Here is a 56444-nt window from a genome sequence, read left to right as displayed (position 1 = left end):
ACCCGTACATACTGACGTTCACACCATCGATTTCGCCGAGACCCAGCCTGTATTCAGGAACGTTATCGGGAGGGTTAACCGGGAAATTTAGACGTTGGTGCCAGCGACGGCAGCGGAACAACCCGCCAAGCTCAACACCACTGGACCAGCCTTCAAAAACTAGTGCAGTGGTGCAATTTCATTTAAATCACATGTAAGTAACGGTAAACGTGAGCGAGCCGGACAGCGGAATTTCGCCCGTAAGATTCAGATCGTCCCCGTTGCGAATGATGGGCAATACCTTGAACGGGAAATTGGCAATTCGACCACTCGCAGGGACACCAATCACGCCACCACCGTCCAAATTCCCCAGCGTATACCTTGAACGGAGCTGAGAGTTCAAATATCGATTGTCAAATCTGAAGGCATCTCGCCACCCATCGGGATTGAGACCCCCATTGAGGAGCCTGATTACAGCAACCCCGTCAACTGTCGCACCAGGCACCTCCACGACACCATACATGCCGATATTTGTACCGCCACTCGCACCCAAACCAAATTTCTGCGTGGGCTCTGCAATTGTGAAATCGGGAAAAGAAAGCGTATTTACTGCCGTGCTCGACTGATTATCGACAATGCTAATCAACATTGCCACCGCCGCATCACAGTTAACAGTTAGCGAGACTTCGTCCGACATCGGCAGCAGGGTTTGGGCTGCGGCATTCAGCGTCGACGCCGAATGCCGGCCAATATTGATCACGCCACCACTCGAGATCGTGGTAGTGCATGCCCCGGGCACAATAGCGCCACTCATGGTCAGGTCCGCATTTTGTGCCGACGCCAGCAGCGGTGCGAACAAGGAAAGAGCGGCAGCGGTCAACAGTTTGATTTTCATTGCAATGTTCTCTCGTCAGTTTCATGCCCCCCCCCCCTTTGCGGAAGGGAGGGGGGGTTTAATTACAGGTAGGTCACCTGGAAGGTGGCCGAGCCGTTCAGCGGCACTTCAGCAGTCAGCGGCAGGTCGTCACCGTTGCGGATGACCGGACGCACCGTCATCGACAGGGTGTGCACATCGGCACTTACCGGAGCGGTACCGGCACCCCACGAGGTGTAACCACCGGCAGCCGAGGTGTAGGCGCGCAGGTAGGGGGAGGTTTCGGCCGCCCAGTTGGCATCGCTACTGAACTGCTTGAAGAGCAGGCTTGCGGCAGTGCCGTCGCCCTGCGCGGTACCAATCACGAGGGCATAGGCACCAATGTTCACGCCGCCAATCGCACCCAGGCCGAACTGAACGGCCGAGCCCGCCACGGCGCCCGGCAAGGTCAGGCCCGGCTGCAAGGTAGCAGCACTGTTGTCAATCACCTGAATGGCCACCGGGGCAGCGGTGCCACCACAGTTGATGGTCAAGGTGACTTCATCGGAGTCGCGCAGAACCGTCTGCGCGGCAGCATTCAAGACCGCCGCCGAGTGACGCCCCAGATCCACCGTGCCACCGCCGGAGAAGGCCGGGGTGCAAGCGGTCGGCACAATGGCGCCGGTGATGGTCAGATCCACGCTCTGCGCATAGGCCAGGGCCGGGGACAGCATGGCGGCCAGCGCCGCCGACAGAAGTTTAACGTTCATGAGAGATTTTCCATTGAGATACGAAGAGGCCAAAGCCTCGCCCCAACGAGGAAAGGCTGAGATCGAGACGGACGTCACTATATGGAAAGCACCACTACGCTGCTATACAACAATTACGAAAGTTCACTCCCCTCCGCCCTATAACGCTAGGCAGGGAGAAGAGCACTTTTTAAAAGCAGGGGTGGGCTTAAATCGAATTACAAGTAGGCCACCTGAATAGTTGTCGAGCCGGCCAGCGGAATTTCAGAGGCCAACGGCAATTCGCTACCATTGCGAACAACCACCCGAACAGCGTAAGTCATTACATGAACAAGCCCGCTAGTCGGGCCAGTTGCAGCATCCAAACCCATCGTCATCCGAAAAGGTTCGGCTACAGTATATTTGGAAACAAGATTATTAGTGTTGACCCAAACACCCCCAGAAGGATCGCTACTCCGGAGAAAGACTTGACGCACACCATCTACTTGACGGCCAACATTGTCATAAAGCATGTAGGCGCCAATTTTCACACCACCAACCTCACCAACACCAAAGTGACGACCCCTCTGCCCCCCAGCGCCCGGAATGTTCACCGTCGGCTCTACCGTCTCTCCTTGGTTATCAACATATGTAAGAAGCAAAACGGTCGAAGCATCACAGGTAATCGTCAACGTAACTGCATCGCTATCTGGCAGAGCGGTTGCTGCGCCAGCATTCAGAGTCGATGCGGAGTGCCTCCCCAGATCGATAACACCACCGCCCGAGAATGCGGGAGTGCATGCCCCGGGCACAATAGCGCCACTCATGGTCAGGTCCGCATTTTGTGCCGACGCCAGCAGCGGTGCGAACAAGGAAAGAGCGGCAGCGGTCAACAGTTTGATTTTCATTGCAATGTTCTCTCGTCAGTTTCATGCCCCCCCCCTTTGCGGAAGGGAGGGGGGGTTTAATTACAGGTAGGTCACCTGGAAGGTGGCCGAGCCGTTCAGCGGCACTTCAGCAGTCAGCGGCAGGTCGTCACCGTTGCGGATGACCGGACGCACCGTCATCGACAGGGTGTGCACATCGGCACTTACCGGAGCGGTACCGGCACCCCACGAGGTGTAACCACCGGCAGCCGAGGTGTAGGCGCGCAGGTAGGGGGAGGTTTCGGCCGCCCAGTTGGCATCGCTACTGAACTGCTTGAAGAGCAGGCTTGCGGCAGTGCCGTCGCCCTGCGCGGTACCAATCACGAGGGCATAGGCACCAATGTTCACGCCGCCAATCGCACCCAGGCCGAACTGAACGGCCGAGCCCGCCACGGCGCCCGGCAAGGTCAGGCCCGGCTGCAAGGTAGCAGCACTGTTGTCAATCACCTGAATGGCCACCGGGGCAGCGGTGCCACCACAGTTGATGGTCAAGGTGACTTCATCGGAGTCGCGCAGAACCGTCTGCGCGGCAGCATTCAAGACCGCCGCCGAGTGACGCCCCAGATCCACCGTGCCACCGCCGGAGAAGGCCGGGGTGCAAGCGGTCGGCACAATGGCGCCGGTGATGGTCAGATCCACGCTCTGCGCATAGGCCAGGGCCGGGGACAGCATGGCGGCCAGCGCCGCCGACAGAAGTTTAACGTTCATGAGAGATTTTCCATTGAGATACGAAGAGGCCAAAGCCTCGCCCCAACGAGGAAAGGCTGAGATCGAGACGGACGTCACTATATGGAAAGCACCACTACGTTGCTATGCAACAATTACGAAAGTTCTGCCGGATAGACGGGTCTTGTCCGGAGCGAACATCCGGGCTCCGACTGCGGTTCCGTTCAGGTTTCATGGACTAGCCCTGAAATCATAAGGCTCAGTTGGGAAAATTGACGCTCCCACTTTGTTATTGTCGATCTCGGGAGCCACGGGATCGACCAAACAATGCTTTACCCAAACTTGCGTCCTCCCAACGCCCCAGAAGAAAGGGCTAACAGGGCGCTAACGCCTCTTGAGTGGGGAGTATTAATCATCCGAGCTTGAATGTGATTAATTCGTGAAGAACGGGGCGATCTCAAGAAGCAAGCGCAACACGTGATCTGAATTCGGCGATCTCTTTGTCCATCACTTCGGCGGGCGTCTTCCAGCCCAGCGTCTGACGCGGGCGTGTGTTCATGAGCATCGCAACGTGATTGAGATACTCCTGGCTCGCGCTCGACAGATCAACGCCCTTGGGCAGGAACTGCCGAAGCAATCCGTTGGTGTTTTCGTTGCTGCCGCGCTGCCACGGCGCGTGTGGATCAGCAAACCAAACGTCGATATCCAGGCGGTCCATCAGCTCTGGGTAGCACGTCAACTCCGTGCCTCGGTCGTAGGTCAAGCTGGTGCGCATGGATTCGGGCAGCTTCTTCAGTTGGCGACTGAAACCCTCCAGTGCCGCCTCAGCTGTGCAGCCGTCCATCTTGCAGAGGATAACAAAGCGCGTCTTTCGTTCGACCAGCGTCTCTACGCAGGAGCGGTTGAAAGAACCCTTGATCAAGTCGCCTTCCCAGTGGCCCGGAACCAGTCGCTGCTGCACTTCTTCCGGGCGATGCACGATACGCAGCTGCTCAGGAACCCACGTCCGCTTGGCTGCTGTCGTGCGGCGTAGACCTCGCGTCGGCTTGCTCTGCCGAAGCGCTTCCACCAGCTCTCTCTTCAGCCCTCCGCGCGGGTGGGCATAGATGCTGGCGTGAATAGTCTCGTGGCTGACGCGCTGGCTGGAATCGTCCGGGTGCATGTCGCGAAGCTTGGCAGCAATCTGCTGGGGCGACCAGCGATACAGCACCAGGTGATCACGGACGAACTGGGAGCGCTCGCTGCCCTCGATCAGCCGGCGGTGCCGAACGGAGCGTAGTCGGCGGGCATGATAGTCTTTGCCGGCCTCGGTGGCACTGTACGCTCCAGCGCCTTGCCGGGCCACCTCGCGACTCAGGGTAGAAGGGCTGCGCCCCAACCGCCTGGCGATGGATCGCATACTCTTACCATCCTGGATCTCGATCTGGACAACGGCGCGTTCTTCAGCGCTCAAATGGTTGTAATGCCTGGACATGCTGACACCCTACTGGTTAGTGAGTGTTGCACTTGGAGATTGAGTCTAAGCAGTGTGAATTGCCCTTCTGGGGCCGTCTGCCGATGGCTTTGGCCACCATCCATCGATTGGACAGCGCAAACAGCACAACACTTGCGCGGTGTTCTTGCCCCCCCCCCCCCCCCCGTTAGCACGCCTTTGGGTAGTGGCAATGATCGTGACATCCACGAACAATTCCGGCGCGGGTCCTTTTACGTTGGCCAAGACCTTCGGCGCCACCAAAGGTCAATTATATGGAAGGCCCCTCAACACCGGCGGCCATTCTTCATGCAGTTGCCGGCCAGCAACCGGCACTACCTCATTGTTCTATCGGAGTTGTTCAGGACCTCCCTCGCTCATGGCCATCGGCGGATCTCCTACGGGCGAAATCATCAGCGTGTGCCCCGCCGCGCTCTGTAGCTACGACCACGCGGAGCCTTCATGCGAAATCAGACACAGTTTTGCCCACCACCCGTTGGATCCACGCTTCCGCCGCGGGAATCTCGACCGAAGCGCCCTTCGGTCGCACGATTCATGACGAATATTCAGGCAGCACAGATGCTGCTACGGATAGTTCAACGTTAGCGTAACCGAACCGCTCAGCGGAACTTCGCTGGCAAGAGGAAGGTCCTCGCCCTTACGAATCACCGAAGCGACCAAAAAGTTCAAGACATGTACCCGCGCGGCGATCGGCCCAGTGGCAGGACCAACACCCCAAGACTGATGGGACGGGATACTATTCATATTGCCAAGCGCAGGCAAGGCAGCTACCGACCACCCCCCTCCTGAAACCGGCCGCTCAATCCGCACCATCGCAGCACCATCTGCGAGAGGCGGCGTCTCCACCAGCAATGCGTATCCACCAATGTTAACCGCTCCCACAGCACCCAAACCAAAATAGTGCCGGGTGGAAGCGGTATCTGGAATAGCAACGCCCGGCGCAAGCGTACCGAAATCGTTGTCCAGAAACTCTAGTGCCAATCTTGTCGCCGCACCACAGGTGACCGTCAGTTCTATCGAATCAGACTTCCTTAACAAGGTCTGGACTGTGGTATTCAGCGCGCTTGCCATGGTTCGACCAAGATCCACCACGCCACCAGCCGAGAGTGCCGGGGTGCAGGCCGTTGGTACAATTGAGCCGTTCATGGACAGGCCCGCACTCTGTGCGGAGGCCAGCAGCGGTACGAGCGAAGAAAGGATGGCAGCGGTAAAAAGTTTGACTTTCATAGTAGCTCTCTCAAAATTGGTTGTATGTCCCAAATTGAATTTTTACTCGCTCCTCTCCTGGATGCAGAGAGCTATTCGCCATACTGATTCCGGAACAATTATTAGATGGTGTGCGCGCAAATCAGTGGCGTATGTGCAACAAATGCGAATATTTGAAAATGCAGTTTACAAGGCGTTGTCTAAGAATTCAGATGCGACATGCGATTGGAGCGTGGCGATTTTGCCCCCCTTCGTTTCGTTATTAGTGAGGCCCCGAGATCAACGATGCCGTTTGCTGGGAAAGCAGGCATCTGGCCCTTGCGGGCCAGATGCCTATTGACCTGTTCGAAGATCATTCTGGACAGGCCCTGGCCAGACCACATGTACAAGGAGGCAACACGCGCCACGCCAACGACAGGGAAGTGCTGAGGATCACGCGTGCGCCTCATGGTGGTGATCAGTCGTTGCAGACGAGGTCGGCATCGGTCTGCCACAGGCCGTCGGCACGTTGCTGTGGCAGTGGCTCGAACTGCCACTGGCAATCCCGGTCCACGTCATAACCGGCGCGGCTGGCGTACTGGCGGGCCAGATCGGTGGCGATGGTCCGCGATGTGGCGGGATCGGCATGTACGCCCGTAGCAGTGAAGTGGGCTGGTGCGGCGATCGCCAGGGTGGAAATGCCCAGTGCAAGGCAGGCGGTGGCGAGGGTGGGCAAGCGAGTACGAGGGCGCATATCAAAACTCCCGGTAAGTGGCGGTCGCCACGCTTGCAGGCTGCTCCCGCAATGCGGGCGCGCCTATGCAAAAAATACGAAAGTAGCGGGGAGTGGTCGGGTTTTGTGTAATATTGTGATATTTTTCACTGTATTGACGTTGCTGCCGCAATGATTCCGTACATGCCCCGTCCGTTCTCGACAGCAATAACCCTCCGTCGGTAGACTGGGCCGTAAGTAGGTGCTGTCGCGATCGAAGGCCGGGTTCTCGAAGATCAGGCCGTTGATGCGGCACTTGCCAGGAGATTGTCGACGAGTACGCGACGGATCCATTGGCCCCATCGTGGCCCAGCTGCACGCCGATGATGACCATGGTGGCCTCAGTACTTTTTTTCACGAACTCATCACAATCAAGGGGGGGGTGATTCACGCATCCCGATCAAATAGGTGTAGCGCCCTGTTCACGCGCCCCTTCTTTTCTTCTTGAGAAGTTGCGGGAGAGCGCAAGTTTGGGTTTACACGGTTTGATCTCCGGTTTCATAGCGTGCCTGAACCGCAGTCGGAGCCCGGATGTTCGCTCCGGACAAGACCCGTCTATCCGGCAGAACTTTCGTAATTGTTGCATAGCAACGTAGTGGTGCTTTCCATATAGTGACGTCCGTCTCGATCTCAGCCTTTCCTCGTTGGGGCGAGGCTTTGGCCTCTTCGTATCTCAATGGAAAATCTCTCATGAACGTTAAACTTCTGTCGGCGGCGCTGGCCGCCATGCTGTCCCCGGCCCTGGCCTATGCGCAGAGCGTGGATCTGACCATCACCGGCGCCATTGTGCCGACCGCTTGCACCCCGGCCTTCTCCGGCGGTGGCACGGTGGATCTGGGGCGTCACTCGGCGGCGGTCTTGAATGCTGCCGCGCAGACGGTTCTGCGCGACTCCGATGAAGTCACCTTGACCATCAACTGTGGTGGCACCGCTGCCCCGGTGGCCATTCAGGTGATTGACAACAGTGCTGCTACCTTGCAGCCGGGCCTGACCTTGCCGGGCGCCGTGGCGGGCTCGGCCGTTCAGTTCGGCCTGGGTGCGATTGGCGGCGTGAACATTGGTGCCTATGCCCTCGTGATTGGTACCGCGCAGGGCGACGGCACTGCCGCAAGCCTGCTCTTCAAGCAGTTCAGTAGCGATGCCAACTGGGCGGCCGAAACCTCCCCCTACCTGCGCGCCTACACCTCGGCTGCCGGTGGTTACACCTCGTGGGGTGCCGGTACCGCTCCGGTAAGTGCCGATGTGCACACCCTGTCGATGACGGTGCGTCCGGTCATCCGCAACGGTGACGACCTGCCGCTGACTGCTGAAGTGCCGCTGAACGGCTCGGCCACCTTCCAGGTGACCTACCTGTAATTAAACCCCCCCTCCCTTCCGCAAAGGGGGGGGGGCATGAAACTGACGAGAGAACATTGCAATGAAAATCAAACTGTTGACCGCTGCCGCTCTTTCCTTGTTCGCACCGCTGCTGGCGTCGGCACAAAATGCGGACCTGACCATGAGTGGCGCTATTGTGCCCGGGGCATGCACTCCCGCATTCTCGGGCGGTGGCGTGATCGCTCTTGGTCGGCACTCCGCCGCCACATTGAATGCTACAACCCAAACCATGCTGCCAGAGTCGGACGACGTATCGTTAACGATTGCTTGTGATGTTGCGACATCAATATTGATTGATATTGATGATAATAAGAATAGTACGATTGTATCGACCCTTACTTTTCCCGACCGGGCAGATGCGGACAGTGCCATGAAAATGGGTCTCGGTGATGATGGTGGCACAAACATCGGCATGTATGGTCTGGCGCTGTCATCTGGTGCGACAGTTGACGGGTTGGGTGTGATCAGACTTCTCAATGGAGGAAGTCCTTCCGATTCCGCGGGATGGCGAGACGCCGCTAGGTTCTATGGTCGTTACATGCGCACTCGTAGTTTTGTTTCTTTTTCTTGGGGTAATTTGGATGGCGGCGGCATCGTTGGCGTTCCTGCGATCGGCCGGCAATTCACTATTCCAATGAGGGTAGTGCCCGTCATTCGTCCTGGGGATGATTTGGATACTTCGGGCGAAATTGTGATGTCCGGCTCGCTAACCTTTACTGTCAGGTATATGTGATTTTATCCTCAATTCAGTCAGTGTGATCTCACATCTCAACACCATCGTTGAATGGATATTTCATGGGTGTTGAGGTGTGGTCAACTGTGGCCGTGCCCCGGTTTGAAGTAGAGGATGCTCGTCATAGTCTAAGCCTCCTCTGACCTCCTCCCCGCGTTAGGCCCGAGCAGAAGTGGAAAATTCGGCGTTGGGTGGGGACGTGAATTGGGCGGCAAACTCGGCTGGTGGGACATCGCCGATTGATGAGTGCGTCCGGAAATGATTGTAATCGACCCTCCAGCTTTCGATCTTCTGGCGGGCGTCATCGAGCGACAGGAACCAGTGCGTGTTGAGACACTCGTCCCGGAAGCTGCCATTGAACGACTCGATGAAGGGGTTGTCGGTCGGTGTGCCAGGTCGGGAATAGTCCATGGTCACCCCATTGTCGTAGGCCCAGCGATCCATCACGATCGAGACGAATTCGCTGCCGTTGTCTGTCTGGATGCGTTGCGGCAGCTCGCGCTGGTGGCGTAGGCGTTCCATCACGGCCACCACGTCTTCGCCCTTGAGGTGCTGATTCACTTCGATGGCTAGACTTTCCTTGGTGAAGTTGTCCACGACGGTCAGCGCCCGGAAGCGGCGTCCGTCGAATAGGGCATCGGCCACGAAATCCATGCTCCAAACCTGATTTGGAGCCGTCAGCATCGTGCGCTCCAGGCGGTGTGCTGCGGCCTTGCGTCTGCGAGGACGCTTACGCCGCAGATTGAGGCCCGCTTGGCAGTAAAGCCGGTAGACGCGTTTGTGGTTGGCCTTCCAGCCTTCCCGGCGCAACAGCACGAATATTCTCCAGAAGCCGTAGCGAACCCGCGTGGCAGCGATCTCTTCGATCCGCAGAAGTAGTGGCGCATCATCATTCTCACGGGGTTGGTAATACCACGCCGAACGGCTTTGCTTTACGACCTCGCAAGCCCGGCGAACCCCAACTCGATAACGGTCGACCAAGTGGCCCACGAGCGTCTTGCGCTGCGTGGGCCTCAGAGCTTTTTTGAGAGCACATCCTGCAGCATAACTTTGTCCAGACTCAAATCGGCGACCAATTGCTTGAGCTTGCGGTTCTCTTCCTCAAGCTGACGTAGCCGGCGTAGTTCGGACACGCCTAACCCGCCGAACTTTTTGCGCCAAGCGTAGAACGTAGCTTGGCTGATACCCATTTTGCGGCAAATCTCTTCGACCGTCGTGCCGCTCTCGGCTTGTTTCAGGGCGAACGCGATCTGCTCTTCAGTGAACTTCGACTTCTTCATGGCGACGGGCCTCCTTGGGCCTGAGTGTCGCCGAATTTTATAGTTCTGGCTGGTCTAAATTACTGGGAGGAGGTCACCTATACCGCTACATTAACCGCATGACCTGAGCAGAAACCGGTGGGTCATTACAGGGTTTCAGTCGCCAACTGAAGAAGCTGCCCGAATCCATGCGCACCAGCTTGACCTACGACCGAGGCACGGAGTTGACGTGCTACCCAGAGCTGATGGACCGCCTGGATATCGACGTTTGGTTTGCTGATCCACACGCGCCGTGGCAGCGCGGCAGCAACGAAAACACCAACGGATTGCTTCGGCAGTTCCTGCCCAAGGGCGTTGATCTGTCGAGCGCGAGCCAGGAGTATCTCAATCACGTTGCGATGCTCATGAACACACGCCCGCGTCAGACGCTGGGCTGGAAGACGCCCGCCGAAGTGATGGACAAAGAGATCGCCGAATTCAGATCACGTGTTGCGCTTGCTTCTTGAGACCGCCCTGAGCGGGCAAGTGTCCGGCGGCCGGAGGCCTGCTTTTCAATAAATGGCATCATTGATCAGAGCCTCCCTAACGCCCCCCGCCAGTGCGCACGCCCGACTGCTTTCCGATGAACGACGACAACCACCTCGTGCAGGGCCTCAACAACGATGCGGTGGCCGCCGACTGGCCGCCGCTCACCGCTGCCGAAATCACCTGGCTGGGCGGACGCTACCGGCAGCTCGACGGCCCCTGCCCGTTGCTGTGGCACAGCCCGCGACCGCTGTCGGCCGCCGCCATCGTCGACAGCGCGACCGGGCCGGTGTTCATCAAACGCCACCACGGCAGCGTGCGCAGCGCGGCGGTGCTGGGCGAAGAACACCGCTTCATCGCCCACCTGGCCGCACGCGGGGTGCCGGTGGTGCAGGTGCTGCACGCCGCCAACGGCGACAGCGCGGTCGAGCACGACGGCTGGACCTATGAGCTGCACAGCCTGGGACGCGGCCAGGATCTTTACCGCGACGCGCCCTCGTGGACGCCATTGACCGACCTGGCCCAGGCGCGCCAGGCCGGGCGCATGCTGGCCCGGTTGCACCAGGCCGCCGCCGACCATCACGCGCCCCAGCGCAGCACCCACCTGCTGGTGGCGCGCGACGACCTGATCCGCGCCGACGATCCGCTGGCGCTGCTGCGCGCCGGCCTGGCGCAGCGGCCCGGCCTGGCCGCCTACCTGGCCGGCCAGGACTGGGAGCGCGACCTGCAGCGCGCGGTGCTGCCCTGGCACGCCCGCCTGGCCGGCCGGCTGCAGGACGAACCGCGGCTGTGGACGCACAACGACTGGCATGTCTCCAACCTGCTGTGGTCCCCGGCCGGCGCCGGGCAGGCGATCGAGACCGTGCTCGACTTCGGCCTGGCCTCACCGACCAGCGCCCTGTTCGACCTGGCCACGGCGATCGAGCGCAATGCGATCGCCTGGCTGGAAGTGGACGCTGCGGCGCCAGCCGCACGCGTGGACATCGCCCTGGCCCTGCTCGAGGGCTACCGCCAGGTGCTGCCGCTGTCGACCGCGCGGGTACGGCTGCTGGCCGACCTGCTGCCGATCGTGCACCTGGACTTTGCCCTGTCCGAAGTGGAGTACTTCCAGGCCATCACCGGCTCGCCGGCCAATGCCGACGTGGCCTACCACACCTTCCTGCTCGGCCATGCCCGCTGGTTCAACGGCGCCCAGGGCCAGGCCTTGCTGGCGGCGCTGCATGCGGCCGCCTGAGCCGGCGCGGGCAGAGCCGCGCCGATTGTGGTGAAATAGCCCCTGAAGCGGGGGTGCCTGGATGATCAGGCTGAGAGAGTCCCTTGGAACCTGATCCGGTTTGCACCGGCGTAGGGAGCTTTGTGCAGTGGGTGCAACGACCGGATGGGTCGGTGCGCGCACGCCGTCGCTTCGTCTCTTTGGCTGATGACGAATCGAATGAACCGCTGCTACCGACCCGCGCTGTTGACCGTCGCCCTGTGCACTGCCCTGCCGCTGTACGCCAGCGACACTGCCGCCGACGCCCCCGAACGCTCCCCGACCGAACTGGCCGCCGTCCGCGTGCAGGCCCGGCAAGCGGCTGTCGCCGCGCCCCAGTCCAACAGCTTCGGCAGCGGCGACTGGAAGGACACGCCGGCCTCGATGACCGTGCTCGACCGCAGCCTGCTGGATACCCGCCAGGTGCGCACGCTGTCCGAGCTGGCCAGCAACGACGCCTCGCTGGGCGACAGCTACGCCCCGGTCGGCTATTACCAGAACATCGCCATCCGCGGCTTCCCGCTGGATACCGCCACCGGCTACCGCTTCAACGGCCTGGGCATCGCCGGCGAGCAGCGCTTGGCGCTGGAGAACGTGCAGCAGGTGGAGATCCTCAAGGGCGAGGCCGGGCTGGCCGCCGGGGTCATGGCGCCGGGCGGCATCATCAACTACGTCGGCAAGCGCCCGGACGAGGTGCGCAACCTCACCCTGGCCACCGACGCCGAAGGCTCGCGCTATGCCGCAGTGGATGTCGGCCATTGGCTGACCCCGCGTTTCGGGGTGCGCTTCAATGCCGCCTGGGACGACAGCGCCTCCTACATCGACCACGCCGACGGCCGCCGCAATTTCTATGCGCTGGCCACCGACTGGTTGATCAGCGCGCGCAGCAAACTGGAAGTGGATGCCAGCTACCAGACCAGCGCGCAGCGCTCGGCCTCGGGCTACCAGCTGCTTGGCGCCAGCGCCCTGCCGCGCGGCGTGGACCGCAGCCACATGCTCGGCTACCAGCCCTGGCAGAAGCCGGTGGGCATCGACAGCACCAACCTCAGCGCGCTGCACACCTACGACTTCAACGCCGACTGGCAGTCGCGGGTGTCGGCCGGTTACAGCCGCTCGGTGATCGACGACAACGTAGCCTTCGCCTACGGCTGCTACTACGCCGCCGCATGCGCCGATGGCAGCGTGCCGGGCAACTACTTCGCGCCCAACGGCGACTACGACATCTACGATTACCGCAGCCCCGACGACACCCGCCGCAACCTGGAAGCACGCGCCGAACTGCGCGGCCGCTTCCAGACCGGGCGCGTGGGCCATGAGCTCAGCATCGGTGCCGATCGTTTCGAGCGCACCGTCGACAAGCGCCGCAACGTCAACGAGTACGTGGGCACGGCCAATATCCACGATGCGCAGGTGCCGGTGTTCGACCCCTCGCCGCTGCAACCGGGGCCGTCGGTGCGCCGCCTGGACAGCGCGCAGACCGCGTTGTTCGCCATGGACCGCATGCAGTTCGGCGATCACTGGCAGTGGTTGGCCGGTGGGCGCTTCGTGCGCCTGGACGAGCGCGCCTTCGACAAGCGCGGCAACGCCGAACGGCACAGCACGTTGTCGCGGTTCCTGCCGCAGACCGCGCTGGTCTGGAAGGCCACCGATGCGGTGAATGTGTACGCCAGCTACGTGCGCGGCATTTCGCTGGGCCAGGAAGCCCCATTCTGGACCTCCAACGAGGGTGCGTTCCTGGCCCCGGTGCTGTCGCGCCAGACCGAAGTGGGCATCAAGTACGCCAGCTCCGATGCGCTGACCCTGGGCGCGGCTGTGTTCCGCACCTCGCAGCCGTTCCAGTACGCCAAGCCCGATGGCAGCGACGCCGGGTATACGTTCGTTGCCGAAGGCCAGCAGACCCACACGGGCCTGGAGCTGACCGCCAACGGCCGCATCGCCCAGGGCCTGGTGCTCAACGCCAGCGTCAGTGCGCTGCAGGCACGTGCGCGCAGCACCGGGACCGCGCTGTACGAGGGCCACCAGCTGGTCAACGTGCCCAAACTGCGTGCCAGCGTGCAGGCCGACTACACGCTGCCATTCGCCACCGGCCTGGCGCTCACCGGCGGCTGGCGCTACGCGTCGGCCAACGCCGCCACGGTGGATGGCAGCGCGCGCGCGCCGGCCTATCACGTGGTCGACCTGGGCCTGCGCGTGAAGCACACGCTGCGCGCGCACCCGGTGACCTGGAACCTGTCGGTGGACAACGTGTTCGACCGCTTCTACTGGCGCGATACCGGCAGCACCGCCGGCGACTACTACCTGTTCGCCGGGGCGCCGCGCCAGGCACGGCTGTCGGTGACGTTCGGGCTATGAATCCGGCCGTTCTGGAATGGTCGGCAGTGGCCTTCAGCGCGCTCGGGGTGTGGCTGATGGCACGCCGCTGGATGCTGGCCTGGCCGGTCGGGCTGGTGTCGGTGGCGTTGTATGCGCTGGTGTTCGCCGAGGCCAGGCTGTATTCGGACACCTTGCTGCAGGTCGTGTTCGGCGGCTTCCTGCTGTACGGCTGGATCAGCTGGCGGCGGCAGGCGCAGCAGGACGGTGCGATCGTGATCGTCGCGTTGCCGCGGCGGCAGCTGCTGCGCGACCTGGGCGTCGGCGTGGCGTTCGGGATCGCGCTGGGGGCGCTGATGCACCACTTCACCGACGCCGCGCTGCCGTGGCTGGATGCGATGCTGGCCGCACTGAGCCTGGTGGCGCAGTGGTGGCAGGCACGCCGGCACAGCGCCAGCTGGTGGCTGTGGATCGTCGTGGACGTGGTCTACGTCGGCATGTACCTGATCAAATCGCTGCACCTCACCGCCGCGCTGTACGTGGTGTTCGTGGCGCTGGCGGTGATGGGACTGCGGGCATGGACCGCGGCGGGCCGGCGCACCGCGCTGCCGGCCGTGGCCGGGCAGCGCTAGCGGCAACGGCCTGCTGGCGGCTTCAGTCGGCCAACAGCCGCAACGGTGCGGCCCCCATCGCCGGGTCGGTGGTGCCCGGCCGGCCATCTTCGGCGCGGCCGGCCAGGCGCTGCCAGACGCCGGGTTGCTGCAGCTGCAGGTCGTACCAGCCGGCGGTGGGCGCGGCATCCCAGACGATCTGGGTACGTTCATCGGGCTGCAGCTGCAGCTGCAGCTGGCGTGCGGGCATCTGCGCGGCGTAGGCAGCGGCGGAAATGCCGACCGCCTGCGCGGTCGGGCCGGGATTGTGCAGCTGCAGGCGCAGCCCCGCAGCGCTGCGCTCCACCGTCGTAATCACCGGCGCGGCCGCGCCTGCCGCGCCGCGGTAATGGCGGTGGAAGCCGTTGGGGCCCAGCAGCCACAGGTCGTAGCCGCTGCCCTTGTGCAGCGCCCAGCGGCCCTGCAACGGCATGCCCGGGGCGAGCGTATAGCGGCGCGGTATCGCCTCCAGCTGCAGCATGTCGTAGACGTGCAGCACCGCCGGTGCGCCTTCGCAGGCCAGCTGCAGGGTGACCGCCGCCGCATCCACGGCAATGTCCGCCTGCGGGCGGTACGGCAGCGCGCGGGCGGGACGTATGCCCGGTTCCTGCTGCGCCGGTGGCAGGCTTTCGGGCAAGGCCGGCACCGTGCGCCCCGGCAGGGCGGCCGCGCGCGCGGCAAGGGCGGCGGTGGCCGGCAGCGAGGCGAGGAAGGGCCGCGTATCGCGATGGGCGAAATCGAAGGCGCCGGTGAGGTCGCCGCAGACCGCGCGGCGCCACGGCGACAGCGCCGGCGCGGCCACGCCGAAACGGCGCTCGATCAGGCGGATCACCGAGGTGTGGTCGTACACCTGCGAATCGACCCAGCCGCCGCGGCTCCACGGCGAAATCGCATACAGCGGCACGCGCGGGCCAAGCCCGTACGGGCGGCCACGCAGGTCCAGCGGATCGGCCTTCTCGTTGCCGGGCGAGGCGTGCTGGTGGTACTCGCCGTCGGTGGCCACCGCCGAGGCACCCGCCCAGCCGCCGGCCACCGAAGCATCGGGCGATGGCGGTGCCGGCGGTGGCATGTGGTCGAAGAAGCCGTCGTTCTCGTCGAACATCAGCAGCAGCACGGTACGGCTCCATACCTGCGGGTCGGCGGTGAGCGCATCGAGTACGCGCGCGGTGTACGCCGCGCCCTGGGCCGGGCTGGACGGGCCGGGATGCTCGCTGCCGGCGGCGTCGGCGATGATGAAACTGACCTGCGGCAGCTGGCCCTTCAGCACGTCCTGGCGCAGCTGGGCCAGCCCGCGCGTGCTCACCCCTCGTTCGCGCAGGGCCGCATCGTGGCCGGGCGCAGCACGCCAGGCCTGGCGGAAGCGCTCGAAGCCGGCCAGCGGGTTGTCGGTGAAGTTGTCAGCCATGTCCTGGTAGATCCGCCAGTCCACGCCGGCACGCTGCAGGCACTCGACATAGCTGGTCCAGGTATACGAATCGGGGTGGCCGCCCAGTTCGGGAAAGTTGTCGTGCGAGTTGGCCACCGCCGGGCCACCGCCACGTGCATGCGGATCGTTGTGCCCGGTCCACAGGAACAGGCGGTTGGGATTGGTGCCGGCCTGCATCGCGCAGTGGTAGGCATCGCAGACGGTGAACGCCTCGGCCAGGGCGAACTGGAACGGCAGGTCGGCGCGTCGGTAGTAGCCCATCGCATGGTCCTGCTTGGCCGCCGGCCACTGCCCCATGCGCCCGTGGTCCCAGGCGCGCTGCGCATCGGGCCAGGTATGCGGGGTGCCTTCCACGCGCATGACCCCGAACTGCGCGGCGGTATCCAGCGCGAACGGAGCGATGGCGCCGGTACCGGCGGCATTGGGCTGCAGCCACAACGTGCGCGGCGGCTGGCCCGGCTGCAACGGCGCGGCCGGGGCGACGAAGCGGTCGCCGAAGCCGCGCACCCCGGGCAGGGTGCCGAAGTAATGGTCGAACGCGCGGTTTTCCTGCATCAGCACCACGATGTGCTGCACGTCCTCCAGGCTGCCGCTGCGCGTGTCCGGGGCGATCGCCGCTGCCCGCGCGATGCTGGGCAGCAGCGCGGCGATCCCGGCCGTCACGCCACCCTGCAGCAGGCGGCGGCGGGCGGGGTCGGCGACCGGCGGACGCGCTGGGCTCACAGGTCGACCCGTACCGAGAAACCGACCGTGCGCGGCGCGCCGATGAAGGCCGAGTCGCTGCCGTCCACGCCGGCCAGGTACTTGCGGTCGGTCAGGTTGCTGACCACCAGGCTGGCGCCAACGCCCTTGAGCTTGGGCGACAGGCCCTGCAGGTCCAGACCGATGTTGGCGTTGAACACCGTGGCCGACGGCAGGCGGTTGGCGTTGGATGCGTCCAGGTAACGCTCGCCCAGGTAGCGGCCGGACAGGCCGGCATTCCAGCGCTCGCCCTGCCAGTCGGCCGAGACCACCAGGGTGTGCTTGGGCTGGCCGATCACCTGCGCGCCATCGACGATGCCCAGTTCGGTGTCGCGCGCCAGGTTGCCGCTGCCCAGGTACTTGGAGCGGTTGTAGGTGTAGGCGCCATTGAGCCGCCAGCCGTTGTCCCAGCCATAGCCGAGCGCCGCTTCCAGGCCGGTGCTTTCCACCCCGCCGAAGTTCTCGTAGACGCCGTCGGTTTCGTCCAGGTAGTCGATGCCGTTGGCCAGGCGTGCCGGCAGGTAGACGATGCGGTTGTCGAACTTGATGTTGTACAGCGTCAGCGAACCGGTCAGCGGCCAGCGGCTCACGCGCAGGCCCAGTTCGATGTTGTCGGCGGTCTCCGGCTCCACCCGCGCGAACCGCTGTGCATCGGTCTCGCCGAGCACGCCGGACGGGATGGCGGCGAAGTTCTGCGAATAGCCGCCGAACAGCTCCAGGCCCTCGACCGGCAGCGTCCAGGTGCCGCCGGCGGACAGCAGCGGGTCGGACCGGGAATCGGAACGCACGTTCTCGGCATTGCCGATCACCCGGCTGCGCTTCTGGTCGACGAAGAACTGCTTGACCCCCACGCGCGCGCTGAACGGGCCGAAGCGCGCCACGTCTTCGACGTAGTACATCTGCTCGCTGGTCTTGTAGCGGTCCTCGAACTGCACCCAGTACGGCTGGTGGTCGAAGCTGATGTCGGTGCCGACATTGAGCAGGCGGTGCCAGTCGCGGCGCACGCTGCGGTCGTACTGCTCCACCCACACGCCGGCGCGCACGGTGTTGTCGACCGTGCCCAGGGTCTGCTTCCATTCCACGTCGGCGGTGGCGCCGGCGCGGTCGTTGTCGTAATGGGAGTGGCGATAGGACTGCACGCCCTGCACGCCGGCGGCATAGCAGTTGGGATCGTACTCGGCGGTGAAGCCCGGGCGCGGCACGCAGCCGGCCCGCACCTGCGCGGCGCTGCCGTCGGGATTGACGAAGTAGAACTGGCCCAGGGCGCTGCCCCCGTAAACGGTACCGCCGCCAAGGTACTCCGATTCCGGGCGGCCGGCGCCATCATTGCGCGCCTGCACCAGGTACGGCGGCAGCCAGTCGCCGCGGCCTTCCATCTTGTGCGCGTAGCCGGTCAGCGTGGCCTTGAAACCGTTGCCGCTGTCGAAGGCCCCGCGCAGGTAGCCGAAGGTGTTCTCGCGCAGCGCGCGCGACCCGGAGCGGTAGTTCTGGTCCAGGTTGGGAATGCCGGTGAGCGTGCCGGTCAGGCCGTCACGGTCGGGGTTGGTGGCATACGCGGCCGGGGTGACGCTGGTGTACTCCGGCTCGTCGGCATCGTTGTAGGAGGCGTAGCCGCTCAGCGTCCAGCGGTCCAGCTCGGTGATGAACTTGGCGGCCAGGTTGTCGTTGCTGGCCTTGCCGGTGCCGTCGATCCAGTCGCTGACCCGCGCCGAGGACGTGCTCACCCACGCACGGGTGTGGCCGCCGAGCAGGCCGGTGTCGTAGCGCACGTAATACTTGCGGGCGTCGTGGTCGCCGCCGCCGACCACCATGCGCAGGCGCTGTTCGGCCAGCGGGTCGCTGGTGAGGAAGTTCAGCGTGCCGCCCAGTGCCTCGTTGGAGCGCGAGGAGATGTCGGCCGTGCCCTGGCTGACCTCGACCGTTTCCAGGTCGAGCGTGTCGATGTAGCGGTTGGCCAGCGAGCCGCCACCGTAGCCGGAGCCGCCGTTGGGCAGGCCGTCGATGGTGGTGCCGATCTGCTGGGTATCGCGGTTGGTCACAAAGCCACGCATGCTGATCTGCGTACCCCATACCGACGAACCGGTGGCATCGGCCTCGCTGACCACCACGCCGGGCAGTTCGTTGAGCGCGTTGTTGACGCTGCTGAGGATCTGCTGGCGGTTGAGCGTTTCCTGGCTGACCGTGGTCTTGGCATAGCTGGTGGCCTGGCCGATGACCTGCACCTGGTCCAGCGTGCGGGCATCGTCGGCGGGCGCCGGTTCGGCAGCCATCGCCTGTACAGCGGCGCCGAGCAGCACGGCGAGCAGGGAAACGCGGGGGTATCGGCCGTTGGCGCGCATCGGTCAGGTGGGTAGTGGAAGACCGGCGGAGTATTCGCAGCGCCGGTGACCTGCCCGTGACATTGGGCTTGCAGTTGCATGCACGCGGCCGGAAGCGTGACCCATGCCAGCCATTCCAGCCCGGCCGTGCCGCGCCGCGCACCCTGCTTGCCGCCCGGCCTCGGCAAACCTACCATCGGCAGACGATCCGACGCGTGCCGTGGCCGGCGCCGTAGCCCAGCCCACCAGGCGAACCGAGACGATGCCCCAGAGCCCCGAACTGCTGCGACGCCTGCTACGAGCCAAGGACCGGATGGACCGCGCCCCGCACGAAGCATGGCCGGTGCAACGGCTGGCGCAGGTCAGCGCGGTGTCGGCGGCCTACTTCGCGCGCCAGTTCCGCCAGGCCTTCGGCCTGCCGCCGCACCGCTACCTGCTGACCCGGCGCATCGAGCGCGCGGTGGCGCTGTGCCGCGATACCCAGCTGCCGATCACCGAGATCGCCTACCAGACCGGCTGGAACAGCCTGGGCACCTTCGGGCGCATCTTCCACGACATCACCGGGCACAGCCCCGGCCAGGTACGTGCCGGCGGCCCCCTACCCGCACAGGCGCCGGAGTGCATCGCACGGGCGGCACGGCGGCCGGACCTGGACAGCGCAGTTTCGGAGAAGCGGCGCGGCAGGGCAGCCGGTACAACAACGCCTTCAACAACGGAGGTTCCATGAATCAGGGTATCGGTGTGGTCGGGCTGTATGTGCGCGACCAGGATGAAGCATTGGCGTTCTACGTCGGCAAGCTGGGTTTCGGCGTGCATACCGACGTGGGCAATGGCGACTACCGCTGGCTGACGGTGCAGCACCCGGCGCAGCCATCGTTCCAGCTGGGCCTGTTCCGGCCGGGCCCGCCGGTGCATGACGCGGCCACCGCGCAGGCACTGCAGGCACTGGTCGCCAAGGGCGCGATGCCACCGCTGGTGCTGCACGTGGACGACTGCCGCGCAACCTATGCACGGCTGAGCGCAGAGGGGGTCGAATTCAACCAGGAGCCGGTGGAGCGCTACGGCACCGTGGATGCCGGCTTCCGGGACCCGTCCGGCAACGGCTGGAAGATGATCCAGGCAGCGGCCGGGAAGGCCTGACGCAGGCAGCCGCCGCCTGCGCCAGGGCATCGGCCCACGCTCAGTCGGCGGCGTGGCCGGCCGAATGCGAGGAGCGGCGGCGGAACCTGCGCGACAGCCATTCGCCCAGGTCATCGACCACGGTAAAGGCGGCCGGGATCACGATCAGGCTCAACAGCGTGGAGGTGATCAGGCCGCCGATCACGGCGATCGCCATCGGCGCGCGGAAGCTGGAATCGCCGGCGAAACCCAGGGCGATCGGCATCATGCCGGCGCCCATCGCCAGGGTGGTCATGATGATCGGCTGGGCGCGCTTGCGGCAGGCATCGATCAACGCATCGTGCTGGCTCATGCCGTGCTCGTCCTCGGCCATCACCGCGTAATCCACCAGCAGGATGGAATTCTTGGTGGCGATGCCGATCAGCATCAGCAGGCCGATCAGCGCCGGCAGCGACAACATGTTCTGGGTGATCAGCAGCGCACCGAACGCGCCGCCGGCGCACAGCGGCACCGCCGCCAGGATGGTGATCGGCATCAGCGCATGGTTGAACAGCAGCAACAGCACCATGTAGATGCAGACCAGGCCGGCGGCCATGGCCAGCAGGAAGCCGACGAACAGTTCGACGAACACTTCGGCATCGCCGGTATTGAGGAAGGTCACCCCCGGCGGCAACTGCTTGACCCCGGGCAAGGCCTGCACTTCGGCCATCACCTCGCCCAGCGGGCGCCCGTTGAGTTCGGCGGTGAGGGTGACGTTGCGCTGGCGCTGGTAGCGCGAAATCTGCGACGGTCCACTGCCCTGCTGGATATCGGCGACGGCGGCCAGCGGTACCGGGCCGTAGCGGCCGGGCACGCGCAGCTGGCCGATCAGCGCCGGGTTGGCCAGCGTGGCCTCGGCGAAACCGACCCGGATCGGCACCTGGCGGTCGGGCAGGTTGAGCTTGGCCAGCCGTTGTTCGTAGTCGCCGGCGGTGGCGATGCGCGCCGCTTCGGCGATATCGGCGGTGGCCACGCCCAGGTCGGCCGCACGCGCGGCATCGGGCACGATCTGGATTTCCGGGCGCAGCAGCGAGGCGGTGGAGGTGACGCTGCCCAGGCCCTGGATGCCGCGCAGATCGCGCTCCAGCGCGGTGGAGGCATCCTGCAGGCGCTGCGGATCGTCGCCGGACAGCACCAGCTGCAGCAGGTTGCCCGGCTCGGAGCTGACATAGCTCACCCGCACCCCGGGCAGGTTGGCCAGGCGCTGGCGTGCCTCGCGTTCGAGCACGCGCTGGTCGCGGTCGCGGGTATCGGCGGTGCCCCAGTCCAGCACCAGCGTTGCCTTGCGCGGTTCGCCCACGCCGGTGGCGCTGGGGTCGCCCAGGTCGAGCACGCTGCCCACGGCGGTGTAGACCTGCTTGAGTTCGGGAATGTCCTTGAGCAGCGCCCGCGCGCGTTCGGCCACCGCCACGGTTTCCTGCAGGCGGGTGCCCGGCGGCAGTTCCAGGTTGAGGTTGCTGCGGCCCAGGTCGGACTGTGGAATGAAGGTGGCCGGGATGAACGGCACCAGCGCCAGCGAGGCCACGAACAGCCCGGTGGCCAGCCACAGGGTGCGGCCACGGTGGCGCAGCGCGGCGTCCACCCAGCCCAGGTACCAGGTCATCAGCCGCGACTCGGGCTTTTCCTCGCCATGCGGTTTGAGCAGGTAGGCGGCCATCATCGGGGTGAGCAGGCGCGCCACCAGCAGCGAGAACAGCACCGCGGTGGCCGCGGTCCAGCCGAACTCGCGGAAGAACTTGCCGGCGATGCCGGGCATGAACGCCACCGGCACGAACACCGCCGCCAGCGTCAGCGAGGTGGCGATCACCGCATTGCCGATCTCGCCGGCCGCCTCGCGCGCCGCTTCCAGCGGCGGCTTGCCCATGCGCAGGTGGCGCACGATGTTTTCGATTTCGACGATGGCATCGTCGACCAGGATGCCAACCACCACCGACAACGCCAGCAACGTGATCATGTTCAGGGTGAAACCGAACAGGTGCATCACCGCGAAGGTGGGAATGATCGACAGCGGCAACGCCAGCGCCGACACCCAGGTCGCGCGCCAGTCGCGCAGGAACAGCCACACCACCAGTAGGGCCAGCAACGCGCCTTCCCAGAGCATGGTCATGGAGGAGTCGTAGGAACGGTGGGTCTCATCGATCGCGGTGGTGACCAGGCGGAAGTCGATGCCCGGATGCTCGGCCTTGATCGCATCGAGCGCGGCGTGCACGCCCTTTTCCACCTTGACCTCGCTGGAGCCACGCGTGCGCGACATCGAGAATGCGACCACTTCGCCGCCGTCCAGCAGCGCCGCTTCGGTGGGGTCGGCGGCCGCGTCGGTCACCGTGGCCAGCGTCGACAGCCGCACCGCACGCCCGTCCGGCAGCGCGATGGAATAGTCGCGCAACGCCTGCGCATTGCCGACCGTGCCCAGCGTGCGGATGGTCTGCTGGGCGCCTTCGATCTCGGCCTTGCCGCCGGCGCGCTCGACCTGGATCCGGGCCAGCTGCCGGGAAACATCGCCGGCGGTGATGCCCATCGCCATCAGCGCATTGGGGTCCAGGTCCACCCGCACCTGGCGCTGCACGCCGCCGACGCGGGTGACCCGGGCCACGCCGGGCACGCCATACATCGCGCGCGAGACGTCGCGGTCGACGAACCAGCTGGCCTCGTCGCCGGTCATGTGCGGGGCGACCAGCGCATAGGTCATCAGCGAGCCGCCGATATCGACCTTGGAGATCACCGGTTCCTGGATGTCCTGCGGCAGGTCGGTGCGGATGCGGGTGATCGCATCGCGGGTATCGTCCAGCGCGGTGGCCAGGTCGGCTTCGAGCTGGAACTCGATGGTGGTGGTGCTCACCCCTTCGCTGACCGAGGAGATCACCCGCTTGACGTTGTTGACCGTGGCCACCGAGTCCTCGACCTTGCGGGTGACCTCGGCTTCAAGCTGGCTCGGCGACGCGCCCGGCTGGGTCACCGTCACCGTGGTCATCGGGAAGGCGATGTCCGGGAAGCGCGCCACCGGCAGCTGGTAGAAACCCCACAGACCGGCCACGCACAGCACGAAGAACACCAGCAGCGCAGGCAGCGGGCGCTTGATCGCCCAGGCCGAAATGTTCATCGGGCGGCCGCCTTGGCAGCGGCCACCACGCGCACGCGGTCGCCTTCGCCGAGGAAGCCGGCGCCGTCCACCACCACCCGGTCGCCGGCCTTGAGCCCGGCCAGGATCGCGGTGCGGCCCTGTACCGCCTGGCCGGTGCTGACCCGGTGGCGGGTGGCCTGCTGCTTGTCGTTGACGCTGAACACATAGCTGTGGCCATCGCGCTGCACGATCGCCGCACTGGGAATGGTCAAGGCCTGGCCATCGCCGGTGACGATGCGGCCTTCGACATAGACGCCCGGCTTGAGCGGGCCGGGCGCGGGCAGATCGGCATACAGGGTACCGGTGCGGGTCTGCGCATCCACGCCCGGGGTGACCGCGCGGATGCGGCCGCCGATCACCTGGCCGCCGTACGGCAGCTGCACCGTATTGCCCACCGCGACATCGGCCAACTGGTTCTCCGGCAGTTCGGCGCGCCATTCCAGGCGGCCATCGCGGATCAGGCGCAGCAGTTCGGTGCCGGCCGAGACCACCTGGCCGGGCTGCACCAGGCGCTTGGAGATCAGCCCGTCGGCCGGCGCGCGCAGGTCGGCGAAATCGCGGCGCAGCTTGGCCGCGTCGCGCGAGGCGCGCGCGGTGGCGGTCTGCGCCTCGGCATTGATCCGCGCCGCGCGCAGCTCGTCCAGGCTGCTGGCACTGATCAGCTGCTGGGCGGCCAGCTTCTCGCTGCGCTGGTAGTTCAGCCGCGCCAGTTCCTGCGAGGCCTGGGCCTGGCGCAGCGAGGCGTCGGCCTGGGCCAGTTCGCTGTCCAGGGTGCGGTGGTCCAGCTGCAGCAGCAGCTGCCCCTGTTTTACCCACTGGCCAACTTCCACCGGCAACGCGGTCACCCGCTGGCCGCTGATCTCCACGCCCAGCTGCATTTCCTCGAATGCGGTGACCGGGCCCGATACCAGCACCGTGCGCGCCATCGGCTGCTGCTGCGCGGTGGCCAGCGAGACCGGCAATGCCGAACTGGCGGCGGCCGCCGCGGTGGCGGCGGCGTCGTCCTTGCCGCCACAGGCCGACAGCAGCACGGCGATCAGGAGCAGGAAGGAACTGCGGGGGTGGCGTGCGCGCATCGGTGGGCTTTCCGGGTCGGAACAGCGGTAACGGGAGGGAAGGACGGGGTCAGGCGGTGCGGGGCAGGCGCAGGGCGATGCCATCGAGCATCAGCCCCAGACCCTGTTCGAAACGTGCGTCGAAATCGACCTCGTCCCAGGCATCACGCGCCTCCCAGCAATGCGGGAAGCGTTCCTCGGCCAGGGCCATGAACACCTCGCCGAGGGCTTCCATGCTGCCATCGCCGGGCCAGGATTGTTCTTCGATGACAAAGCCGAGCGTGTAGTACACAAGATCCATCACGGTGGTCGCGGCAAAGCGCGCCGGCATGCCGGCACCGACCATCGCCGCCAGGCTGGCTTCGGCCACGCGCAGCATGTTCTCGGTGGCCAGGAAGGTACCGGCGTAGACCCGCGCGCCATCACGGCGCGCCTTGAAGGCCGTCCGGAACTCCCGCGCGATCTGCAGCAGGGTCTGCCGCCACGGCTGGCCGGCCGGGATGGTGCGGGCGACATCGACGATCATGGCGTCGGCCATGGCATCGATCAGCGCCTGCTTGCTCTTGAAGTGCCAGTACAGCGACGGCGCCCGGATGCCCAGCGAGCAGGCCACTTTGCGCAGGGTGATGCCTTCCAGCCCGGCCTCGTCGAGGATGCGGAAGGCGGCCTCGACGATGTTTTCCCGCGCGATCGGTTGGCGCACCTGATGCCCTGGCCTAACGTTGTTAGGCGGCGAATCTAACAGTGTTAGGTTGGGCGATGCAAGCAGCGGCGGGCCGACGGCCGGCTCAGGCCGGCGGGGCCTGGATCAGGAACCGGCGGAAGTCCGAATCGGCCGGATCGGCCAGGGCCTGCACCTGCATCCCCATCCGCGGCAGGTTGCGGCTCCAGAAGGCGTGTGCATCGACATCCCGGGCAAAGGTAGCCAGCAGCCACTGGCCGGTCCCCGGCCGTACCAGCGCGGCGATCACCTGCGCGGCGATGCCCTGGCGGCGGTAGGCGGGCAGGACGAACAGATCGGCCAGCTCCGGCAACATCCGTCCCTCGACATCGACCTGGTCCACCAGCACGAAGCCGACCAACGCCCCGTCCCGCCACAGCAACCGGGCCCAATCGGGCTCCTCGCGCAGGGACGCCTCGACGTCAGCGCGGTCGCAGTCGTACAGGCCATCGGCACGCAAGGCTTCACCACTCCAGGCCGAGGCCTCGAAGTAATAGAACTGCATCAGGTGGAACAGGACATCGGTATCGGCAACGGTGGCCGCACGCAGGCTGAGGCTATGCATGCGGCATTGTGGTGGCCACGGCAGGGGCTGGCAAACCGCGCGCGGCCGGCCAACGCCGCAACATCATTGCCCGCTACAGGGCTGCTGCACTTTCCGGCATCGTTGGAAAGACGCCTGCCCACAGGCTAAAGGCAACACGCCGTTCACTTGCTGGCGGAACGTTTGCGCTTTCCATCATCGTGTTGCGCATTCGCGCGGCTTTGCGCGAACTCCGGGAAGGTCTCGGCCATCGGATCGGCATCGGGCAGGATGTAGAACACCCCGCCGCGCTCGAACGTGGAACGGACGATCTGCTCGTAGAATTCGGGCGAGACGTTGATGCAGCCATGGGTGACGCGGTTGTCGTCCGGCGAGGGCGATGCCAGGCGTTCTACGCGCTTCTCGGCCGGGACGCCGGTAGCGGTGGGGTGGATGGAGACGGCGGACTCGTAGTCCACCCACAGCACGCGGCCGGCGTCGATCGACGGGCCGAAACCGCCGACAAAGCGGCCAGCGGGCGTGGTGCGATCCCGCCCTGGAATTTCGCGAAGCGCCAGGCCGGCGACGCCGGGAGCCGTATGATCGCCGGTCGCCGAGCCAAACAACCCCGGCGCGGCGCCGCGAAGCTTGCCGTCGCTGCCGAACACCAGGATCTGTGCGGCGGCCTTGTCCATGATCGCGAATGGATAGCCATGGCTGTCCTTGGTCGCGACAACCCAGCCGGCCAGTTCAATCACGGTGTCGGACACCTCCTGGCCTGGCGGAAGCTCATCGACGGCGGCTACCGGTTGGGCGGCGGCATCCTCGGCGTGGGCCACACCGATGCCCGCCAGCGCCAGCGCCATTGCCAGCGCGGCACCGACGGCCCGGATTGCAGGATATGAGTGCGTACGGATGGGAGGATTCCTTGGAATGAAAGACTGCATCACCAGAGGAAACCGATGGCCCGCAAAGGCCACCGGTCCCTGGTTCAAACGTTCCTCACACAATCGTGGCGGAACGATTAACCACGCGGTGTCCGGCGGGGCGCCCTCTCCAGCTGCTGGACGCGGCCTTCGATTTGATCCAGACGCTGGTTGGCCTGCTGTGCGGATTGATTGGCCGATTCGGCACTTTGCGCCGCGCCCTGCACCTTCACGTCGAGCTGGTCGAGGCGTGAGTTGATCGTTGCGAAATCGTCTTTGTAGGTGGCGCAGGCGCTGAGGCCAACGGTGGCGACGATCGCCACGGCGAGCGTACGTGCGGTGGTCAGATGTTGTTTGGTCAGAATCATTGCACTCCCTCCTTCGTCTGGGAGTCTGGAATATAGCGGGCTTTTCGCTGACGTCACCGACCCGCTTTCAGCTGCAGTTGCAAGACGTGGACGGGGCGTGAAGGTATGGCGACCCTCAAAGGTTCGGCCTGAAACCATCGGCCCGCGGGAGATCGCCGCATCCGAGCGGCGATCACGCCGGACATCGACATCCATCATCACGTAGCCACCACGTCAGCCTTCGGCCCTGGAGGGGTGTTGCGCACGCGTCGCGTTGTCAGCCCCGGCTATGTACTTCCCGATGCCTGACACCTGTCACTTGTGATGGGGCGGCGCAAAGCGAGAATGAACCCACTCCGCACGGTGTTACATGGCCGGCACCCGCCCACCTCAAGGACTTCCTGTGATCATGCTGCAGCAACTTGTGTCGAATACCCCTGTCTGGGTCTGGGCGCTTCTGGTCTTTCTGATCACGCGCGGCGTCGCTGCCATGAAACCCGGTGAAACCTCGCTCACAAAGCTGGCCATCGTGCCGGCCCTCTTCACCGCCTGGGGCCTGTGGTCGATAAGCCATCGGTTCGGCAGTTCCTGGGAAGCCTGGGGTGAGTGGCTGCTTGGCATCGGCGCGGGGATGGGCCTTGGGTGGGCACTGCTGCGGCGGGCAACGCTCACCCGGAGTGCGTCAACGGGGAAGCTGTGGCGCAGTGCGGACTACAGCCTGCTGCCGCTGTTGCTGGTTACATTTGCGGTGAAATATGGCTTCGAATCCGCGCTTGCCGTATCCCCTGCGCTGAGCGCCGATGGCGGTTTCCGCGCGGCCTACCTGCTGCTGTCGGGCGGGTTCACCGGTATCTTCATTGGAAAGTACGGCCGCTACCTGCGTGCATCGCATCTGGCAACGCCGCGCGGGAAGCTGGAAGCGGCCGGCTGAGTTCAAGTCAGCCAAGGCCGATGCGACGGTCGACATCGCGATCAAGCAGGCAGTCGATGAAGGCGCGCAGCGCCGGCAGCATGTACCGCCGGCTCGAGTAGTAGAGAAACAGGCCGGGCACGACGGGCGACCAGTCGGCGAGGACGCGCTTGAGCCGCCCCTCCCGCAACGCCTCGGCGATCCCGTCGTCATTGTAGGCGTACAGGATGCCCAGCCCTTGGAGCGCGGCCGGCACGATGATGTCCTGATGGTTGGCGATCACCGTCCCCTCGCCAAAGAACTCGACACTCTTTCCCTTTTTCCTGAACTCCCATCCTGCGACCTTGGCGCTTCCCGGAAAGCGCCAGTTTATGCAGGCGTGATGGCCGAGGTCGGCAGGCGTCACCGGTTCGCCGTGTTCAGCGAGATAGTCCGGTGAGGCCACCGCCAGCAACTCGATGTCGGGCGTAAGCCGTACAGCGACCATGTCCTTCTGCAGACGGCCCCCCACGCGTATGCCGGCGTCGAATCCTTCGCCCACGATATCGCTCAGTCCATCATCGATCACGATGTCGAGAACGACATCGGGATGCGCCTTGGCGAAACGTCCCAATCTTGGTGCAATGACTTTCTTCGCCGCCATGCTGAGCGTGTTGATCCGCAGGGTGCCCGCCATGCGGGCACTGGTTCCCACCGCCTGCGCAACGGCCTGGTCCATATCGCGAAGCATCGGCGCAATGCGCTCATGCAGTCGTCGTCCCGGTTCGGTAGGCGAGACGCTTCGCGTCGTGCGGTTCAACAGGCGAACGCCCAGTCGCGATTCCAACTGGCGAATGATCTGGCTGAGGGCGGACCGGGACAATCCCAGGTGATCGGCGGCCCTGGCGAAGCTGGCGCGGTCGACAACCGCCACGAAAGCCTTGAGTTCTGCGAATTCAGAGCCGCGCATTGTGATCTGATCTCTACATAGCCTGATCCGATAATAGGTGATTCTCTAATCTATGAGAACGGATCAACCTTGCTCCATGGACCACACCGGAGCACTGCCATGAACGACCTGAACCTGCCAGAGCCTATCGCTGCCTACTTTGAAGCGGACACCCAAAACGCCCAAGCCGTCGCCCGCTGCTTCACCCGGGACGGGCTTGTCCTGGACGAGGGCAGGACGCACTCGGGCCTGACCGCGATCGAGGCCTGGAAGACCGATTCGTCCGCCAAATACACCTACACCGCCAAGCCGCACACGCTCGAGAATCAGGGGCGCAAGTACATCGTGACGGCACGTGTCACCGGCAACTTCCCCGGCAGCCCGGTCGACTTGCGGTACAGCTTCACCCTGGAGCGCAGCAGGATCGCCACGCTGGAGATCGCGCCATGAGCTTGGATCTCCAACTGGCGGGCAAGCGCGTCCTGGTGACCGGCGGCACCCGCGGCGTGGGCGGCGCCGTCGTCGAACTGTTGTCCCGCTTCAGCGCGCGAATCGTGGCAACGGCACGCTCGCGGCCCGATCGAGCCATCGATGGTGTGCACTACATTGCAACCGACCTGGCAACGGCAGAAGGCGCCCGGCAGGCGGTGGAGGCGGCCCTGCGGCATCTCGGCGGCGTTGACATCCTGATCAACGTGGTGGGCGGATCGTCGGCACCGGCGGGCGGATTTGCGGCCTTGGACGACGCCGAGTGGGCGACCGCTCTCGACCTCAACCTGATGTCGGCGGTAAGGCTGGATCGGGCGTTGCTTCCCCTGATGCTCGCGCAGGGATCGGGCGTGATCCTGCACGTCACGTCCATCCAGCGCACCCTCCCGTTGCCGGATGCCACGATCGCGTATGCCGCTGCCAAAGCGGCGTTGTCGACCTACAGCAAGGCGCTGTCCAAGGAAGTCACGCCCAAAGGCGTGCGTGTTGTCCGCGTATCGCCAGGCTGGATCGAGACGGAGGCCTCCGTCGCGCTGGTGGAGCGGGTCGCGACCCATGCGGGAACGGACTACGAAGGGGGCAAGCAACTGATCATGCGGGAGCTGGGAGGCATCCCCTTGGGACGTCCGGCCAAGCCGGGGGAGGTTGCGGACCTCATCGCGTTTCTGGTCTCCCCGCGGGCCGCATCCATTTCAGGGACGGAATACACCATCGACGGCGGAACCGTGCCTACCGTGTAGCGGCGCGATGGGTTGCATCGCGGCAGACGCGCGGCCGCTTTTCAACGGGGAACCGGTAAAGCGCCCTGGTGGGTCGGCGCGCTTGCCGGTGCTCGATAAAGACGAATAGACAAGTTTTCAGGACTCCAGGTAACCAATAGTCCAGCCTGGTCGCGCAAAGTAGTCCTGCCGGCCAACGCCGCACATCGGAAGTCCCACCATCTCCGCCCGAGGATACGACTATGTTCAAGCTCCTTCCTGCAGTGCTCGCCGCCGCCGTGGCGGCCAGCTTCACCCCCTCAGTGCATGCCGCCAATGCGGTGGCCCGCGATGCCGGCCAGATCAAGAATGTCGTCCTGGTGCATGGCGCATTCGCCGACGGTTCGGGCTGGCGCCCGGTCTACGATGACCTGACCGCCCGCGGATATCGCGTGTCGATCGTGCAGAATCCGTTGACCTCGCTCGCCGATGACGCGCGCGCGACCCAGCGCGTGCTCGACCGTCAGGATGGCCCGGCCATCCTGGTTGGACACTCCTGGGGCGGCACCGTGATCACCCAGGCCGGCGTGCACGACAAAGTGGCAGGGCTGGTCTACGTGTCGGCGCTCGCGCCGGACGCTGGCGAAACTACTGCAAAGCAATACGAAGGCTTCGCACCCACGCCCGAATTCGTCATCGAGACCGGAAGCGATGGCTTCGGCTTCATCAGCCCGGCCAAGTTCAAGGCCGGATTTGCCCACGACACCACCGATGCCGACGCGGCCTTCCTGCGTGATTCGCAGGTGCCCATCAACATGTCGGCATTCGGCACGACGGTGACGCAGGCCGCCTGGCGCACGAAGCCCAGCTGGGCGGTGATCGCCACCGAAGACAAGGCATTCGACCAGGCCATGCTCATCCACATGGCCGAACGCATCCACGCGCGCATCACCAAGGTCCCCGCGAGCCACGCCGTCTTCATGACCCAGCCCAAGGTGGTGGCCGACACGATCGACCAGGCGGCCAGGGAAGCGATCCGGTCGACCAAGTAGCACCCGTACCAACACGCCGGACGCTGGCACGCCAATCGCGTCCGGCCGCGCCGGCGGCGTGTGGAAGGCGGTCATGGCAGGCCGTATTGACCTGCGGCCCTTGGGGGACGCACGCTGTGCGCCTCCGCCGGGGGCGGGTACCAGAGGGGGCACTGAGCATTGAAGTGAAGCGCGATTTCAAGGTGGGCGATGTACTGGTCTCGCGGCGTGAGGATGGCGATTGGATGACGGTGAAGATTCTGGCCGTGGACGCCTGGCCGGACGCGGACGACACGTTGCATTGCCTGGTGTTCCAGCCCATTGCCCAGACGCCGACAGCAGCATCGTTCCGCGCCCCGGGCGACCGCGGCTGCCACGGCCCGATCAGCGCCGCCGGGTTCGCTGCGGGCTGGGAGGTGCTGTGCACCTCGCCCATAGAAGACGACGACATGGTCGGCTTCATCGAGTACCTGAGGATCACCGACTTCTGGCGCTATCTGCAGGTGACCGGTCAGGATGTAGACGCCCTTGTCGCCCAGGCCAATGCGCACTATCAGGCCGCGCTTGCCCTGGACAACGACGGCATGAAGCTGGAGGCGATCGACGCCTACACCCAGGCGATCGAACTGTTCCCGGTCTTCTTCGAAGCCATCGACAACCGCGCCTTCCTGCATATGGAGCTTGCCGACTATGCCACGGCATTGAACGGTTTCGAGGAATCGCTCCAGGTCAATCCGGACGGCAATTCGGCGTTCTTCTCTCGCGGCGAATGCCTGCTGAGGCTGGGCAGGCTGGAGGAAGCGCAGCAGGTATTTGAAGAGGGAAGGCAGCGGTTTCCCGAACATCAGGAGATGTACGTCCGCTTCCTGGCCGAAACCCTGGAGCAGAAGCGGAAGCGGGAAGGCATTGAAGGAGCCGAGGCCGTCGCCAAGCCCGCCGTCAGCAAGCGCCCGTGGTGGAAACCCTGGAGCTGATGTTCGCACGCACTCCGGCAGAGGGGCGCGGATTGCTAGATCCACACATCATTCCGGGCGGTCATCTCCCCAAGGTCTTCACCCGTGTTAAGGACACCACGCGGCTCGATGAGCATCAGCTTCACCTCATGCTCGGCATAGGGTTTGTGCTCGACCCCTTTGGCAACGACATATAGCTCGCCTTGCCGCAGCCGGACGCTGCCATCGCGGAAGTCGATGCGCATTTCGCCCTCGACAACGAAGAACGCTTCATCGGTATCGGCATGGCTGTGCCAGATGAAATCGCCTTGCAAGCGAACGACCTTGAACTGGTAGTCGTTTATTTCAGCAATGACTTTCGGCGCCCATTGTTCGCTGAACCGGGTGAACTTCTCTACGAGATTGATGGGCTGGTGACGATCTGAATGGGAGGATTCCGGCACATTCGGTTCCTGATGGGGGCGGAGGCCATATGCTGAAGTGCCCTTGCTCCCCCGTCTTGGACGATCGTGCAACATGCGGTGGCATGCCTAGGGCGAAGGCTTCATCCGTTTCAACCATCGTGCCGGAGGAACGCCATAGGCGGAGGTAAAGTGGCGCGCCATGTGGCTCTGGTCAAAGAAGCCGGCCACCAGTGCCGACTCGTTGATGCTCTGACCTGCCAGCATCAACCGACGCACCACGTCCAGACGGCGCATGGTGAGGTAGCGATAGGGGCTGGTGCCATAGACCGCGCGAAAATCACGGCTGAGCTCCCAGCGATCCAGGCCACTGGCCTCCACCAGCGCGTCAATCGTGATGGCATGTTCCAGCGAAGCATGGATATAGGCCCGGGCACGCTCCAATGCAAAGAAATCGGGGCGGCGCCTGATGCGCCGCTGCCCGGCAGCATCGGCGAGAGCCTGCGCCAGGTCATGCAGGCTGTCTTCTTCTTCCAACGGGTCGATAGGAGTAGCCATGTCCTGCAGCAACGGAGCCAAGGCTTTGCGGATCCGCGCGTCACCGGAGAGGCCGCCTTCGATGAAGGGCAGTGGCCTGCCAGCAAGGATCTTCTGCAACAGCGAAGGCTCGATGTATGCCATCCGGTAATGGAACCCCGCCTCGGTGCCTGCTTCCCCGTCATGCAGCTCATCGGGATGAAGCACCATTACGGTACCGGGCAGGCTGTGCCGACGGCTACGGCGATACTGGAAGCTCTGTACACCCGCCAGGGTCAGCCCGATGGCATAAGTGTCGTGCCGATGCGGGGCATAACCATGCCCGCCGAAATAGGCTTCAATGCGTTCGATTTTTCCTGGCTGGGCGGCGTACTGCACCCAGTCCGAAGCGCTTGCTCGCCTGGCCATTGCATTCGTCTCAGTGACACGCCATCCGATTGGGCACGCGCGTTCAGATGATTGTCGTGCACGTCTCTTGCCCATGGCAACGCCAAGGCAGGCCCGCTGCAAGGCATCCGCGCCGGCACCTCCTCCCTCCACTACCTTTTGTCGGCCAGGAAGTGGACAAGCACCCTCGGCTTCTGAGCCGTGTGGAAGTTGACAGACCACGGGATGGGGAGCAGCCCTCTCTCAACCGCACAGCCATCAGATTCCTTACAAGAATGAGGTAAGAACCAGTGTTCTCGCCATACTACATACAGCCAAGCACTTGGACACCGCCGCCAAATGAACTGGACAGTGGCACCAAATGAACTGGACACTGCTGCCAAGTGAACTGGACAGCAGCGCCAGACTGGACACATGGTCACCTTATCGCTGGCCAACCCCCAGTCTGGCGACGAGCTTGGCCACTTCAGATAGGGATTTGAGGCGCAATTGAACGGAAATGCGGATTGAGCACAGCAGGCCTAGCCCGGGAACTCAGGCGACCTGATGCCGGTTCCGTTTCACCCCTGACGTTGATCAATCACGGCGATTGCAGCTGTTTGGCCGACTCGCGCTGGGTGACACCAAAGAAATTTCCGGAATTGAGATAGGTGACATTGACGACAACACCGTCTTTCACTTCAAAGGTGTACTCAATGATTCCGCTGGCCTCTTTTTTTGCTGCAATGTTGTAGGTGATGAAGTCTGAGCCCCCGAGGGAAAACGTCTTGTCCGGGGTTCCGACGTACTGGATCACCTCATCTGGCGTCGCCGTATTGAGCTTGAAATCCCGGAGATAGCTCTTTGGATTGGTTGAAAGCGTTGGTCGGAAGACCCCATTGACGCTTTTGTCCTTGGCGATTGCTCCGCCGGCAATGAGAGCAGAGAGCAGCACCAACAGGGTGATTGCATTCTTCACGCGATTGACTCCTTTCATTGTGGGCTAACACCTGGATTGCCTAGTCCACTACTACGGTATTAGGCGGCTAATATCGTCAGCATGCGACGGGAACTTTGATTTCAGCAGCTGTTTCAGCTCCCTCAAATCAGCTTGATCCAGCAGGCGATCGAATTGATGTGTCGTAAGCCCTAGTTGACGAGCGTACTTGTCCAGGACCGTCTGCGTAGCGACGCGGTATCGCTTTGCCACGATCTGGGTGGCTATTGAGCGACTGTACGAACCATCTTGAACCAGCAACACAACCTCAATGATTTGCCTTAGGGCCTTGGGCGTCCCACCCGGGAACACAGGCGGGTCTGTAATCGCCGTAGAGGCTTCTCCTGGCTTGATGTCGAGCTGAAGCAAGCGTCGGAGGGACGAGTTGAAATTGTCGACCAACGGTTCAGCGTGGTTCTTGACGAGGGCAAAAATCTCGTCATCGACCTCCACCTGGTGGGTGGGCATAACGCACTCCTGATCTTCGGAAAATCCAGCGTATTCGCAAACTTTAAACACGTCAAGTAGTGTAAGTATATGCAGTATTTCGTGCCCATACTGGGGAGCGCTAGTTCATAGCCCCGAGGCTGCCAGCCCTGCAGCCTCGAGGCACACGCACTTACTCTCCCGCTTTGGCGGCTCTGGTCTTACGGAGGGATTCGCCCTTCAGGGCCAGCTTGTGGCTGCTGTGGATGAGCCGGTCCATGATGGCATCGGCCAATGCGGGATCATGGATGAAGGCGTGCCAGTCCTTGACTGGCATCTGCCCGGCCACAATGGTGGCACCGGATCCCACCCGGTCATCGAGCAGTTCCAGCAGATCTGCACGGCCGCGGCCACTGAGCGGGGTCAGCCCGAAGTCATCCAGGATGAGCAGCTTGGTCTTGGCCAGCTGCCCCCGCAGTTTGGGCAGTGACCCATCGGCATGGGCCAGCTCCATTTCTTCCAGCAACCGGCCCACGCGTCGGTAGCCGATCGGGATGCCGTTGCGCGCCGCCTGGACAGCCAAGGCACAGGCCAACCAGGTCTTGCCGGTACCGGTATGCCCGGTGATCAGAACGTTTTGCTGGCGTTCGATCCAGTTGCAGGTCAGCAAGTCGGCCGCCATCGACCGATCTAGGCCGCGGCCGCTGTGGAAATCGATGGCCTCGGGTTCTGCGAAGACCTTCAACCGACCATTGGCAATCAATCGTTTGAAGCGTTGGCTTTCCCGCTGACTGATCTCGGCGTCGACCAGGTGGCCCAATCGCTGATCAAAGCCAAGGGCGCCGTAGCTGGACTGGGAGTGCTGATGCTCCAGGCCGGCGACCATGCCGGTGAGTTTCAGATGACGCAGTTGATCGATGGTGTGTTCCAGGGACATGGTGGCTCCGTCAGCTGTAGTAGTGGGCACCGCGCACGTTTTCGTGCGTCGGCAGGGTGTCTTCATTGGCTGCATCCGTCTGGGTGGGCGCGACACGGTCCAACTGCCGCACCAGGATCGATTTGACCGAGCTGACGCTGCTGGCCTGGGCACGCAGGGCGCGATCGCACGCCACCTGCAGTCGATCGATGCCGTGTTCGCGTGCCAGGCGTTGAAGGCCCCGGCAGGCCTGCAGCGTCAACACCGGCCGACGGTGCACCTCGCTATGTCGCTGCACGAAGGCGAAAAGAGCGCCGGCCTGTTGCTTGGCCCACTCCATCAGGTGCTCCATCGTGTCCTGGGAGTACGCCCGATGTGCCGGTGGCTGATGCTCGGGCAGCGTGCTGCAACCACCGACTTCCTGCTCGCGCAGATGCAGTGCAACGCGCTTGTCGCGATGGAAGGCGAATACTCCATCTCGGGTAGCCTTCAGGTTGACCTTGCTCCCGACCAACCGATGCGGCACGGAGTAGAAATGGCCCTCCCAAGCGACGTGGTAGTCCTGTCCCACAGGCACCTTCAGCTTCCATTCGGCGTACTCGTAGTCGGTGCTGGGCAGCGGTGACAGGGCGGGTGCATCCAGTTCTCCAAACAACTGCTGGCGGGATTTGCCACCACAACCCCGCATCGGCCGGTCATTCAGATGCTCGACCAGCCCAGCGATGGCGAGGTTCAGTTCCTCCAGGGAGAAGAACACCCGATTGCGCAGGCGGGCCAGGACCCAGCGCTGCACCAGCAACACGCCAATCTCCACCGGGGCCTTGTCCTTGGGCTTGCGCGGACGTGCCGGCAGCACTGTGGTTTCGTAGTGCGAGGCGAACTCGGCGTAGGTCATGTTCAGCAGTGCCCCGTCTTGGCGCGAGATCGAGGTGACAGCCGCCTTGAGGTTGTCCGGAACCAGGTAGGTAGGCACGCCGCCAAAGAAGTTCAGCGCCTTGGCGTTGCAGGCGATCCAATCCACAGATTTCTGGCTGTGCACGGCGTAGGCGAAGGTCTTGCGGCTGGCCCCCATCACCGCAACGAACAGCTCGACCGGTGTCTTGAGCCCTGTTTGCGGGTCGGTCAATAAGGGGCGGACGCCGGAGAAGTCCAGGAACAGATCGTGACCTGGCAGCCGAACCTGGCGCATGACCAGGCCCCTGGAGCGCGCATGGCGGCGGTAGCGACGCCGGAACTCGGTCGCGGACATGGCCCCGCCTTCGAGGTTGATGGCGTATTCCTCGTGGAGCAGCGCCAGGGTGACCCCGCGCCGCTGCAGTTCGGCATGGACATAGTCCCAGTCCGGCTCGACGAACAGCTTCTTCAACCCGCTCTTACTCGGGTTCAACCAACGATCAAGGGCAACTTCATCCAGGGGCTGAATCTGCTCCCACTGGGCCTTGAGGGCACGTAGGCGCTTGCTGTAGCGCGTCACCGTGGAAGGGGATCGATCCACCTTCTGGGCGATCTGGCGATGGGACAGGTCGGTGCGTAGTAGGCACCGACAGAGCTCTTTGAGTACGGTCATGGCATTCCTTGCCGCGCGCACAGACGGCCTCGGAAAGCACCCGGGCCGAGCGATGGCAGCAGATCACCGCATCGGTCCGTGGTCGGACCAATGGGGATTGACGGAAGACGGGGAGATGCCGAGAATGCGACGACTGCTGAGTCGTCTGCATCCTCAAGCCCCCTGGCGCTGTAACGCTTGGGGGCTTTTTGCATTTCCGAGTGCGTATTTAGCCTGGACAGGTTCAAGCACTAGGTCATGGTCACGCTCCCTGTTGAGGGGGGGATGTGCGGTTTGGGGCGCAGCGGAACGGAAAACCGGGTTAAGCGGCCGCTCATTGGGGCGTCTTGGCGTCGAGCGCCTGGTGGCGCAAGTTGGCCAGCCACTGCGCAATGTCCTTGGCCAGGGCGAACTTGCCCCGTCGATGGGCAATGACGAACACCGGCACGGGGAGTGCCCCGCGCGATAGCGCCTGCCGGAAGGCATCGGCCGAGGTGTAACCCAGCGCCCGGCGCAGGTCGTCCTGGCCGATCACCGGCCCGTAACGTTGCAGCAAATCCTGTTCCAGCGTCTGGGCCAGCGGGTCGATGGGCGTGTCACGGTTCGTCATGCCGATAGCGTAGCCATTGCGCTTCCTCCTGCCCAGAAGGAAAGATAGGGAAAATCGTTACTCTATTTTTCTGGTCCGATGCCAGCTAAGTCATTGAAATACATAACGCCCTACCACAATGCCCGCCTCAAAGTGGTAGTGCGTTTTGCAGAATCCGAAAATCCCAAGGCCATCAAGAAGACGTTGAATGTCTTGAGAGCGGGGGCTTGGTTCGAGGGTCTGCGTACACGCCTTGGTCAATCGACGGCCTACGGGCTCGGACGGCAGTTGCAGCCGAACGCCTATCGAAGCGGCCATCACCACCACAACATGTGGGCCAAGTACGCCGGCGGGAGACACCTGCCCGGCGCCGAAACGGTGCGAGCCTGTGAACAGGCACTTCCACGATCAAGCGATCTCCTGGAAGACGCGGGCTGGGACCTGCTGGACGTGAGTCGTCCCATCGGGCTGCAAGGGGACGCGCTGCTGAAACGGCTACGGCCTACCATCCAGAACGCGATCTTCGATGAGCGGGCCCTGGCCATCGGACGCTATGTCCGTCGGCGAGCGCCTAACCAGCCATTGCATCGTTTGGAGGGGCAAGCGGACCTGCAAGCCGTGGCTGCCACGGTTGTCCTGTTACGGGAGGCCTATGAAGCGGGCAATCACTCGCGCGCCTTCGATATCGGGCGTTCGCTGCACCGCACCTTGTTGATGGCGGTGATCGGGACGCGCTTGAGGGGCATTGCTCTGGAACTGTTCGAGTTCTTCATCCGCCATATCTTTCCGATGGCGGCCGGCAAGGAAATCGCCTTCGACCTGGACCACCACGTGCTCCGTGCGCAGGCCTACTGGCTGGATCAGGTCATCCTGCAACTGGAAGACGACGGCTGGACGGGGTACAGGCCTGGGGGCCCGACTCGCGAGCTGCGCAAGGTTATTTCAGTCAATTACGGGTTTGACCTGCTGTTCGGCTTGGGACCGCGTCTAAAGCTGATCGTCCCGAGCGAGAAGGCCAGCGAAGATGCCCGACGCTGGGTCGCCTCAAATAACGTGGCATGGACGTGGGGTGCATCGGTGCTCCATGCCGGCAGGCGCGAGCGCCTGATACCCGATGAAGTGGCCGAGCGCATGGGCGCGGCACGTGCCTGAGTGCGGTTTGGGGCGCGCTGGGACTTAACAACACGCCCATCCCCGGATCTCAGCCCATGCTCATGCCGCGCGCCTGCCCCTGCTGCTCGCGCTCATTCTGCAGTTGCTGCTCCAGCTGCTGCGCCTGCTGACGCTGCTGCTGTTCCTGGCTAACCACCTCGAACCGCTGCAGCGACGCCTCCACCGGCGTCTGTGCGGCCTGCTCGGTGGGCATATGCGCACGCTGGTGCGCGGGGTTGTTCAGTTCGCCCTGGACAACAAACACGTTATGTCCCGCAGGCTTGTCGGCAGTGGCATTGCTCAGCACCACGTGGTCCACCCGATCCAGTCCATTGCCCTTGGCCAGGACCAGCAGGCTGGCCGCCATCCGCTCGCTGGTCGCATCGAAACTGCGCCCGTGCCTGGCATCCAGCGCCGTCACCTGTTCGCGTATCTGCTGGTAGAGCGCGTGGTCGGGATGACCGGCCTGCATCGGCGTCATCACCACCGGCGGCGTGGCCTGCTGATCGGGCGCCGCCGGCGCCTGGACTACGGGTGCGGCCGGCGCGTTCTCGGTCGACTGAGCAGGCAACGCCTGATTGCGATGCTGATGATCTTCGATGGATGGGTGCTGCACGGCGTCGGGCTGCGCGTTCCCTGGCGAGGGCGGTGTGACCGGCTCGGGTGGGTGGAGCGCGGCAGGCTGCTGCGACGTGTCTTGATTCAGGGCACCTGCTATCTGGACTTCCCGCTTATGGTGCGCCGATGGCGTGGGCTGCATGGGAGCTGGTTGACCAACATGCAGGCCCTGCCGGGTCGAATCATCCGCCGCCGCCAATGCCGGCTGCACCGCCGGTTCTGGCCGTGGCGCGTCGCGCGGGGTGAACGGCTGAATTTGTTCAGGGCGTTCCGGGGCAATCGGCGGCGAAGCAACAATGGGCGCGGAAGCGGCTACCATCGTCACTGCATCAGGTGCAGGGTTTGCATCACGTTGTCGCTGTACATCGACCGCTGTTTGCGGGGCTCGGGTTTCCTCCATCTGCGGAGCGTGCACGTTGACTGCCGCCAAGGTCGCCACCCGCTGCGCCTCCTGGGCGGATACGCCGTGCCGGTTGGCTTCGCGCAACGTCTGCTCATACGCGTCACGTTCGTCCGGCGACAACGCCGCGATGCGCAACTCGGGGGTATCGGGAATGGGGGCCTGCTCATGGCGGTGGGCTCGCACATCATTCAATGCCTGCCGCAGTGCTTCGCTGCTGGTGATGGCGACCTGGCGAGCTGCTCCATCCGGCCCGGTCTGGAAGTGGATGATCGGGCTATCAAAGCCACGCTTGTCCACCCCATCCGGCCGCAACTGCTGCATCGTCGGGCCAATAACGCCGTTGGCCTCCAGCGTCCGCTGCACCGCCAGCCCGATGGCTTGCTGGGTATCCGGGTTCACATTCAGATCGATGCCCGCACTCCGATAACGGTGCAGCAGCTCGTTCTTCTCGGCTTGGGCTGCCGTCGGCGCCGGCAAGGCCTGGATGTCTGCCAACGCCTGCTGCGAACGCTCCAGCGAAGGCTGGCGTATCAGGTTGGTCATCTCCAACTCCGTGGCCAGGTTGCCATGGGCCAACCCATCCCGGCTGGCCCATTCTCCTGCGTCATTGCGCCGGTAGACCTGGCCGTCCGAGCCCAGCACCACGTCGGGCTTGGCGCGCGCCGTCTCCACCGCTGCCGGCACGTCCACCCGGTAATCCTGCGCCCGTTGTGCGGCGTGGCTCTCCAGGTAAGCGGCGGCAATGGCTTCGCGACCGTTGCTGATATTGCCCTCGATGCGGGCCAGTGCTTCCTGGTTGAGCTGCCGGGCCCGCTCGGGCGTTGCGGTCTGGTTTTCGTAGCTGCCCCGGTCGTTCGCACCGGACACGCCGGTTTTGATCTGGCGTTCCCACGCCAAAGTATCGGGGTTGCGGTGCCAGTCCTGGTTGTCCAGCCCGCGCTGGTCACCGGGTTGGGCGGGGATCTTGAACGGGTCCTGCGGCGGTGGCACCTTGCCCAGCGCCAGCTCCACTGCTTTTGCGCTGGCCATGGCGCCCAGTTCCTGGGACTTCTGATAACTCGCCACCACATCTCGTTCGACGGGACTGCCGCGCCCATTGGACGTGCTATCGAAGGCGGTTTGGCGCTCCCAATTTCGGCCGTCGAACTTCCAGTCGACATCCGCCTTGTCGGTCTGGTGGTAGATGGCCCAGTTGTCGCGCAGGTCCGCGCCTTTCTCGAACGCCTTGCTCAGCAGCAGGGCATCGGCCGCCACTACGGCTGCCGGCAGGAACCCACTACCGCCCAGCGCCAAGGCGGTGGCGCCACCACCCACCCATCCGCCCGCGTTGCGGGCCAGCGCGTGGTTGACCTCCGACTGTGCGGCGGTGGTGTTGCCCTGCTCGAGCAGTTCGGCAGCGCGGCGTGCGGTTATGATGGCATCGGCGCCGGTGGCAAGCAGGCCGCCTGAGCGAACCAGGTTGCGGGCAGAGGCCTCGCCCAGCAGCAGGTCCATGGACACCGCGCCCTGCTGGCTGGGAGGGACGCGTATCCGGTAGGCCGACTCCTCGCCCAACACCAGCTCGACCCTGCGGATGCCCGGCTCGGACATGACCACGCGACCATCGTGGTGGGCGTTGGCGATAGCCAGTGACAGCCCGCTGCGTTGCAGCGGGACGTCGCCGCCACGGATCATCGGCGTGCTGTCCACGTCGATCTTGTTGAGCATGGTGACAATGCGCGATTCGGAGTGCGCGATGGCACCCCAGCCGTGGTCGATGCCGGTGAAGCCTTTCAGTGCCTGGATCTGAGGGGCATGCGTCTGGTAATAGGCTGGGATGTTGACGAAAAAATACCGGACCTTCTGACTGGTCAACTCGGGTGTTTGACCGAAAGGCGTATTGGTGTTCAGGTCACCATTGATCAGGCCAACCTTGACCGTGTCGCGCAACTGCTCGACGCGCTTGATCACCCGATCCATTGCTCCAGGGTCACCCTCCAATGAGGCTTGACCGTCCACGGTCATTTGAAGTTTGTTTAGCCGCTCTAACATTCCCAGCTGATAGGCACCTAGCGGACCGCCGCTATGCGGTGTAATTCCCAAGGCGTGTGCGAACTGCGGGTTGGCCGGAAGGAATAACCGATTCTCCGGGGCATGGATATCAAACTTTCCAGCCTGTTGCAGCTTGGCGAGCAACTCACTGTTCTTCAGCGTCTGTTGTTCAATGCCGTGGTGGTCTTGGAGGAGCGTACGGTAGTGGGGCATGGATCAGGTTCCTTCCTTGTCGCTGATGTTCTCGGCTCAGCAGTTCACAACGTCTTCAAACCAAAGCCCATTGGATTCTCTGGAGGTGACGATGCCCGCAGCCTCTACAGCCTCCTTGAATACACGGTCGCAAAAGACGCCGCCGTGGAATGCCAATCTGAAAACGTGAGCCGAACCCAGCACCTCGTGCTTGAAGGTCAAACGGACATCGCCGGTGAGGTCGTAATACTTGCCTGCCTCAAACTCATCACTGATATCGATGTTGAGTGTGGAGGCTTCTTCATCGAGCGCATCCAGCGTCCTGACGACATCACAGAGAAAGTAAGTAGGTCCCTGAGAACCGTCCGCGAAGCGGTAGTCGGTGTCGGTGAACACGAATGCGTCGGGGTCTACCGCTTCCATCACTTGGCGAAGCCGCTCTGAGACCAACCAGTAACCGCTCATCCCGCCTTCAAGGTCTTGGGGGAGCACGCCCTCACGCCGGTGGTAGACCAAGCGCGGTATTTCGCACAGCGGCGGGAAGCCGCCTGCCTTGGGTTTCACGATGAGCCGCGGCGGCGTCAGCAGTGCCTGCTCGTTCTCAAAAACCACCCCGTGGCCCTTGCCGCCCCGGCGGGCATCCGGCTGCAGCTGGAAGAACTCACCTTCTCGCGGTTGATTGGTCTTTTCCATGTGCTGGGTATTGTCCATATGGGGGCTGGCTCTGGGTGCCCTGACAGGTTAACCCGGGCGACTGATGGCAGGCCACCTCCCGAAGCTCGGCTTGGCTGCCCGCTCCCAATCCGTGCTCCGCTGGGGGCAAAGCGCGTGGCCCAGCACGCGCATGCTCAGCAGTATCAACGCCTGCGCTATTAGCCCAGGCCTGCGGCGGCGCCCGCCGATCAACGGCTGAAAAATCGAGATGAGCCTGTGTAATGGGTCAAAGCCGACAATAGGCCGCCTTCCTGCAAGGCCATGGGCCACTGCGACAGCCTCGCAAAACCGTCACAAGCTGTGACTCACACCATCACATCCAAGTACCCGAGGGGGAGCAAACGCTCGGGCTGTGCAGTCTGGTTGCGGCGTCCAGTCTGGCGCAGGTGTCCAGTTCATTTGGCGGCGGTGTCCAGTTCATTTGGCGCCGCTGTCCAGTTGGCTTGGCTAGGGGTGTCCAATTGGTTGGCGTTTTGTACCATACACCCATAAGCGATTGCTTTAACTGGTTCGCCCCCATAGTTTCCACAAGGAGCCCATGCCCTGCCTCCTAACACAGGCCAGCTATCTGACTGGCTTCAGACCGCATCTAGAAGAGGCCTAGCGAACCGAAAGAACGCGCTGCGAGGTTCATCTCGTTCGGGACATGGTCCCATGCCGCAACGAATGACGATTGATCATCACGTCATCAGCGCCTTACTTCTTTTGATGCTTCGCCCTGGATGTGCGCAGTCCGCAAATGCTGCCGGGCACACAGATGTCGTTGCTGCTCTAGGGCGGCCGCAGTGGGGCGCCGAGAGGAACTCTCCCGCGATGCTGGATGCGGACACGCGCACTCCATCTTATTTTTGAGATACAACCCGAGTAATGGAGCCTAACTCATTGATGTGTAAGGCCACTTATAACTTTCTTGCATTCTTTAAGAGGGCATGGCACGCACCAAATCCGCCCCTTCGTTGTGTTTTTGATTCACGTGAAACACTTCAACCTAAAAAATTACGCACCATACTTCACTGGCGAAATCAACGGAGGCGAATGACTTTCATGTATGTTATTGATTATAATGGATATTTACAAAAGAAGCCTCATCAACCTGGAGGGCGCAAGTAATACAAGTACTGCGACAAGTAATTCCTGTTGACATCACAAGATCGGTGCGTGCATCATCTTCCTCAATGAATATCGGCATACCCAATGAACACTGATCAGGTGGAAGAAAAGGGGTCTAAGGGAACTCGTGGCCGCAGTGGAGTCCAGTTCCCCTACTTCAACTTGGATTCCTCGGTGAAGGTAGCCGAGAAGATTCATCACGATGCAGGGGGAAGCTGCACACGTGAGCAATTGGCGGCGATGCTTGGATACAACGGGACTAAAAATGGTGGTTTTTTGTCCCGGTTCGGCGCGGCCCGCGTGTTCGGGTTAGTTGAGGACGTTTCCGGGATGATTCGTCCTACGCCCCTGGCTGCAAAGATCTTCGCTCCCGTAGAGGGGGGAGATGCTAATCGAGGCAAGGTCTCAGCGTTCCTAAACGTCGAACTGTTCGAAAAGCTTTACGAACGCTATAAGGGGCAGCCGCTTCCTAATCAGCAAGGTCTGGAAAATCTACTTCGCAACGAGTTCAGGGTCGTCCAAGCTCAGGTTAAGAACGCACTTCGGGTGTTCTTTGAGTCTGCTGAAACAGCAGGGTTCTTCCATGCCTCGGGCCGAGGACGATTGGTGCTTCCACTTGTTGCTAATGGTCACCAACATTCTATCCCGGCGCCAGTTGTTCAGATTGACCCAGATCAACTGCCTGCGTCGACGGTGCCCCTGCCGATGGCGGTTGTTCAGCCGAAGGAAATTGACACTTCGGGAATTCCGCCCGCAATTTTTGGGCTGATCCGAGACCTGCCGACGGAAGGAACCAAGATGTCTTCATCTAAGCGGCAGCGACTCATCAAGGCCTTCGAAGCGAGCATCAATTGGCTCTACCCTGACGAAAACGACGAGGACGACTGACTATGACCAGAAGAGCGATGGGCTTCTGACGCTTCCTACCCGTCGGGAGCCTTAATCGGAAAGGCCACAACAGCGGGGACTCTTGCCGGAGATCGCTGTTGTGGCCTTGGTAGGTACCTCTAGTGCCCTATATTTCCTAGGGCACTCCTAGCGTATCACCAAACGCAGCCTGGCCGCATGTGACGGCCGGAGCTATGGAGTACTCAATGAGCACCGTGACCTACCCCTGCTACTGGCAGAAGAAAGACAACAAGGGCGAGTGGTACTGGATCTACTACGCGGGCAATCGGGAGCCGATCGCCCGGAGTAGCGAATCCTACAAGAACCGGGCAGATTGCACACATTCGATTACGCTTATGAAGCAGTCGAGTAACGACCCTCTGTTCTATACCGATTAACTGCAGAAGCATGGCCCACGCAACAGCGTGGGCCATGTGGTTTTCGGTCGACTATATGAGGCCTTGCACGCAGCTGTGTCGATGGCTAAAACTGCATGCCCGACTTGTATCCGATACGATGGTGACTCCGCTTCAGCCGGTAGCTGACACGCGTCAGATCGCGGCCTCGCTTACTTGGATCCCCGAATACTGGTGGAGTTTGGCCCCTGCTCGTCGATGACCGACTCTAACGTTCGTCGAGGGAGTTGACTGCTGCTAGCCGCAGAACGATTCGCGTGTGACAGAGCCTTCTCTCGATCCACAACTATCCCCGCCGATAGTTCGGGAAATGAAGGCAACCACTACTACCGAAGTTTTCAGCTGCGTCGCGAATCTGTATTGGCCCACGAGGCTGCTAAGAGCCGCCTGCTGCCGTGAAGCATGCCTAGCCCCGATGCGGTCTAGGAATTGATCCAATAGTCTGTACAGGCTTTTGGTCCAATAGTTCGTGCAACTTGCATGAGCTATTGGACCCTGGCTACACCGCGCTTCCCGAGTTCCCTGAACCCCCGGTTTATTCACGTACTGGTCAGTTCAATATTCAGGGGCGATTGTGACGCCTAACGGATAATTCACACCTGTCGACCGCCCCTTCTCTCCCCCTCCCAAGGGGGCGGTCGGCAAAACCAAAATAATTAAAGGTGTGTCCCGATATGAAGACTTCTTTGCTTGCCCTGGGTCTGCTGGCTGCCCTGCCGTTCGCCGCTTCGGCAACCGACGGCCTGTCGTACAACTTCGTTGAAGGCGGCTACGTGAAGACCGACGCCAAGGGTGGCGATGCGGATGGTTGGGCGGTGAAGGGCTCGGTCGCCGTGGCGCCGAACTTCCACGTCTTCGGTGACTACAACGCGCAGGAAACCAAGCGCGGCAGCAACGACGTCGACCAGTGGAAGGTCGGTGTGGGCTACAACTACGGCATCGCCCCGACCACCGACCTGGTGGCACGCGTGGCGTACCAGAAGTTCGATCCCAAGCACGGCCTGGACTTCAACGGCTACTCGACCGAAGTGGGCGTGCGCAGCGCGTTCACCCCGAACTTCGAGGGCTATGTGATGGCCGGCTACGAGGACTACAGCAAGAAGCACGGCATCAACCCGGACGGCGAGTTCTACGGCCGCGTCGGCGCCCAGGCCAAGCTCAACCAGAACTGGGGCCTGGCCGGCGAAGTGAAGCTGGCCAAGGGCGGCGACAAGGAATGGTTCGTCGGCCCGCGCTTCACCTGGTAATACGCGATACGCAAGATGGTGTTGGATGGCGCGTGACCTCTCTCCCACGCGTCATGAAGCCCGGCCTGGCCGGGCTTCACTTACATGGCCGCAACCTCGTCGGTGCGCCACGAAAAAACCCGGCCTTGTGCCGGGTTTTTTCGTTGTGGCAGCGCATCCACGCATGGCGTGGATCTACCCCCGGCGGTTGCGGTTGATGGCGCACCAAACCAAAACCCCGGCGCTGGGCCGGGGTTCTGGTGGATCATTTGAACAGCGTGTCCGGATACTCCGGCTTCTGCTCGCGTGCCAGCAACGCACGCAATCCCTCTTCGGGGGTCTGCTCGCCATGCAGCACGGCACGGACCCGGTCGGAGATCGGCAGGTCGATACCGTGCCGGCGCGCCTGGCGCATGACTTCATCGGCGGTCTGCACCGACTCCACCACCTGGCCGATCTCGCGCACGGCGTCCTGCAGGGTCTGGCCACGCCCCAGCGCCAGGCCCAGGCGACGGTTGCGCGACAGATCGCCGGTGCAGGTCAGCACCAGGTCGCCCAGGCCGGCCAGCCCCATCAGGGTCTCCGGCTTGGCGCCGATCGCCGCGGCCAGCCGCAGCATTTCGTTGAGCCCGCGGGTGATCAGGCCGGCACGGGCGTTCAGGCCCAGCTGCATGCCATCGGCCACGCCGGTGGCGACCGCCAGCACGTTCTTCATCGCCCCGCCCAGCTCGGCACCGACCATGTCGTCGCCGGTATAGGCGCGGAAGGCCGGGCCGTGCATCGCATCGGCCACCTGCTGGGCGAACTCCGGCGCGTCGCCGTGCACGGTGATCGCCGTCGGCAGGCCCAGGGTGACTTCCTTGGCGAACGACGGGCCGGTCACCACCGCCAGCGGCACGTCCGGCCCGAGGACCTCGCGCGCTACTTCGTGCAGGAAACGGCCCGAGCCCGGTTCGAAGCCCTTGGTCGCCCAGGCCACGCCGGCCTGCGCCGGGCGCAACGGCGCCAGCGCACGCACGGTTTCACCGAAGGCGTGCGAGGGCACCACCACCAGGATCCAGGTGGCATCGCTGACCGCAGCGGCCAGGTCGGTAGTGGCGCGCAGCGATTCGGGCAACGGAATGCCCGGCAGGTACCGGGTGTTCTCGTGGCGCTGGTCGATGGCCTCGACCATTGCCGCATCCCGTCCCCACAACACGGTGCGGTGACCGTGCCGCGCAAGCAGGCTGGCCAGCGCCGTGCCCCAGGAGCCGGCGCCGAGTACCGCGATCTTGTCTGCGTGGATGCTCATCGGAACGACAGCAGCGCCGATCAGGCGTTGCCGGCCGGCTCGGAATCAGCCAGCGAGGTCTCGCCCTGTTCCTGGCGCTGGCGCAGGGTTTCGGCGTACAGACCTTCGAAGTTGATCGGCTGCAGGAAGAACGGCGGGAAGCCGCCGGCCTGGATCAGTTCGCTGACCAGCGAACGCACGTACGGGAACAGGATGTTCGGGCACTGGGTGCCGAGCAGCACGTCGATCGCCTGCGGCTCCAGGCCGATCAGGCCGAACACGCCAGCCTGCTGCACTTCGGCCACATAGGCGGTCTTGTCGCCGGCCTTGCAGGTCAGGGTGACAGCCAGCACCACTTCGAAGGCGTTCTCGCCCAGGCGCTGCACGCGCTGGTTGAGGTTGAGCTGCAGCTCCGGCTGCACCGCTTCGTTGAACACGGCCGGTGCGTTGGGCGATTCGAAGGAAACGTCCTTGACGTAGATCTTCTCAACGGTGAACGAAGGGCCGGTGGCGGCGTCGACCGGCGCAACGGCGCCGTTGGTGGTTTCGTCGGACATTTCGTGTAGCTCCAAAATGAATGCTGAAAAGTGGATTGTTACATGCCCTGCGATGGGGGCACCGGGCGCCACGTACAAGGCACGCGGTGCGATCCGGGCAGAATCAGTTGCGGCCCTTGACCAGCGGCAACTCGGCCTGCTGCCAGGACGGAATGCCGCCATCGAGCACGCTGACCTGTTCGAAGCCGGCCTTCTTCAACGCCTTGGCGGCGGTTTCCGAGGCGGTGCCGTTGCGGCATACCAGCACCACCGGGCTCTGCCTGGCGTTGGCCACCAGCTTGTGCTCCGGGCCGAACTGGCTGGGCTGCACGTTGCGGCTGCCGGCGATATGGCCCTTCTCGAAATCGCTGCCCGAGGACAGGTCGACCACGATGGCGCCACCGGCATTGATCAGGTGGGTCAGTTCGGCCGGCTTGAGCGACTTGAAGCCACGCAGCAGGCGGCGGACTTCGGTGACGATGATGGCCACGGTCAGGCCGACCAGGGCCATCGACAACATCGGGTTTCGGCCGGCAAAGGCCAGCAACTCTTCGTAATTCACTCAGATCACGGGTCGTTAAGCGGGCGCCGATTGTCGCACATGCGGATCAACCGGCGTCCAGCCCCGGCCAAGGGGCCGGATTCAGGATTCCTGCCAGAGGTCCGGCAGCCCGTTGGCCTGGAGCCAACGCTTGCCCTGCGCGTCCCAGCGCCAGATTTCCTTGACCCTGACCAGGCGCTCGGCCTGGGTGTTGTTGTTGATCACCCGCACCTCGGCATTACGCCCCACCCGGCCATCGGGCATCGGCACGTTGTCCCCGGCGCGGTAGCTGGAGATCTTGACCTGCTCGAAACGGCGCAGCTCCAGGTCGGTCAGCGGGTGGACCCTGGTGTATTCCGGGTCCAGGTACGGCAGCATGTCCTCGACGGTGCCCCAGCGCAGGGTGGAGTCGTACTTGACCTGGGTTTCTTCCAGTTCCCGGCGCTGCTTCTTGGTGATTTTCTGGTCGGCGGCCAAGGCCGTCACGCTGCTGAGCGCAAACAAGGCCAGCAGCAGGATCTGAAGCGTACGACGCATGCGCATTCCCCCAATCGGCAAGGCGCCCATCCTACCGCCTTGCGAAGGCCACGAAACGCCCGGTCAGCTCGGCGGCCGGCTTGCCATCGGTGCCCGGCTGCCGGGCCACCAGCCCGATCCGGGCCTTGCCGCGCTGGGCGAACGTGGCCAGGAAGCCGTCCCAGTCGGCGTCATCGGCGGCCTGCGCCTGGGCGTGCAGATCCTGATAGACCGGGGCCAGGTAGCGCACGTGGCTGTCGGCCACATACACGTCGGCGTCGAAACCGGCCAGCCGCAGGCGCAGGGTGACCAGGGCCCAGCCGGACAGGGTCAGTGCCGAGGCCAGGCTGCCGCCGAAGGCGTTGCCCTTGTCGTTGACGTTGGCCGCCAGCGGCGCGCCCAGGCACAGCACGCCATCGGCGTAGGCCTCCACGCGGATCTGCATGGCCGCCACCGGCGGCATGCGGTCGAGTACGTGCTGCAGCGCGGCCAGCTGCGCAGGCAGGGATTCAGGATTGGACATCGGCACCACAACGCCACGGCAAAGGGCTCGCATAATGCCCGCAATGAACCGCCAAGCACAGATGCCGGACTGGACCCTGATTTCGCTGCGCCCGCGCGGCCAGCACGCCCCGCTGCGCCGTGCCGCGCATGCCGCCGGCGCGCAGCTGGTGGCGCTGTCGCCGTGGCGGCTGCGCGCGCGCGACGATGCCCCCACCGCTGCCGATCTGGCGCGCGCGCTGGACGCCGACCGGGTGGTGTTCAGCAGCCCGGCGGCGGTGCATGCCGCCGCGCGGTTGCAGGCACTGGACGCCGCACCCGCCGGAACCTGGCTGGCGGTCGGGGCTGGCACCGCCGCGGCCCTGCACCGGCACGGCGCGCGGCAGGTGCTGGCACCGGCGCGGATGGACAGCGAGGGCCTGCTGGCCCTGCCCGCCCTGGACGACCTGCACGGCCTGCGCGCCGGCCTGGTCACCGCCCCCGGCGGCCGCGGCATCATCGCCAGCACCCTGGTCGCGCGCGGTGCGCAGCTGCAGCGCGCCAATGTGTATGCGCGGCAGCCGCTGCCGCTGCCGGCGCGCACCCTGCAGCGGCTGCGCGCCAGCCCGCGCCCGTGGGCGCTGGCGCTGAGCAGCGGCGAGGCGCTGGCGCTGCTGCTGGCGCAGTTGCCGGGCGATCTGCAGGCACCGCTGCGCCAGGCCTGGGTAGTGGCCGCCAGCGCGCGCCTGGCCGAGCAGGCCAGCCAGGCCGGATTCCCCCGGGTATGCCTGGCCGAGGGGCCCTTACCACGCCAGCTGGTCCAGGCTGCACACACCGCGATCATCACTTCCGCATCTACCTGAACAGGCGCCGCGTCTGGCCTTGCGGGCCGCGCAGGCCACGGGTGATGCTGTGCAGCACGTCGCTCGCCAGCCTGCGGATGTCCCGGCGCGACCGACAAGGATGCCCGTATGAATGATGCCGCTTCGCCTGCTGCTGCCCCCACCCCCCTGCGCTGGATCGTGCCGTTGGCGCTCCTGGCCGTGGTGGCCGGCGGCGTGGCCTGGGGCTGGACCCGCTGGCAGGCCGAGCAGGCCCGCAGCGACCAGCGCCAGGCCGAAGCCAGCCTGCAGCTGCAGGGCCTGGTGGACAGCGTGGACGCGCTGCGCCGCGACCAGCGTTCGACCGCGCAGCGATTGCAGGATGCGGCCGCCACCAACCGCGTGCTGCGCGATGAAATGCTCGGCCTGAGCCAGCGCAGCGCGCTGCTCGAAGACAACCTGGCCAAGCTGGCCGACAGCACCCGCCACGGCGCGCAGGCGCTGCAGCTGGAAGAGGCCGAACTGCTGCTGGCCCAGGCCGCACAGCGGCTGGCCTACGCCGATGACGTGGACGGTGCCAAACGCCTGTACGCGCTGGCGGCCAGCGCCCTGGACGATGTGCAGGGCAACGACTACCTGAACCTGCGTCAGGCGCTGATGCAGGAACGCAATGCGGTGGACAGCCTGGGCCCGGGCGTGCGCGCCACCACCCAGCAGCAGCTGGGCGCCTTCGCCAAGGCCCTGCAGCAACTGCCCGATACGGTGGTCGACAGCCAGGCCGACGCCACCACACCGTGGTGGCACCAGGTACTGGCCCCGTTCGTGACCATCACCGCCACCCGCACCCAGGGCCCGTTGACCGATGCCGAACGCATGGCCGCGTGGGACGGCCTGCAACTGGAACTGACCCTGGCGCGCGCAGCCATCGAACGCGGCGACCAGCCCGGCTATACCCAGGCGCTGGACCGGGTCGCGTTGTGGCTGCCACGGCTGTGGCCGGATTCACCCGCCCTGCGCGCGCGACGTGTTGAACTGCAGCAACTGCGCACCCGTGTGCTGCACCCCGCGTTGCCCGAGCTTGGCAGCACCCTGCAGCAACTGCGCTCGATGCGCGATGGAGATACCCGATGAAGCCATTCCAATCCCTGGTGGTGCTGTTGCTGGCGGTCGCCCTTGGCGTGATCGCCTCCCAGTTCCTGGGTACCGAACACCTGCGCCAGTTCGGCGAAGTGATCTACCGCTATGGCGGCAACGACTACCGTTCCACCGTGCCGCAGGTGGCGCTGATGGTGCTGGTCGGCCTGCTGGTGCTGTGGCTGCTGTGGAGCCTGCTGGCCTCGCCGTTCCGCGCCTGGGGCCGCTACCGCCGCAAGCAGGGCCGCGCCCGCCTGATCGAAGGCATCCAGGCGCATGAACAAGGCCAATGGCAGCGCGCCGAAAAGCTGCTGGCCAACGCGGCCGAAGACAAGGAAGTGAGCGCGGTGGCGATGGTGACCGCCGTGCGCAGCGCCCAGGCGCGCGACGACCAGGCGGCGGTCAACCAGTACCTGCAACGGCTGGGCGGCGAAGACCCCACCCTGCATGCGCTGCTGCAGGCCGAGCGCCTGCTGGCGCAGGAACGGCCGGTGGATGCGATCAACCTGCTGGACACCGCCGCGATCCAGCCGCTGCCCCCGCGCGGGCTGTGGCTGCGCACCGAAGCCCTGGCGCGTGCCGAGCGCGCGCACGAGGCGTACGGCCAGCTGGGCGCCTTGCGCAAGCAGAAGGTGCTGCCCGATGAGGCGGTGGCCGAGCTGGAATCCCGCCTGGCCGCGCAGTCGCTGCTGGAAGCGGGCGATGTCAACGCACTGGCCGCGCAGTGGGAAGCCACCCCCAAGCCGCTGCGCAGCGATGCCGACGTGGTGTCGGCCTACGCCCTGCGCGCGGTCGCGCTGGACTGGGACGAACCGGCCCTGCTCACCCTGGAACAGGCGCTGGATACGCGCTGGGACGAATCGCTGGTGACGCTGTACGGGCAGATGCCGGTAGACAAACTGGCCACCCGCCAGGCCAACCTGCAACGCTGGCTGGCCAACCAGCCGTCCAGCCCGGCGCTGTTGCTGGCCCTGGGCCGGATCGCCACGCGCCAGCGCCAGCACGTGCAGGCCGAGGATTACCTGCACCGCGCGATCGCCGCCGGCGCCGGCCCGGATGCGTGGGAGGCCCTGGGCCAGCTGTTCATCGAGCGCGGCGAACCGGCCCTGGCCGCGCAGTGCCTGGCCAATGCGCTGCGCCAGCAGCGCGGCGACGACAGCATCGCGCTGGCCCGCGCCGCCACGGTAGCGCCGACCGCCGCGGTGGTACCCGAGCGCGCCACCGTGGAAGAGCAGTCGCTGATGAGCAACGCCCCGCCGGTGCAGGACAGCCTGCGCGATGAGCGCGACGACTACGGCAACCCGCGTTTGCCGTAGCGCCGGGTTTGGCTTGGCAACCGGGCCGATCCCGCCAGACAAGCCAACGCATCCCCGGCACAGCAATCGTCGCAATGAAAAGGCCGCCCTTGGGCGGCCTTTTCATTTCATAGTTGTTGTATGGCCTGTGCCGCGCGCGCGCCCTACCCTGCGCGGCCCCTCCCATCGAACGCCCTATCCAACCATGATCGGCCTGGCAACGCGCCCCTTCCGCCGCTACCTGTCCTTCAACGGGCGCTCGTCCCGACGCGAGTTCTGGTACTTCTTCGTCTTCCAGGCCATGGTCAACGTGCTGTGGGTCGCCGGGCTTTCCTACCTTGCGCACCATCGCGCACCCGGCCACGTCGCCGGTGACCTGACCCTTGAGTACGTGTTCGGATATGCCTGGGTCGGCTATTTCTTTCTGAGCGCCCCTCCGTACTTCGCGCTCGCCGCCCGCAGGTTCCATGACCTTGGCCAGAGCGGCTGGTGGACGCTGCTCCACCTGATACCGATGGTCGGCCCGGGTTGTGTCCTGGCCGCTATGGCGCAACCCGGCCAGGCCAATGACAACGTGTACGGCCCATCTCCCTCCCGTTGAAGACGGGCCGTCGGTCCCACCCCGCAACTGGCGAATGATCGCCGCTACCGGGCAGAACCACCTCTACGCCAGATCGGCGAACATCCGACCACGGGTCGGACCTACCTGCTCTACGGTCCGCACGCCGGGATCTTTCCAGAGGAGGACAGGCAGCCCCATGCGGGACTGTCCAGAACATGGATGTTTTGGACAAGCCCCCAGGGGTGAGGGCGGATTGCTTGCGAGGCACTGCCTCGCATTCGCCCGAACGCACAGCCGTGAGCGGCTGGGCCGGCCCGCGGAGCGGGGTTTACGTGCGTGTCCCGCATGGGGCTGCCCGTCCTTCTCCGACCCGGACGAACAAGACGCTGCTCTTCCACGACGTAACGATCGGCACAATGTTGCATCGACTCATTCGATCTCATTGTTCAGCTGAACCACCTTGGAGTCCTCCCGCATAGCAAGGCTTCTTGCGGCCGGAATGCCATGCGGCCGCTGCGCTATCCCTGCCTTTCATAGACGATACAGACTGCCAACGCCGGTCGCCGGCGCCCTGTCAATGCAGTCGGCCATCGGCAAACCCTGCGACCATCCTTCCGCCATGGCCTGCGCATCACGCAATGGATCGGACGCCTTGGCGCGCTCATTGCGAATACGGCAGGTTTCGGGGTCTTCGGCGAAAAGGCCGCGCGCGAACATTCGGCCCTGCTCTGCCAGCCTTGTGGTCTTTGGTCTACGGACCGCAGCGAAGCGCAGCAATGCTTCATCAAGGCAATCGTCGGTCCCATCCAGGCACCGCGCCAGATGCCAGGCATCTTCCAAAGCCTGACAGGCGCCCTGGCCCGAGGTCGGCAGCGGCGCGTGCGCCGCATCTCCGACGAGCAGCACATTTGCTCTGCTCCACGTGTGCAGCGGCTCCAAGTCGTGCACGGCAATCAGTTGGATGGAGTGCGCCGGCGTGGCCGCGATGAGGCGGGCGACAGGCTCGGGCCATCCTGCAAACAGATCCATAATCTCTTTGTGCATATCCGCTGCGGGCGTCGCCTCAGGCAATGGCCGCGCCTGAGCGGCCGCCCAGTACACCAAATCTGTCCGGACCGCGACGCAACCGAAACGATTGCCAGAACCCCAGTAGTCCTGAATCTCGATGTCGTTCACCAATGCACCATTTCCCTGTGCAACTCCGATCCAGTTCACAAAGCCTTGATAAATTGGCGTGTTGTCCTCTGCGACGAATCTGCGCGCCACCGAGTCCATGCGGCCATCCGCGCCGATAAGCAGATCTGGACGGATACTCCCCCCGTTCTCGAACCGCGCCACGGCCTTGCCGCTGGCATCTAGGTCAATCGCTACCGCTCGATGTCCGAACTCCACCTGGATACCAGCTCGTGCCGCATGGTCCAGCAGTACCGCCTGCAAGTCTCGACGCAAGATCGTATGTGTCGGATATCCCATGATTTGGTCCAGCAGCTTAATGTCCAGGCCACCCAAGGAACCACCAGCTGCGTCTTTGCGGTGCACTGACACTGGCCGGCCGCCCACTGCCGCCACGTCCTCCAACAGCCCCAGTTCTTGCAGCACAAAGCCAGCGTTGGGCCAGAGCGTCACCCCGGCTCCCATGGTCGCCGGCCCTGGTCGACGTTCATATACGCGGGGGGTGTGCCCCTGCCTATGCAAGGCAAGTGCCACGCTCAAACCTGCAATTCCACCACCAAGTATTCCGATTTCCATGCTGAAGCACTCCTGTTCGATTGGCTCAGACACGCCGTCCCGAGCCTTCATTTGAAGGAACGCCATCCTAGACTGTGCCGATCTGGAGAATTAGGATGCAAAAATGAGTGATATTGATGTCGTAAATGGGATACATGATGCGCAAGACCCTCGACCTGAATACAGTCCGTGTCTACGTGGCCGTAGTAGACGAGCAGAGCTTTTCCGGCGCGGCGCGCCTGCTGGCCCTGCCGTCGTCCAACGTCAGCCGGCACGTCGCCTCGCTGGAACAGAGGCTGGGCGTCCGCTTACTGGAACGCAGCACTCGCCATCTACGCATGACGGAAGCCGGGAAGTTGCTTTACGGGCGCGCCAAGCCGCTGCTCGACGCCTTGATCTCCACGGAAGAGGAGCTCGGCGCAGTACAGCGCGAATTGAAGGGGCCGCTAAGGATGTGCATGCCAAACGAAGCGCCAAGGCTGCTCGCTCCTATCCTGGCCGAGTTTTGCAGTCTCCATCCCGGCATTGAATTGGAATGCGACACGCGCCTAACCGGTCTGGAAGCGCTGCGGGAAGACATTGATCTCTCCATCGTCTTCCACCGGGGGCGTCAAGATGACAGTGCGTTCATCACCCGCGAACTCGCGACGTTGTCCAGCATTGTGGTCGCGGCGCCCGCTCTACTGACCCAAACTGGGATGCCGCGCCAAGTGCGCGAACTTAAGTCCTTGCCTTGCATCACAACCGTGAGCGCACTGAAGGGCCAACCTTGGCAGTTTCTCGACACTGCGGGCGAGATCGTGAAGGTGCCTGTGCGTAGCCGCTATCGCGTCAACAGCGGGGAACTTGCGGTGGCGGGCGCGCGTCAGGGGCTTGGCTTCGCAATCGTTGCGGCCTACCCATGTCAGGAAGATCTTGCCGCGGGCCGATTGCAGGAAGTGCAGCTGGATCTAAGCCCTGCGCCGCTGCAATTGCTTGCCG

At 64.0% G+C, this 56444-nt stretch carries 54 protein-coding genes, 1 pseudogene and 1 riboswitch (2 of these 56 only partly in view); of the genes and pseudogenes, 22 read left to right on the top strand and 33 right to left on the bottom strand.

Features of this window, described 5'->3' with window-relative positions; all coding sequences use genetic code 11:
• The 8 genes from AC3ITM_RS01040 to AC3ITM_RS01005 form a co-directional block, all read right to left on the bottom strand.
• Positions 1-10: the 5' end (the start) of a hypothetical protein gene (locus AC3ITM_RS01040; RefSeq protein WP_489267723.1), read on the bottom strand. It extends 302 nt beyond the left edge of the window; only the first 10 of its 312 coding nucleotides appear in the window; its start codon is at positions 8-10; its stop codon lies beyond the left edge, outside the window.
• Positions 11-187: 177 nt separating this feature from the next.
• Positions 188-874: a DUF1120 domain-containing protein gene (locus tag AC3ITM_RS01035; protein WP_489267721.1), complete on the bottom strand. Its 687-nt coding sequence runs from the start codon at positions 872-874 to the stop codon at positions 188-190.
• A gap of 62 nt (positions 875-936) precedes the next feature.
• Entirely contained in the window at positions 937-1680 is a 744-nt protein-coding gene (locus AC3ITM_RS01030; RefSeq protein WP_489267712.1) for a DUF1120 domain-containing protein, read from the bottom strand.
• A 119-nt stretch (positions 1681-1799) separates the two neighbouring features.
• A complete protein-coding gene (locus AC3ITM_RS01025) occupies positions 1800-2468 on the bottom strand; it encodes a DUF1120 domain-containing protein (RefSeq protein ID WP_489267719.1) in 669 nt (222 codons plus the stop codon).
• A 60-nt stretch (positions 2469-2528) separates the two neighbouring features.
• Positions 2529-3272, bottom strand: coding sequence for a DUF1120 domain-containing protein (locus tag AC3ITM_RS01020; protein WP_489267712.1), 744 nt, complete (start codon positions 3270-3272; stop codon positions 2529-2531).
• A 337-nt stretch (positions 3273-3609) separates the two neighbouring features.
• Complete coding sequence (locus AC3ITM_RS01015; protein WP_489267717.1) at positions 3610-4626, bottom strand: IS30 family transposase; 1017 nt, start codon at positions 4624-4626, stop codon at positions 3610-3612.
• 582 nt (positions 4627-5208) lie between these two features.
• Positions 5209-5871: a DUF1120 domain-containing protein gene (locus AC3ITM_RS01010; protein WP_489267715.1), complete on the bottom strand. Its 663-nt coding sequence runs from the start codon at positions 5869-5871 to the stop codon at positions 5209-5211.
• Between the two features lie 436 nt (positions 5872-6307).
• Positions 6308-6583, bottom strand: coding sequence for a hypothetical protein (locus tag AC3ITM_RS01005; RefSeq protein WP_489267713.1), 276 nt, complete (start codon positions 6581-6583; stop codon positions 6308-6310).
• A 630-nt stretch (positions 6584-7213) separates the two neighbouring features.
• On the opposite strand from AC3ITM_RS01005, the gene AC3ITM_RS01000 reads away from it, so the two are divergent.
• Together AC3ITM_RS01000 and AC3ITM_RS00995 are read left to right on the top strand one after the other, a co-directional pair.
• On the top strand, positions 7214-7957 hold the full coding sequence (locus tag AC3ITM_RS01000) for a DUF1120 domain-containing protein (protein ID WP_489267712.1): 744 nt from the start codon (positions 7214-7216) through the stop codon (positions 7955-7957).
• A 61-nt stretch (positions 7958-8018) separates the two neighbouring features.
• A complete protein-coding gene (locus tag AC3ITM_RS00995; RefSeq protein ID WP_489267710.1) occupies positions 8019-8711 on the top strand; it encodes a DUF1120 domain-containing protein in 693 nt (230 codons plus the stop codon).
• 156 nt (positions 8712-8867) lie between these two features.
• On the opposite strand, the gene AC3ITM_RS00990 is transcribed toward AC3ITM_RS00995, so the two are convergent.
• A protein-coding gene (locus AC3ITM_RS00990; protein WP_489264972.1) for an IS3 family transposase occupies positions 8868-9991 on the bottom strand; the annotation gives its coding sequence in 2 pieces (ribosomal slippage) (positions 8868-9739 and positions 9739-9991; 1125 coding nt in all).
• Positions 9992-10113: 122 nt separating this feature from the next.
• Between AC3ITM_RS00990 and AC3ITM_RS00985 the strand changes: the two are divergent.
• The 4 genes and pseudogenes from AC3ITM_RS00985 to pnuC form a co-directional block, all read left to right on the top strand.
• Positions 10114-10476, top strand: a pseudogene (locus AC3ITM_RS00985) (IS30 family transposase); the annotation flags it as partial.
• Positions 10477-10592: 116 nt separating this feature from the next.
• Entirely contained in the window at positions 10593-11729 is a 1137-nt protein-coding gene (locus AC3ITM_RS00980; RefSeq protein WP_489267709.1) for a phosphotransferase enzyme family protein, read from the top strand.
• A gap of 39 nt (positions 11730-11768) precedes the next feature.
• Positions 11769-11863, top strand: a riboswitch (TPP riboswitch).
• Positions 11864-11927: 64 nt separating this feature from the next.
• Entirely contained in the window at positions 11928-14099 is a 2172-nt protein-coding gene (locus AC3ITM_RS00975) for a TonB-dependent receptor (RefSeq protein WP_489267707.1), read from the top strand.
• Positions 14096-14689: a nicotinamide riboside transporter PnuC gene (gene pnuC / locus AC3ITM_RS00970; RefSeq protein WP_489267705.1), complete on the top strand. Its 594-nt coding sequence runs from the start codon at positions 14096-14098 to the stop codon at positions 14687-14689. Before AC3ITM_RS00975 ends, pnuC begins: the two co-directional genes overlap by 4 nt.
• Before the next feature lie 22 nt (positions 14690-14711).
• Here pnuC and AC3ITM_RS00965 read toward each other — a convergent pair whose 3' ends face one another.
• The gene (locus tag AC3ITM_RS00965; protein WP_489267703.1) at positions 14712-16856 is read right to left on the bottom strand and encodes a phosphocholine-specific phospholipase C; all 2145 of its coding nucleotides are present in this window, start codon (positions 16854-16856) and stop codon (positions 14712-14714) included.
• Entirely contained in the window at positions 16853-19213 is a 2361-nt protein-coding gene (locus AC3ITM_RS00960; RefSeq protein WP_489267701.1) for a TonB-dependent receptor, read from the bottom strand. Before AC3ITM_RS00960 ends, AC3ITM_RS00965 begins: the two co-directional genes overlap by 4 nt.
• Before the next feature lie 241 nt (positions 19214-19454).
• On the opposite strand from AC3ITM_RS00960, the gene AC3ITM_RS00955 reads away from it, so the two are divergent.
• Positions 19455-19919, top strand: coding sequence for a helix-turn-helix transcriptional regulator (locus tag AC3ITM_RS00955; RefSeq protein WP_489267699.1), 465 nt, complete (start codon positions 19455-19457; stop codon positions 19917-19919).
• Complete coding sequence (locus AC3ITM_RS00950) at positions 19916-20332, top strand: VOC family protein (protein WP_489267697.1); 417 nt, start codon at positions 19916-19918, stop codon at positions 20330-20332. The genes AC3ITM_RS00955 and AC3ITM_RS00950 overlap by 4 nt, the downstream gene beginning before the upstream one ends.
• 40 nt (positions 20333-20372) lie before the next feature.
• On the opposite strand, the gene AC3ITM_RS00945 is transcribed toward AC3ITM_RS00950, so the two are convergent.
• From AC3ITM_RS00945 to AC3ITM_RS00920, 6 genes are all read right to left on the bottom strand, one after another.
• Positions 20373-23450 carry an efflux RND transporter permease subunit gene (locus tag AC3ITM_RS00945; RefSeq protein ID WP_489267695.1) on the bottom strand — a complete coding sequence of 1026 codons (3078 nt, stop codon included), beginning with the start codon at positions 23448-23450 and terminating at the stop codon, positions 20373-20375.
• Positions 23447-24547 (bottom strand): efflux RND transporter periplasmic adaptor subunit, encoded by a 1101-nt coding sequence (locus tag AC3ITM_RS00940; RefSeq protein WP_489267693.1) that lies wholly within the window; start codon positions 24545-24547, stop codon positions 23447-23449. The genes AC3ITM_RS00945 and AC3ITM_RS00940 overlap by 4 nt, the downstream gene beginning before the upstream one ends.
• A gap of 49 nt (positions 24548-24596) precedes the next feature.
• Positions 24597-25229 carry a TetR/AcrR family transcriptional regulator C-terminal domain-containing protein gene (locus AC3ITM_RS00935; RefSeq protein ID WP_489267692.1) on the bottom strand — a complete coding sequence of 211 codons (633 nt, stop codon included), beginning with the start codon at positions 25227-25229 and terminating at the stop codon, positions 24597-24599.
• A gap of 85 nt (positions 25230-25314) precedes the next feature.
• Positions 25315-25812 (bottom strand): GNAT family N-acetyltransferase, encoded by a 498-nt coding sequence (locus AC3ITM_RS00930; RefSeq protein ID WP_489267690.1) that lies wholly within the window; start codon positions 25810-25812, stop codon positions 25315-25317.
• Positions 25813-25955: 143 nt separating this feature from the next.
• Complete coding sequence (locus AC3ITM_RS00925) at positions 25956-26636, bottom strand: hypothetical protein (RefSeq protein ID WP_489267688.1); 681 nt, start codon at positions 26634-26636, stop codon at positions 25956-25958.
• 158 nt (positions 26637-26794) lie between these two features.
• A complete protein-coding gene (locus tag AC3ITM_RS00920; protein WP_228884676.1) occupies positions 26795-27064 on the bottom strand; it encodes a hypothetical protein in 270 nt (89 codons plus the stop codon).
• A gap of 388 nt (positions 27065-27452) precedes the next feature.
• On the opposite strand from AC3ITM_RS00920, the gene AC3ITM_RS00915 reads away from it, so the two are divergent.
• The gene (locus tag AC3ITM_RS00915) at positions 27453-27974 is read left to right on the top strand and encodes a DUF6622 family protein (RefSeq protein ID WP_489267686.1); all 522 of its coding nucleotides are present in this window, start codon (positions 27453-27455) and stop codon (positions 27972-27974) included.
• A 7-nt stretch (positions 27975-27981) separates the two neighbouring features.
• On the opposite strand, the gene AC3ITM_RS00910 is transcribed toward AC3ITM_RS00915, so the two are convergent.
• Positions 27982-28902 (bottom strand): LysR family transcriptional regulator, encoded by a 921-nt coding sequence (locus AC3ITM_RS00910; RefSeq protein WP_489267684.1) that lies wholly within the window; start codon positions 28900-28902, stop codon positions 27982-27984.
• A 99-nt stretch (positions 28903-29001) separates the two neighbouring features.
• Here AC3ITM_RS00910 and AC3ITM_RS00905 point away from each other — a divergent pair, with 99 nt between their 5' ends.
• The 4 genes from AC3ITM_RS00905 (at position 29002) to AC3ITM_RS00890 (ending at position 32073) form a co-directional block, all read left to right on the top strand.
• Positions 29002-29331 (top strand): nuclear transport factor 2 family protein, encoded by a 330-nt coding sequence (locus AC3ITM_RS00905; RefSeq protein ID WP_489267682.1) that lies wholly within the window; start codon positions 29002-29004, stop codon positions 29329-29331.
• Positions 29328-30110 (top strand): SDR family oxidoreductase, encoded by a 783-nt coding sequence (locus AC3ITM_RS00900; protein WP_489267680.1) that lies wholly within the window; start codon positions 29328-29330, stop codon positions 30108-30110. The genes AC3ITM_RS00905 and AC3ITM_RS00900 overlap by 4 nt, the downstream gene beginning before the upstream one ends.
• Positions 30111-30331: 221 nt before the next feature.
• Positions 30332-31120 (top strand): alpha/beta fold hydrolase, encoded by a 789-nt coding sequence (locus tag AC3ITM_RS00895; RefSeq protein ID WP_489267678.1) that lies wholly within the window; start codon positions 30332-30334, stop codon positions 31118-31120.
• Between the two features lie 164 nt (positions 31121-31284).
• Positions 31285-32073 carry a tetratricopeptide repeat protein gene (locus AC3ITM_RS00890; protein WP_489267676.1) on the top strand — a complete coding sequence of 263 codons (789 nt, stop codon included), beginning with the start codon at positions 31285-31287 and terminating at the stop codon, positions 32071-32073.
• Between the two features lie 35 nt (positions 32074-32108).
• On the opposite strand, the gene AC3ITM_RS00885 is transcribed toward AC3ITM_RS00890, so the two are convergent.
• The 7 genes from AC3ITM_RS00885 to AC3ITM_RS00855 form a co-directional block, all read right to left on the bottom strand.
• Positions 32109-32495, bottom strand: a complete 387-nt coding sequence (locus AC3ITM_RS00885) for a cupin domain-containing protein (RefSeq protein ID WP_489267674.1) — start codon at positions 32493-32495, stop codon at positions 32109-32111.
• 87 nt (positions 32496-32582) lie between these two features.
• Positions 32583-33398 carry an AraC family transcriptional regulator gene (locus AC3ITM_RS00880; RefSeq protein ID WP_489267672.1) on the bottom strand — a complete coding sequence of 272 codons (816 nt, stop codon included), beginning with the start codon at positions 33396-33398 and terminating at the stop codon, positions 32583-32585.
• Positions 33399-33957: 559 nt separating this feature from the next.
• Positions 33958-34335, bottom strand: coding sequence for a hypothetical protein (locus AC3ITM_RS00875; RefSeq protein WP_489267670.1), 378 nt, complete (start codon positions 34333-34335; stop codon positions 33958-33960).
• Positions 34336-34386: 51 nt separating this feature from the next.
• Positions 34387-34821 carry a hypothetical protein gene (locus AC3ITM_RS00870; RefSeq protein ID WP_489267669.1) on the bottom strand — a complete coding sequence of 145 codons (435 nt, stop codon included), beginning with the start codon at positions 34819-34821 and terminating at the stop codon, positions 34387-34389.
• Between the two features lie 151 nt (positions 34822-34972).
• The gene (gene istB / locus AC3ITM_RS00865; protein WP_489267668.1) at positions 34973-35716 is read right to left on the bottom strand and encodes an IS21-like element helper ATPase IstB; all 744 of its coding nucleotides are present in this window, start codon (positions 35714-35716) and stop codon (positions 34973-34975) included.
• 10 nt (positions 35717-35726) lie between these two features.
• Positions 35727-37262, bottom strand: coding sequence for an IS21 family transposase (gene istA / locus AC3ITM_RS00860; protein ID WP_489267666.1), 1536 nt, complete (start codon positions 37260-37262; stop codon positions 35727-35729).
• A gap of 313 nt (positions 37263-37575) precedes the next feature.
• Positions 37576-37851 (bottom strand): hypothetical protein, encoded by a 276-nt coding sequence (locus tag AC3ITM_RS00855; RefSeq protein WP_489267664.1) that lies wholly within the window; start codon positions 37849-37851, stop codon positions 37576-37578.
• Positions 37852-37944: 93 nt separating this feature from the next.
• Between AC3ITM_RS00855 and AC3ITM_RS00850 the strand changes: the two genes are divergently transcribed.
• The gene (locus AC3ITM_RS00850) at positions 37945-38982 is read left to right on the top strand and encodes a hypothetical protein (RefSeq protein WP_489267662.1); all 1038 of its coding nucleotides are present in this window, start codon (positions 37945-37947) and stop codon (positions 38980-38982) included.
• A gap of 49 nt (positions 38983-39031) precedes the next feature.
• Here the strand turns inward: AC3ITM_RS00850 and AC3ITM_RS00845 are convergent, their stop codons facing one another.
• Both AC3ITM_RS00845 and AC3ITM_RS00840 read right to left on the bottom strand, forming a co-directional pair.
• Entirely contained in the window at positions 39032-42247 is a 3216-nt protein-coding gene (locus tag AC3ITM_RS00845; RefSeq protein ID WP_489267660.1) for an XVIPCD domain-containing protein, read from the bottom strand.
• Positions 42248-42283: 36 nt separating this feature from the next.
• Complete coding sequence (locus AC3ITM_RS00840; protein WP_489267658.1) at positions 42284-42937, bottom strand: DUF1629 domain-containing protein; 654 nt, start codon at positions 42935-42937, stop codon at positions 42284-42286.
• 1197 nt (positions 42938-44134) lie between these two features.
• Between AC3ITM_RS00840 and AC3ITM_RS00835 the strand changes: the two genes are divergently transcribed.
• The 3 genes from AC3ITM_RS00835 (at position 44135) to AC3ITM_RS00825 (ending at position 46601) form a co-directional block, all read left to right on the top strand.
• Entirely contained in the window at positions 44135-44938 is an 804-nt protein-coding gene (locus tag AC3ITM_RS00835) for a hypothetical protein (RefSeq protein WP_489267656.1), read from the top strand.
• A 206-nt stretch (positions 44939-45144) separates the two neighbouring features.
• Complete coding sequence (locus AC3ITM_RS00830) at positions 45145-45336, top strand: YegP family protein (protein ID WP_489267654.1); 192 nt, start codon at positions 45145-45147, stop codon at positions 45334-45336.
• A gap of 692 nt (positions 45337-46028) precedes the next feature.
• Positions 46029-46601, top strand: coding sequence for an OmpO family porin (locus AC3ITM_RS00825; RefSeq protein ID WP_228884682.1), 573 nt, complete (start codon positions 46029-46031; stop codon positions 46599-46601).
• A gap of 244 nt (positions 46602-46845) precedes the next feature.
• On the opposite strand, the gene AC3ITM_RS00820 is transcribed toward AC3ITM_RS00825, so the two are convergent.
• The 5 genes from AC3ITM_RS00820 to AC3ITM_RS00800 all read right to left on the bottom strand — a co-directional run bounded on the left by AC3ITM_RS00820 (position 46846) and on the right by AC3ITM_RS00800 (position 49966).
• Complete coding sequence (locus tag AC3ITM_RS00820; RefSeq protein WP_489267652.1) at positions 46846-47871, bottom strand: NAD(P)H-dependent glycerol-3-phosphate dehydrogenase; 1026 nt, start codon at positions 47869-47871, stop codon at positions 46846-46848.
• Positions 47872-47891: 20 nt separating this feature from the next.
• On the bottom strand, positions 47892-48407 hold the full coding sequence (secB, locus tag AC3ITM_RS00815) for a protein-export chaperone SecB (RefSeq protein ID WP_228884684.1): 516 nt from the start codon (positions 48405-48407) through the stop codon (positions 47892-47894).
• A gap of 103 nt (positions 48408-48510) precedes the next feature.
• Complete coding sequence (locus AC3ITM_RS00810) at positions 48511-48948, bottom strand: rhodanese-like domain-containing protein (protein WP_228884685.1); 438 nt, start codon at positions 48946-48948, stop codon at positions 48511-48513.
• 81 nt (positions 48949-49029) lie between these two features.
• Positions 49030-49464 carry a hypothetical protein gene (locus tag AC3ITM_RS00805; protein ID WP_489267650.1) on the bottom strand — a complete coding sequence of 145 codons (435 nt, stop codon included), beginning with the start codon at positions 49462-49464 and terminating at the stop codon, positions 49030-49032.
• Between the two features lie 31 nt (positions 49465-49495).
• A complete protein-coding gene (locus tag AC3ITM_RS00800) occupies positions 49496-49966 on the bottom strand; it encodes a YiiD C-terminal domain-containing protein (protein WP_489267648.1) in 471 nt (156 codons plus the stop codon).
• Positions 49967-50009: 43 nt separating this feature from the next.
• Between AC3ITM_RS00800 and AC3ITM_RS00795 the strand changes: the two genes are divergently transcribed.
• The 4 genes from AC3ITM_RS00795 (at position 50010) to AC3ITM_RS00780 (ending at position 53774) form a co-directional block, all read left to right on the top strand.
• Positions 50010-50786, top strand: coding sequence for a uroporphyrinogen-III synthase (locus tag AC3ITM_RS00795; RefSeq protein WP_489267647.1), 777 nt, complete (start codon positions 50010-50012; stop codon positions 50784-50786).
• Positions 50787-50894: 108 nt separating this feature from the next.
• On the top strand, positions 50895-51875 hold the full coding sequence (locus tag AC3ITM_RS00790) for a uroporphyrinogen-III C-methyltransferase (RefSeq protein WP_489267645.1): 981 nt from the start codon (positions 50895-50897) through the stop codon (positions 51873-51875).
• Complete coding sequence (locus AC3ITM_RS00785) at positions 51872-53194, top strand: heme biosynthesis protein HemY (protein WP_489267644.1); 1323 nt, start codon at positions 51872-51874, stop codon at positions 53192-53194. The genes AC3ITM_RS00790 and AC3ITM_RS00785 overlap by 4 nt, the downstream gene beginning before the upstream one ends.
• 184 nt (positions 53195-53378) lie before the next feature.
• On the top strand, positions 53379-53774 hold the full coding sequence (locus AC3ITM_RS00780; RefSeq protein ID WP_489267642.1) for a DUF805 domain-containing protein: 396 nt from the start codon (positions 53379-53381) through the stop codon (positions 53772-53774).
• A gap of 492 nt (positions 53775-54266) precedes the next feature.
• Here the strand turns inward: AC3ITM_RS00780 and AC3ITM_RS00775 are convergent, their stop codons facing one another.
• The gene (locus tag AC3ITM_RS00775) at positions 54267-55517 is read right to left on the bottom strand and encodes an FAD-dependent oxidoreductase (protein ID WP_489267640.1); all 1251 of its coding nucleotides are present in this window, start codon (positions 55515-55517) and stop codon (positions 54267-54269) included.
• A gap of 104 nt (positions 55518-55621) precedes the next feature.
• Here AC3ITM_RS00775 and AC3ITM_RS00770 point away from each other — a divergent pair, with 104 nt between their 5' ends.
• Positions 55622-56444, top strand: the 5' portion of a protein-coding gene (locus AC3ITM_RS00770; RefSeq protein ID WP_489267638.1) for a LysR family transcriptional regulator. It continues 95 nt past the right edge of the window; 823 of the gene's 918 nt are visible here — the first part of the coding sequence; the start codon lies at positions 55622-55624; its stop codon lies off the right edge, out of view.

The organism is Stenotrophomonas sp. KH_029, from assembly GCF_057839765.1.
This window is presented reverse-complemented; position numbering and strand designations above follow the sequence as displayed.

Bases quoted from the DNA above. Each gene is read 5' to 3' on its own strand.
- AC3ITM_RS01035 (WP_489267721.1), bottom strand. From the start codon at position 874: ATGAAAATCAAACTGTTGACCGCTGCCGCTCTTTCCTTGTTCGCACCG.
- AC3ITM_RS01025 (WP_489267719.1), bottom strand. From the start codon at position 2,468: ATGAAAATCAAACTGTTGACCGCTGCCGCTCTTTCCTTGTTCGCACCG.
- AC3ITM_RS01015 (WP_489267717.1), bottom strand. From the start codon at position 4,626: ATGTCCAGGCATTACAACCATTTGAGCGCTGAAGAACGCGCCGTTGTC.
- AC3ITM_RS01010 (WP_489267715.1), bottom strand. From the start codon at position 5,871: ATGAAAGTCAAACTTTTTACCGCTGCCATCCTTTCTTCGCTCGTACCG.
- AC3ITM_RS01005 (WP_489267713.1), bottom strand. From the start codon at position 6,583: ATGCGCCCTCGTACTCGCTTGCCCACCCTCGCCACCGCCTGCCTTGCA.
- AC3ITM_RS00995 (WP_489267710.1), top strand. From the start codon at position 8,019: ATGAAAATCAAACTGTTGACCGCTGCCGCTCTTTCCTTGTTCGCACCG.
- AC3ITM_RS00980 (WP_489267709.1), top strand. From the start codon at position 10,593: ATGAACGACGACAACCACCTCGTGCAGGGCCTCAACAACGATGCGGTG.
- AC3ITM_RS00975 (WP_489267707.1), top strand. From the start codon at position 11,928: ATGAACCGCTGCTACCGACCCGCGCTGTTGACCGTCGCCCTGTGCACT.
- pnuC (WP_489267705.1), top strand. From the start codon at position 14,096: ATGAATCCGGCCGTTCTGGAATGGTCGGCAGTGGCCTTCAGCGCGCTC.
- AC3ITM_RS00960 (WP_489267701.1), bottom strand. From the start codon at position 19,213: ATGCGCGCCAACGGCCGATACCCCCGCGTTTCCCTGCTCGCCGTGCTG.
- AC3ITM_RS00955 (WP_489267699.1), top strand. From the start codon at position 19,455: ATGCCCCAGAGCCCCGAACTGCTGCGACGCCTGCTACGAGCCAAGGAC.
- AC3ITM_RS00950 (WP_489267697.1), top strand. From the start codon at position 19,916: ATGAATCAGGGTATCGGTGTGGTCGGGCTGTATGTGCGCGACCAGGAT.
- AC3ITM_RS00945 (WP_489267695.1), bottom strand. From the start codon at position 23,450: ATGAACATTTCGGCCTGGGCGATCAAGCGCCCGCTGCCTGCGCTGCTG.
- AC3ITM_RS00940 (WP_489267693.1), bottom strand. From the start codon at position 24,547: ATGCGCGCACGCCACCCCCGCAGTTCCTTCCTGCTCCTGATCGCCGTG.
- AC3ITM_RS00930 (WP_489267690.1), bottom strand. From the start codon at position 25,812: ATGCATAGCCTCAGCCTGCGTGCGGCCACCGTTGCCGATACCGATGTC.
- AC3ITM_RS00925 (WP_489267688.1), bottom strand. From the start codon at position 26,636: ATGGCGCTGGCGCTGGCGGGCATCGGTGTGGCCCACGCCGAGGATGCC.
- AC3ITM_RS00920 (WP_228884676.1), bottom strand. From the start codon at position 27,064: ATGATTCTGACCAAACAACATCTGACCACCGCACGTACGCTCGCCGTG.
- AC3ITM_RS00915 (WP_489267686.1), top strand. From the start codon at position 27,453: ATGCTGCAGCAACTTGTGTCGAATACCCCTGTCTGGGTCTGGGCGCTT.
- AC3ITM_RS00910 (WP_489267684.1), bottom strand. From the start codon at position 28,902: ATGCGCGGCTCTGAATTCGCAGAACTCAAGGCTTTCGTGGCGGTTGTC.
- AC3ITM_RS00905 (WP_489267682.1), top strand. From the start codon at position 29,002: ATGAACGACCTGAACCTGCCAGAGCCTATCGCTGCCTACTTTGAAGCG.
- AC3ITM_RS00900 (WP_489267680.1), top strand. From the start codon at position 29,328: ATGAGCTTGGATCTCCAACTGGCGGGCAAGCGCGTCCTGGTGACCGGC.
- AC3ITM_RS00895 (WP_489267678.1), top strand. From the start codon at position 30,332: ATGTTCAAGCTCCTTCCTGCAGTGCTCGCCGCCGCCGTGGCGGCCAGC.
- AC3ITM_RS00880 (WP_489267672.1), bottom strand. From the start codon at position 33,398: ATGGCCAGGCGAGCAAGCGCTTCGGACTGGGTGCAGTACGCCGCCCAG.
- AC3ITM_RS00870 (WP_489267669.1), bottom strand. From the start codon at position 34,821: ATGCCCACCCACCAGGTGGAGGTCGATGACGAGATTTTTGCCCTCGTC.
- istB (WP_489267668.1), bottom strand. From the start codon at position 35,716: ATGTCCCTGGAACACACCATCGATCAACTGCGTCATCTGAAACTCACC.
- istA (WP_489267666.1), bottom strand. From the start codon at position 37,262: ATGACCGTACTCAAAGAGCTCTGTCGGTGCCTACTACGCACCGACCTG.
- AC3ITM_RS00855 (WP_489267664.1), bottom strand. From the start codon at position 37,851: ATGACGAACCGTGACACGCCCATCGACCCGCTGGCCCAGACGCTGGAA.
- AC3ITM_RS00845 (WP_489267660.1), bottom strand. From the start codon at position 42,247: ATGCCCCACTACCGTACGCTCCTCCAAGACCACCACGGCATTGAACAA.
- AC3ITM_RS00840 (WP_489267658.1), bottom strand. From the start codon at position 42,937: ATGGACAATACCCAGCACATGGAAAAGACCAATCAACCGCGAGAAGGT.
- AC3ITM_RS00835 (WP_489267656.1), top strand. From the start codon at position 44,135: ATGAACACTGATCAGGTGGAAGAAAAGGGGTCTAAGGGAACTCGTGGC.
- AC3ITM_RS00830 (WP_489267654.1), top strand. From the start codon at position 45,145: ATGAGCACCGTGACCTACCCCTGCTACTGGCAGAAGAAAGACAACAAG.
- AC3ITM_RS00825 (WP_228884682.1), top strand. From the start codon at position 46,029: ATGAAGACTTCTTTGCTTGCCCTGGGTCTGCTGGCTGCCCTGCCGTTC.
- AC3ITM_RS00820 (WP_489267652.1), bottom strand. From the start codon at position 47,871: ATGAGCATCCACGCAGACAAGATCGCGGTACTCGGCGCCGGCTCCTGG.
- secB (WP_228884684.1), bottom strand. From the start codon at position 48,407: ATGTCCGACGAAACCACCAACGGCGCCGTTGCGCCGGTCGACGCCGCC.
- AC3ITM_RS00805 (WP_489267650.1), bottom strand. From the start codon at position 49,464: ATGCGTCGTACGCTTCAGATCCTGCTGCTGGCCTTGTTTGCGCTCAGC.
- AC3ITM_RS00800 (WP_489267648.1), bottom strand. From the start codon at position 49,966: ATGTCCAATCCTGAATCCCTGCCTGCGCAGCTGGCCGCGCTGCAGCAC.
- AC3ITM_RS00795 (WP_489267647.1), top strand. From the start codon at position 50,010: ATGAACCGCCAAGCACAGATGCCGGACTGGACCCTGATTTCGCTGCGC.
- AC3ITM_RS00790 (WP_489267645.1), top strand. From the start codon at position 50,895: ATGAATGATGCCGCTTCGCCTGCTGCTGCCCCCACCCCCCTGCGCTGG.
- AC3ITM_RS00785 (WP_489267644.1), top strand. From the start codon at position 51,872: ATGAAGCCATTCCAATCCCTGGTGGTGCTGTTGCTGGCGGTCGCCCTT.
- AC3ITM_RS00780 (WP_489267642.1), top strand. From the start codon at position 53,379: ATGATCGGCCTGGCAACGCGCCCCTTCCGCCGCTACCTGTCCTTCAAC.